This window comes from Psychrobacter sp. TWR1-1-1 (assembly GCF_049895865.1).
Lineage (GTDB): Bacteria > Pseudomonadota > Gammaproteobacteria > Pseudomonadales > Moraxellaceae > Psychrobacter > Psychrobacter immobilis_A.
This window is the reverse complement of sequence record NZ_JAFCTE010000005.1, coordinates 1-57,671: the sequence shown is the minus strand read 5'-3', so window position 1 is coordinate 57,671 and position 57,671 is coordinate 1. Positions and strand designations below refer to the sequence as shown.

General features: G+C 42.5%; 52 protein-coding genes and 1 pseudogene (1 of these 53 running past the window's edge). 27 read left to right on the top strand and 26 right to left on the bottom strand.

Annotated features, from left to right (window positions below; translation table 11 throughout):
* Both ACP69U_RS06640 and ACP69U_RS06635 read right to left on the bottom strand, forming a co-directional pair.
* Positions 1-490, bottom strand: the 5' portion of a protein-coding gene (locus ACP69U_RS06640) for a YbjN domain-containing protein (protein ID WP_426138166.1). Its footprint begins 320 nt before the window's first position; the window shows 490 of its 810 coding nt (coding positions 1-490); it begins with the start codon at positions 488-490; its stop codon lies off the left edge, out of view.
* Positions 491-558: 68 nt separating this feature from the next.
* On the bottom strand, positions 559-1,650 hold the full coding sequence (locus ACP69U_RS06635; protein WP_314886281.1) for a hypothetical protein: 1,092 nt from the start codon (positions 1,648-1,650) through the stop codon (positions 559-561).
* 76 nt (positions 1,651-1,726) lie between these two features.
* On the opposite strand from ACP69U_RS06635, the gene ccmA reads away from it, so the two are divergent.
* From ccmA to ccmE, 5 genes are all read left to right on the top strand, one after another.
* The gene (gene ccmA / locus ACP69U_RS06630) at positions 1,727-2,356 is read left to right on the top strand and encodes a heme ABC exporter ATP-binding protein CcmA (RefSeq protein ID WP_314886280.1); all 630 of its coding nucleotides are present in this window, start codon (positions 1,727-1,729) and stop codon (positions 2,354-2,356) included.
* Between the two features lie 139 nt (positions 2,357-2,495).
* Complete coding sequence (locus ACP69U_RS06625) at positions 2,496-3,152, top strand: heme exporter protein CcmB (protein WP_045444605.1); 657 nt, start codon at positions 2,496-2,498, stop codon at positions 3,150-3,152.
* A gap of 241 nt (positions 3,153-3,393) precedes the next feature.
* Complete coding sequence (ccmC, locus tag ACP69U_RS06620) at positions 3,394-4,182, top strand: heme ABC transporter permease CcmC (protein ID WP_060491821.1); 789 nt, start codon at positions 3,394-3,396, stop codon at positions 4,180-4,182.
* 44 nt (positions 4,183-4,226) lie between these two features.
* Complete coding sequence (ccmD, locus tag ACP69U_RS06615; RefSeq protein WP_045444018.1) at positions 4,227-4,448, top strand: heme exporter protein CcmD; 222 nt, start codon at positions 4,227-4,229, stop codon at positions 4,446-4,448.
* Positions 4,449-4,719: 271 nt separating this feature from the next.
* Positions 4,720-5,220: a cytochrome c maturation protein CcmE gene (gene ccmE, locus ACP69U_RS06610; protein ID WP_045453493.1), complete on the top strand. Its 501-nt coding sequence runs from the start codon at positions 4,720-4,722 to the stop codon at positions 5,218-5,220.
* 105 nt (positions 5,221-5,325) lie between these two features.
* On the opposite strand, the gene ACP69U_RS06605 is transcribed toward ccmE, so the two are convergent.
* From ACP69U_RS06605 to ACP69U_RS06575, 7 genes are all read right to left on the bottom strand, one after another.
* Complete coding sequence (locus tag ACP69U_RS06605) at positions 5,326-6,174, bottom strand: aldo/keto reductase (protein WP_426138165.1); 849 nt, start codon at positions 6,172-6,174, stop codon at positions 5,326-5,328.
* A 324-nt stretch (positions 6,175-6,498) separates the two neighbouring features.
* Positions 6,499-7,458 (bottom strand): MetQ/NlpA family ABC transporter substrate-binding protein, encoded by a 960-nt coding sequence (locus tag ACP69U_RS06600; protein WP_193009030.1) that lies wholly within the window; start codon positions 7,456-7,458, stop codon positions 6,499-6,501.
* A gap of 219 nt (positions 7,459-7,677) precedes the next feature.
* Entirely contained in the window at positions 7,678-8,364 is a 687-nt protein-coding gene (locus tag ACP69U_RS06595; RefSeq protein ID WP_060491817.1) for a methionine ABC transporter permease, read from the bottom strand.
* Positions 8,365-8,383: 19 nt separating this feature from the next.
* Positions 8,384-9,154, bottom strand: a complete 771-nt coding sequence (locus ACP69U_RS06590; protein WP_055124775.1) for a methionine ABC transporter ATP-binding protein — start codon at positions 9,152-9,154, stop codon at positions 8,384-8,386.
* Positions 9,155-9,687: 533 nt separating this feature from the next.
* On the bottom strand, positions 9,688-11,874 hold the full coding sequence (locus ACP69U_RS06585; RefSeq protein ID WP_426138164.1) for an ATP-binding protein: 2,187 nt from the start codon (positions 11,872-11,874) through the stop codon (positions 9,688-9,690).
* Positions 11,875-11,976: 102 nt separating this feature from the next.
* On the bottom strand, positions 11,977-12,699 hold the full coding sequence (locus ACP69U_RS06580) for a response regulator transcription factor (protein ID WP_045444030.1): 723 nt from the start codon (positions 12,697-12,699) through the stop codon (positions 11,977-11,979).
* Positions 12,700-12,996: 297 nt separating this feature from the next.
* Positions 12,997-14,289, bottom strand: a complete 1,293-nt coding sequence (locus ACP69U_RS06575) for an efflux RND transporter periplasmic adaptor subunit (protein WP_426138163.1) — start codon at positions 14,287-14,289, stop codon at positions 12,997-12,999.
* A 689-nt stretch (positions 14,290-14,978) separates the two neighbouring features.
* On the opposite strand from ACP69U_RS06575, the gene pilG reads away from it, so the two are divergent.
* From pilG to ACP69U_RS06530, 9 genes and pseudogenes are all read left to right on the top strand, one after another.
* Positions 14,979-15,356 (top strand): twitching motility response regulator PilG, encoded by a 378-nt coding sequence (gene pilG, locus ACP69U_RS06570; protein WP_045453505.1) that lies wholly within the window; start codon positions 14,979-14,981, stop codon positions 15,354-15,356.
* Between the two features lie 282 nt (positions 15,357-15,638).
* Entirely contained in the window at positions 15,639-16,001 is a 363-nt protein-coding gene (locus ACP69U_RS06565) for a response regulator (protein ID WP_045444033.1), read from the top strand.
* Between the two features lie 3 nt (positions 16,002-16,004).
* Entirely contained in the window at positions 16,005-16,535 is a 531-nt protein-coding gene (locus tag ACP69U_RS06560; RefSeq protein WP_055124771.1) for a chemotaxis protein CheW, read from the top strand.
* 516 nt (positions 16,536-17,051) lie between these two features.
* Positions 17,052-18,125 (top strand): annotated as a pseudogene (locus ACP69U_RS06555) (methyl-accepting chemotaxis protein); the annotation flags it as partial.
* Between the two features lie 145 nt (positions 18,126-18,270).
* Positions 18,271-19,212: a CheR family methyltransferase gene (locus ACP69U_RS06550; RefSeq protein ID WP_413469134.1), complete on the top strand. Its 942-nt coding sequence runs from the start codon at positions 18,271-18,273 to the stop codon at positions 19,210-19,212.
* 30 nt (positions 19,213-19,242) lie between these two features.
* Entirely contained in the window at positions 19,243-26,151 is a 6,909-nt protein-coding gene (locus ACP69U_RS06545; protein WP_426138162.1) for an Hpt domain-containing protein, read from the top strand.
* Entirely contained in the window at positions 26,141-27,145 is a 1,005-nt protein-coding gene (locus ACP69U_RS06540; RefSeq protein WP_045444048.1) for a chemotaxis protein CheB, read from the top strand. The genes ACP69U_RS06545 and ACP69U_RS06540 overlap by 11 nt, the downstream gene beginning before the upstream one ends.
* A 17-nt stretch (positions 27,146-27,162) precedes the next feature.
* On the top strand, positions 27,163-27,678 hold the full coding sequence (locus ACP69U_RS06535) for a hypothetical protein (protein WP_296240536.1): 516 nt from the start codon (positions 27,163-27,165) through the stop codon (positions 27,676-27,678).
* Positions 27,679-27,824: 146 nt separating this feature from the next.
* Positions 27,825-28,352 carry a cytochrome b gene (locus ACP69U_RS06530; RefSeq protein WP_055124766.1) on the top strand — a complete coding sequence of 176 codons (528 nt, stop codon included), beginning with the start codon at positions 27,825-27,827 and terminating at the stop codon, positions 28,350-28,352.
* 109 nt (positions 28,353-28,461) lie between these two features.
* Here the strand turns inward: ACP69U_RS06530 and minE are convergent, their stop codons facing one another.
* The 5 genes from minE to ACP69U_RS06505 all read right to left on the bottom strand — a co-directional run bounded on the left by minE (position 28,462) and on the right by ACP69U_RS06505 (position 33,334).
* Positions 28,462-28,752 (bottom strand): cell division topological specificity factor MinE, encoded by a 291-nt coding sequence (gene minE, locus ACP69U_RS06525; protein ID WP_055124765.1) that lies wholly within the window; start codon positions 28,750-28,752, stop codon positions 28,462-28,464.
* A complete protein-coding gene (gene minD, locus ACP69U_RS06520) occupies positions 28,752-29,567 on the bottom strand; it encodes a septum site-determining protein MinD (protein WP_045444058.1) in 816 nt (271 codons plus the stop codon). The genes minE and minD overlap by 1 nt, the downstream gene beginning before the upstream one ends.
* A 450-nt stretch (positions 29,568-30,017) precedes the next feature.
* The gene (gene minC, locus ACP69U_RS06515; protein ID WP_372815170.1) at positions 30,018-30,857 is read right to left on the bottom strand and encodes a septum site-determining protein MinC; all 840 of its coding nucleotides are present in this window, start codon (positions 30,855-30,857) and stop codon (positions 30,018-30,020) included.
* A 126-nt stretch (positions 30,858-30,983) separates the two neighbouring features.
* Complete coding sequence (locus ACP69U_RS06510; protein ID WP_426138234.1) at positions 30,984-31,997, bottom strand: hypothetical protein; 1,014 nt, start codon at positions 31,995-31,997, stop codon at positions 30,984-30,986.
* Positions 31,998-32,371: 374 nt separating this feature from the next.
* Entirely contained in the window at positions 32,372-33,334 is a 963-nt protein-coding gene (locus ACP69U_RS06505; protein WP_426138161.1) for an acyltransferase, read from the bottom strand.
* A 351-nt stretch (positions 33,335-33,685) separates the two neighbouring features.
* Between ACP69U_RS06505 and ACP69U_RS06500 the strand changes: the two genes are divergently transcribed.
* The 7 genes from ACP69U_RS06500 to ACP69U_RS06470 all read left to right on the top strand — a co-directional run bounded on the left by ACP69U_RS06500 (position 33,686) and on the right by ACP69U_RS06470 (position 42,566).
* Positions 33,686-34,339 (top strand): OmpA family protein, encoded by a 654-nt coding sequence (locus ACP69U_RS06500; protein ID WP_045444070.1) that lies wholly within the window; start codon positions 33,686-33,688, stop codon positions 34,337-34,339.
* Between the two features lie 491 nt (positions 34,340-34,830).
* A complete protein-coding gene (locus ACP69U_RS06495) occupies positions 34,831-36,291 on the top strand; it encodes an imelysin family protein (protein WP_426138160.1) in 1,461 nt (486 codons plus the stop codon).
* Positions 36,292-36,621: 330 nt separating this feature from the next.
* Positions 36,622-38,289, top strand: coding sequence for a di-heme oxidoredictase family protein (locus ACP69U_RS06490; RefSeq protein ID WP_426138233.1), 1,668 nt, complete (start codon positions 36,622-36,624; stop codon positions 38,287-38,289).
* 151 nt (positions 38,290-38,440) lie between these two features.
* A complete protein-coding gene (locus ACP69U_RS06485; RefSeq protein ID WP_426138159.1) occupies positions 38,441-39,589 on the top strand; it encodes an imelysin family protein in 1,149 nt (382 codons plus the stop codon).
* Complete coding sequence (locus ACP69U_RS06480) at positions 39,558-41,135, top strand: DUF1513 domain-containing protein (RefSeq protein WP_426138158.1); 1,578 nt, start codon at positions 39,558-39,560, stop codon at positions 41,133-41,135. The genes ACP69U_RS06485 and ACP69U_RS06480 overlap by 32 nt, the downstream gene beginning before the upstream one ends.
* Positions 41,136-41,137: 2 nt before the next feature.
* Positions 41,138-41,806, top strand: a complete 669-nt coding sequence (locus ACP69U_RS06475; RefSeq protein ID WP_426138157.1) for a M48 family metallopeptidase — start codon at positions 41,138-41,140, stop codon at positions 41,804-41,806.
* A 154-nt stretch (positions 41,807-41,960) separates the two neighbouring features.
* The gene (locus tag ACP69U_RS06470) at positions 41,961-42,566 is read left to right on the top strand and encodes a methyltransferase domain-containing protein (RefSeq protein ID WP_426138156.1); all 606 of its coding nucleotides are present in this window, start codon (positions 41,961-41,963) and stop codon (positions 42,564-42,566) included.
* Here ACP69U_RS06470 and ACP69U_RS06465 read toward each other — a convergent pair.
* Together ACP69U_RS06465 and ACP69U_RS06460 are read right to left on the bottom strand one after the other, a co-directional pair.
* Positions 42,544-43,227 carry an HD domain-containing protein gene (locus tag ACP69U_RS06465; RefSeq protein WP_426138155.1) on the bottom strand — a complete coding sequence of 228 codons (684 nt, stop codon included), beginning with the start codon at positions 43,225-43,227 and terminating at the stop codon, positions 42,544-42,546. The genes ACP69U_RS06470 and ACP69U_RS06465 overlap by 23 nt on opposite strands.
* A gap of 48 nt (positions 43,228-43,275) precedes the next feature.
* The gene (locus ACP69U_RS06460; RefSeq protein WP_426138154.1) at positions 43,276-44,181 is read right to left on the bottom strand and encodes a hydrogen peroxide-inducible genes activator; all 906 of its coding nucleotides are present in this window, start codon (positions 44,179-44,181) and stop codon (positions 43,276-43,278) included.
* A gap of 348 nt (positions 44,182-44,529) precedes the next feature.
* On the opposite strand from ACP69U_RS06460, the gene ahpC reads away from it, so the two are divergent.
* A complete protein-coding gene (ahpC, locus tag ACP69U_RS06455) occupies positions 44,530-45,096 on the top strand; it encodes an alkyl hydroperoxide reductase subunit C (RefSeq protein WP_045453533.1) in 567 nt (188 codons plus the stop codon).
* A 173-nt stretch (positions 45,097-45,269) separates the two neighbouring features.
* Here ahpC and ACP69U_RS06450 read toward each other — a convergent pair whose 3' ends face one another.
* Positions 45,270-45,518, bottom strand: coding sequence for a YdcH family protein (locus tag ACP69U_RS06450; RefSeq protein WP_045444089.1), 249 nt, complete (start codon positions 45,516-45,518; stop codon positions 45,270-45,272).
* 502 nt (positions 45,519-46,020) lie between these two features.
* Between ACP69U_RS06450 and ahpF the strand changes: the two genes are divergently transcribed.
* Complete coding sequence (gene ahpF / locus ACP69U_RS06445; protein WP_426138153.1) at positions 46,021-47,598, top strand: alkyl hydroperoxide reductase subunit F; 1,578 nt, start codon at positions 46,021-46,023, stop codon at positions 47,596-47,598.
* Positions 47,599-47,728: 130 nt separating this feature from the next.
* Entirely contained in the window at positions 47,729-48,256 is a 528-nt protein-coding gene (locus tag ACP69U_RS06440) for a hypothetical protein (protein WP_426138152.1), read from the top strand.
* A gap of 114 nt (positions 48,257-48,370) precedes the next feature.
* On the opposite strand, the gene ACP69U_RS06435 is transcribed toward ACP69U_RS06440, so the two are convergent.
* The 5 genes from ACP69U_RS06435 to ACP69U_RS06415 form a co-directional block, all read right to left on the bottom strand.
* Positions 48,371-49,117 carry a glutathione S-transferase family protein gene (locus ACP69U_RS06435; protein WP_426138151.1) on the bottom strand — a complete coding sequence of 249 codons (747 nt, stop codon included), beginning with the start codon at positions 49,115-49,117 and terminating at the stop codon, positions 48,371-48,373.
* Positions 49,118-49,269: 152 nt separating this feature from the next.
* The gene (locus ACP69U_RS06430; RefSeq protein WP_426138150.1) at positions 49,270-49,602 is read right to left on the bottom strand and encodes a TIGR01244 family sulfur transferase; all 333 of its coding nucleotides are present in this window, start codon (positions 49,600-49,602) and stop codon (positions 49,270-49,272) included.
* A gap of 128 nt (positions 49,603-49,730) precedes the next feature.
* Complete coding sequence (locus ACP69U_RS06425; RefSeq protein ID WP_060491797.1) at positions 49,731-50,057, bottom strand: beta-lactamase hydrolase domain-containing protein; 327 nt, start codon at positions 50,055-50,057, stop codon at positions 49,731-49,733.
* A 217-nt stretch (positions 50,058-50,274) separates the two neighbouring features.
* Positions 50,275-51,984 (bottom strand): SulP family inorganic anion transporter, encoded by a 1,710-nt coding sequence (locus ACP69U_RS06420; protein ID WP_426138149.1) that lies wholly within the window; start codon positions 51,982-51,984, stop codon positions 50,275-50,277.
* Positions 51,985-52,222: 238 nt separating this feature from the next.
* On the bottom strand, positions 52,223-52,591 hold the full coding sequence (locus ACP69U_RS06415; RefSeq protein WP_319020723.1) for an ArsR/SmtB family transcription factor: 369 nt from the start codon (positions 52,589-52,591) through the stop codon (positions 52,223-52,225).
* Between the two features lie 279 nt (positions 52,592-52,870).
* Here ACP69U_RS06415 and ACP69U_RS06410 point away from each other — a divergent pair, with 279 nt between their 5' ends.
* The 3 genes from ACP69U_RS06410 to trxA all read left to right on the top strand — a co-directional run bounded on the left by ACP69U_RS06410 (position 52,871) and on the right by trxA (position 54,608).
* A complete protein-coding gene (locus tag ACP69U_RS06410; RefSeq protein ID WP_426138148.1) occupies positions 52,871-53,743 on the top strand; it encodes an MBL fold metallo-hydrolase in 873 nt (290 codons plus the stop codon).
* Between the two features lie 150 nt (positions 53,744-53,893).
* A complete protein-coding gene (locus ACP69U_RS06405) occupies positions 53,894-54,076 on the top strand; it encodes a YgaP family membrane protein (protein WP_426138147.1) in 183 nt (60 codons plus the stop codon).
* 97 nt (positions 54,077-54,173) lie between these two features.
* Positions 54,174-54,608, top strand: coding sequence for a thioredoxin (trxA, locus tag ACP69U_RS06400; protein ID WP_201554744.1), 435 nt, complete (start codon positions 54,174-54,176; stop codon positions 54,606-54,608).
* A 107-nt stretch (positions 54,609-54,715) separates the two neighbouring features.
* Here the strand turns inward: trxA and ACP69U_RS06395 are convergent, their stop codons facing one another.
* From ACP69U_RS06395 to ACP69U_RS06380, 4 genes are all read right to left on the bottom strand, one after another.
* Positions 54,716-55,837, bottom strand: a complete 1,122-nt coding sequence (locus ACP69U_RS06395) for a J domain-containing protein (RefSeq protein ID WP_201554743.1) — start codon at positions 55,835-55,837, stop codon at positions 54,716-54,718.
* 48 nt (positions 55,838-55,885) lie between these two features.
* Entirely contained in the window at positions 55,886-56,287 is a 402-nt protein-coding gene (locus tag ACP69U_RS06390; RefSeq protein ID WP_060491793.1) for a hypothetical protein, read from the bottom strand.
* 319 nt (positions 56,288-56,606) lie between these two features.
* Positions 56,607-56,966, bottom strand: coding sequence for a SirB2 family protein (locus tag ACP69U_RS06385; RefSeq protein WP_198330190.1), 360 nt, complete (start codon positions 56,964-56,966; stop codon positions 56,607-56,609).
* A gap of 92 nt (positions 56,967-57,058) precedes the next feature.
* Positions 57,059-57,382, bottom strand: coding sequence for a BolA family protein (locus ACP69U_RS06380; protein WP_055124744.1), 324 nt, complete (start codon positions 57,380-57,382; stop codon positions 57,059-57,061).
* Between the last annotated feature and the right edge of the window lie 289 nt (positions 57,383-57,671).

Below are 57,671 nucleotides of genomic sequence, written 5' to 3'. Positions count from 1 at the left end.
GTATCAAAAATGGCAAAATTCCATAGACGGCCAGCAGCTTGTTGTTTTCTTGCACGCGAAACAAATAGCCGCAATCGAGACTTTTATTGCGCATTCTAAGCGATAAGTGATGCGATTGCTGACGGTCATTGTTTTTGTTGCCACTGCTTTTGGGTCGATAGTGAGTATAGTGCCATTGCTTATCATTAAAGTACTGTTTCAGAAAATCGATAATGGGCGTGTCGCTAGCTTCGTGTTGACTGGCACTCGAGTTAAAGGCGTCAGTTTCTGAATATTCGCCTGTGTTTTTGACATCAGATTGAGAATCGATTTCGGTATCATCATGAGCGTCACTAGTATCCTCATCATCTGTATCACTACTATATGTATCACTACTATACATGTCATGAGGCTCTGTTTGTATCATATCAATTTCATCAGCCTGCGCTGCTGAACCAGTCAGTAACTGTTTGAGTTTTTGCCACAAGCTGAGTGTATTACGTTGACTCATAAGTATGGTGCTGTCAAATAAATGAATGATATGGAAAATTGAGACAAATACATCAAGACAGTAAATGACTAGGCATTAAATGCTAAGCCTTTTTTGATATTCGGTTGCTCATAAAACGCTTGTAACATTTCACGAGTATGTGCTGTCAACCACTCGCTTTCAATGGCATCGTGCACCACAGGTAATAGCGATGTACTCAATTGAGTCATGGCTTGCTCATCAATACGAAGACTCGAAACTACCGTCGCAATAGTATCTGACTGATGATTGCCATACCAAGTATCGATGCTCGCTGCCACAAGGCTGTGTAAGTAAGGTGACTGGCGCAGGCGGTTATAGCTTTGCTGAATGCTGGCTTCGATATGACCGATACTGCTGTTGTCAGGTTCATCACGCAGATAAGTCTGTAGATGACTGACAGGCTGGTCTTTGATTCGCGCCCAACCAGTGATTAATAATCGCGCGACTTCGTCATTTGATAAATGCTCTTGCGCATTGGCTTCTGCGCGGCGTGCTAAATCTTTAATATTACGATGCAAATACGCCTGCAGTTTTTCGTCAAGGTTTCTATTGGTCACTTTTTCAAAAGAGCTGCGCCCAAATTTCATCAGTTTACCAGCAGCACCCGCTTTATCCAGCGTGGTTTCCATAAAGTCATTAATGGCATGATATAGCGTTTGGGTTAGCAAATCGGCAAAAGTCTCGTTGCCGACCAATGTATGAATCAAGATATTACGCTGCTGATCGTGGCTACCGACATAATTGGCAAGGGTTTCAACTTGAGTGTCATCGACCAGCTCAGACAACGGCACGTTATCATTGACTGGATGATAAATAATCGTATGCAAGATATCGCGAATATCTTTACGTATCACATCCGTCATAGGTTGATTGAGTAGCCAGTCATTAATCAGCTGTTGCAAATCATCGGCGCTGACATATTTATTTAATGGCTGTGCAGCAAACCATTGCCACGCTTCCATCGACAGCGGTTCAGCTTGTGTGCGTAACCATTGCTGCATAAAGGCAACTTGTGCCTCGATTAAGCCATTTATGGTTAGCGCTGGCATATCTAAATTTTGGTTATCTTTTGAAGTCTGCATAGGTTTTGAGGTCATAATAATCGACAATTTGTTATACTGTGTGGGTGGGGTAAGCATAAAGTATTATGCCATGAACGTCATCTGTGTTTTTGATGAATATTGACTGCCGCTTAATAAATGATGAGAGGTTTTGATGACAGCTCTGAATACCGCCTTACTTGCGCTTGATGAGCTGACCGTTCAGCGCGGCGAAACCCCTCTATGTGAAGGGGTAGTACTCAATCTGGCAGCTGGTAGCATTTGCCATTTAATTGGTGCCAACGGTACTGGTAAGACCACTTTACTGATGCAGCTGGCTGGGTTATTGCCAGTGTTAAGCGGTGAGGTTTATTATCAAGGAGTAGCGAATTTACCTATTCAGCCTTTGTATGTGTCGCACCAGTTGGGTATACATCCAAATCTAACGGTCGCGCAAAACCTGACCTTTCTGCTAAATTTATATGGGATTAGCCCAAGCGTTACTGATATTGATGATGCCCTCACTTGGGTAGGATTACAAGGCTTTGAGACGATTAGCTCAAGCCATTTATCTGCTGGGCAAACCCGCCGTATCACCCTTGCAAGGTTATATTTATTGACCTCTGAGGTGACACCATTATGGCTACTTGATGAGCCTTTTACTGCCCTTGATGTCGATATGGTAGCGCGAATGGAAGACAGATTGCGCGATTTTGCTAATGCTGGCGGCGCTATATTAATGACCAGTCATCAGGCCGTTGGTGTTGCCAATCAAGTGCTCGATTTGTCCGATTATATGGTTTGAATACTAGTTTGCATACTCTCAGTATAAGTGTCACAAGCATCCGTAGAAGAGCAAATAAATGATAGAAATAGACGGTCCAGTACAAACAGTGAATAAAAGCTCAAATACTGACTTAGCTGCGGTGCGCGGTATCAGCTTTATGCAGTTATGGCGGCGCGAGTGGCAAGTCAAACAACAGGGTGCCGTGCAGTGGCTTTATCCGCTAGTGCTATTTTTAGTCATTATCACCCTATTTCCGCTAGCAGTGGGTAGCGAGCCTGCGCTATTGCAACGCCTTGGCGTGTCGGCAGTTTGGATTGCTGCTCTATTATCACTGGTCATGGGTGTCGATGGTTTGTTTAAGCCTGCCCTTGATAATGGCACGCTGGCGCAATTGGTCGTTGCCAAAGCATCATTGCCCTTATGGGTGTTGATTCGTTTGGTTATCCATTGGATTTTTAGTAGTGGTATTGTTGCAGCGCTTAGTTTACTTGCCGTGCCTTTGTTTCAGCTTAGTTGGTTTGAGGCGTGGATATTGATGGCTTCTATTGTGACGGGCAGTCCGATGCTCTTGATGCTGTCAGCGGTCGCGAGTAGTTTGACGCTGTCATTAAAGAATGGTGCGGTGCTGGTGCCTTTGATTGCTTTGCCGATGCAGTTACCAGTGTTGATTTTTGCCACAGGAGCGGTTGATTTATTTGCCACTGGTCTTAATGGCTTACCGATACTGGCTTTATTACTAGCAGGCAGTATTATCTCGGTTTTGGTGATGCCATGGGTGATTGCCATGACGTTAAAAATGGCGTGGCTGAATTAGAAACGACATAAGTTATGTACAACTCTCTGTATTGAGAGTTTGTAATAAAAAACGCTATAAAAAACCTTTGTATTAACAGCATGTTGAAAATTGGCAATTTTGCTATAATAGTCAGTTAACTAAGCAAACAATCACTTGTAGATTTTATCCAGTGTTTAACGCCGGCAGGTTAACAGGTAGTCGCGCCCATGATGCGCTATATCGGTTACAACCAATACGCTGTGCCAATAGGTTTATTTCCATGCCCAACTTGAATAACGTCTCATCTCCTAGCTTGTGGCAGCGCATCTGGCAAGGCTTTTTGACCACTGTGGGTACCAAGCAGTTTTTTCGCATTTTTTCGCCTTGGGTCAAGTGGTTAGCCATATTAGCCAGTATTTGCCTGTTGATCGGTAGTGTCTGGGGTCTCGCTTTTGCGCCACCTGATTATCTGCAGGGCAACAGTTACCGCATTATCTTTATTCACGTACCCGCTGCCAGTATCGCCATTTCCATCTATTTTGCCTTAGCAGTGCTCGGGGTCATTTTTTTGGTTTGGAAAATAAAAACGGCTAGCTTAGTGGCACAGGCGCTTGCTCCGCTAGGATTCTTGCTCTGTGTGATTAGCTTAATCACGGGCTCTATTTGGGCGAAACCCACTTGGGGTACTTACTGGGTTTGGGATGCACGTTTGACCTCTATGCTCATCTTGGCGTTTCTGTATGCGGGCGTGATGGCGTTATTTGCCGCGTTTGAGCATACTGCCAATCGTGGTAAAGCCGCCGCCATTTTGTCTATTGTTGGCGCAGTAAATCTACCCATTATCAAGTACTCGGTACAGTGGTGGAACACCTTGCATCAAGGCTCGACCTTTACTTTGACCGCCGCGCCTAAGATGTCAGCAGATATGTGGATGCCCTTATTACTGATGATTATTGGTAGTTATTTATTAGTGGCAACATTAGCGATTTATCGTACCAATACCCTTATCTTGTATCGTGATCAAGGCAAAGCGTGGGTCAAAGAATACATTCGCGGGCAAGCTAAATGATGGTCATGACTGTCGCCAAAAAAAATCACGGCTAGGAAAATATTATGCAGCCTTACTTTTATAGCGTATCTGAGTTTCTTGCCATGGGTAAGCATGGTGTTTTTGTTTGGTCGTGCTGGGCAATTACCGTTGGCATGATGCTGGCGTTTGTTATTTACAGTCGTAGACAACGACAGGCTTTAATCAAGCAGTTGACCATTCAGCAAGCGCGGCAAGCACAGCGTACTGCTAAAACAACCATGCCTGTCACCAAGCAGCCTAATTAACTAGTAGGTTCGTCCTATCTAACGTTAGCCGTTAATTTTTAGCCACTCAATCTGTAACTTAGCACTTGATAAAGAGGTGACTGCCACAGAGGTTATAGGGCTTATTGATTTGTCCGAAAAATGCTACCATATAGCCATTAGAAGAGTACGATTAGAAAGACATTTTTAGAACGTTTTTCTAATGGTAGTTTCTTCAAATTTTTCTGTTTTATATATTTGTATGGCATTGACTATAGTTTATAAAACAGTGACTCATCAATGAGGTAGTGGTATGAACGCAGTTCGTCGCAAAAAACTGATGTGGGTTATGTTTACGCTTGCAGGAGCGGCGATAGCCGTGGTATTGGTTCTTTATGCCATTGGGCAACAGACCGATTACTACTTTGATGCTACCGCGATTGCACAAGGTGAAGCACCACAAGATAAGCGTATTCGAGCAGGCGGTATGGTCGTTGCGGGTAGTGTCCAGCGCGCAGAAGACAATCCACTAAACGTTGAGTTTGCCATTACGGACTTTCAATCGACAGTACCAGTGACTTATCAAGGTATTTTGCCAGATTTATTTGCTGAAAACTCAGGCGTCGTCGCGACAGGTAAGATGCAGGGTGATACTTTTGTCGCTGGAGAAGTATTGGCGAAGCATGATGAAAACTACATGCCGCCAGAAGTGGCCAAATCGATGAAAGAAAACAATCGTAGCGGTGTAGTGCCTCCTTCTGAGCAATATAATCCTGCTGAAAAGGTGCATGAGACGGATACTCTACAGCAGTAATTATATAGTCCATATCATAGTAAAAGAGCCGCTAACATATTATTAGCGGCTCTTTTTTTACATGAATTTTGGTACTAATAAGTTTTGGTGGTTTCTTACAAGAACTTAGTCGTCCCATTCAGGCGAGTAATCTGGATGCTTAATTTTGCGCCCATCAGCACGCGCTAAGCTGCTGATTTTCTCAATATCATCCGCACTTAATTGCACATTGATAGCATCTAGATTGCCTTGCAAATGATCAGGGTTAGATGTTTTCGGAATAGCGATACGATGCTTGTCTGCCAGAATCCAAGCCAATGATATCTGTGCTGGCGTGACATTATGTTTGTCAGCGATTTCTTTAATAATCTCATTATCGAATACATCACCGCGTGCAAGTGGTGAATAAGCTTCGAGTAGAATGTGGTGATTGTTCAAAAAAGTCTGCAAGGTTTTTTGCTTGATGAACGGATGAAACTCAACCTGATTGACCACAATCGGTACATCAGCATATTTCTCAGCTTCAATGATATTGGCAATATTAAAGTTAGAGACGCCGATATGGCGTGTCAAACCTTGTTTCTGGAGTTCGCACAAGGCAGGAATGGTTTCGGATAAAGGAACACGGTCATCCGGCCAGTGCAATAGTAGCAAATCAACATAATCAGTATCTAAATCTGCTAAAGAGCGTTTGGCGGCGGCAATCAATTTCTCAGGCTCAAACTTCATGTCATCAGGAAAAATCTTTGTGGTCAAAAAGAACTTATCCCGAGATACCCCTGATTGTTTGATACCTTGACCAACTTCTTTTTCATTGCCATAAGCTTGAGCGGTATCGATGTGCTCGTAACCCATTTTCAACGCTTGACTGACGACATCAACACAATCTTGACCAGTCGATTGCCATGTGCCAAGCCCTAGTACAGGAATATTTGCTTGTCCAGCGGTACGAATATTATAAGTTTTAGCACGCATCTTATTATCCTTGTTATTTATGTATTTATGTATTTATTGATAGAGCATCGAATCATCAATATTCTGATCACCCTCTCTATTTGACCTACCCACTATAGAAAAAATTAGCGGCAAGTAAAAGGGCAAGTGACGCTTTCCTACAAAGGACAAACAGGCTGTAACGTCATTTTTAGTAACTGATAGCCAGCAGCGCGCGGTTAAAAAGTAAAAATCGTAAAATTGAGTCCATAAAAAACGCCCATCACTATCTAGCAATGGGCGTTTACAATCGGGACGAAGACGATATTTAAGTGTTTTGGATTTAAGAGCTTTTGGCTTAAGAGCTTATTGAGCAGCAGCTTCTACAGGTGCAGGTTTTGTTGCGGTATCCGTGTGCGCACTGTGATCAGAGCCCCAGATTTTTGGGTACTTATAACCAGGGAAAGTTTCATGAGCATACTTTTTAAAGGCTTCTGAGTTATATGCATTTGTCACATCTTCGACCCATTTTTTGCCAGCATCGGCTGATTTGATGGCTGACCAGTTGACGTAAGCAAAGCTAGGCTCTTGAAATAGCGCTTCAGTCAGCTTGATACCAGCATCCGTGGCATAGTTGCCATTGATGACGGCAAAGTCGACTTCATCACGAGCACGTGGCAATTGAGCAGCTTCTAACTCAATGATTTCAATGTCGTATTTGCTGTTATCAGCGATGTCAGTTTTTGATGCCGTGAGTGGGTCAATATTGTCTTTTAGCGTGATCCAGCCAAGATCATCCATCATCACCAGCGCACGAGCAAAGTTACTTGGATCATTTGGGGCAGAGACTCTCATGCCCTTATAGACATCATCAAGCGTGGTCTTTTTACCTGAGTAAATGCCAAGTGGGGCAGTAGGTACCTGGAAAACTTCTACCAGATCAAGATTGTTTTCTTTTTTGAAGGTATCAAGATAAGGCTTATGCTGGAAGATGTTGATGTCCAAATCACCTTCAGCCAAGGCAAGGTTTGGGCGTACATAGTCAGTAAAAGCAATCAGCTCAACTTCGTAACCTTGCGCTTCCAGTGAGCTTTTCACTTGGTTACGCACCATATCAGCGAAGTCACCTTCGGTGGTACCGATGACGATTTTGGTATGCTCAGGATCGATATCGCTAGCGGCAGTCTCTGCTGTTGAGCCTTCCGTAACAGGCTCTTTAGTTGCTTCTGGTGCTGATGAGTTGTTGCAACCAACCAAGACTAGGCTTGATACGCCAACGGCAGCGAATGCAGTCGCTAACTGACGGCTGATATCTGTTAATTTCATGAAGCTTCCTTAATAAGAGGGATGGGATGGAGGGCAAACGCTGGCCATTAAAAAAGCAACATTAGGGATAGTAATGCTGCTAAGTTAACGACTGTTAAGTTAGTATCAAAATTAAAGGGTCTCAGTAACAAAGTCAAGCGTTTTGCTTAGGATGAATCGGCATTAAACCTTGAGTATTATTCATATTAGCGTTAACAGGCTTTGTCTAAGTCTTTTTTTCTATCGTTTATCCAACCGGTTAGCCAACCAATTACCCGATGCTTGAATGGATACAACCATTATTGATAGGACAATAACGATAAAAATCATCACCTCCGTTTGATAACGATAGTAGCCATAACGAATGGCCAAATCTCCCAGACCACCGCCGCCAATCATACCTGCCGCTGCTGAATAAGAGAGCAGGCTGATACAGAGAATCGTCACGGACAATACCAGTCCTGAGCGTGCTTCATTGAGTAAGACTTTAATAATGGTCAAGGGACGTGCGCCCATAGACTCGGTCGCCTCAATGATACCGCGTGGCACTTCACGCAAGTTTTGCTCGACCAAACGGGCAAAATAAAACGAACCTGCAATGGCGAGTACCAATGAGGCCGCAATCGGTCCAATACCCGTGCCAACGATAGCCTTCGTAAATGGGCTCATGGCAATCATCAAAATGACAAATGGGAAAGCACGCATAAAGTTGGTGATACCACCAAGCAGACCATACAATGTTTTGTTTTGCAAAAACTGTCGATCACTGGATAAAAATAAAAATACGCCAAACAACCCACCGATGACAATCGCCACCGTCGTTGAGATGCCAAGCATAATAAATGTATCAATAAACGCGTTCACAATCTCTTTGCGCAGGGCAAACAGCTTGTCTATCGAGGCGGACAATTCACTACCAGTTAACATATTTATTTCTCCTGCCTCATTAGTCTTCGTGCACTAAGCCTTTGCCAATCGGGGTGGTCGCCTGAATCAGACCGTCTCTCACATCCGCAACTTCCAAGAGTTGACCTTGATGCAGTAATGCGGCGCGATCACACAGCCTACGGATGACACTCATCTCATGAGTCACAATCACAATGGTGACGCCAAGTTGTTCGTTGATATCGCGTAGACAAGTCAACAAGCTGCGGGTCGTCGCAGGATCAAGCGCACTGGTTGGCTCATCAGCCAATAATACTTTAGGACTGGGGGCAATCGCTCGGGCAATACCGACACGCTGTTTTTGTCCGCCTGACAGCTGCGCAGGGTAGTGACCAGCGCGGTCTGTTAGATCAACAATCTCTAGGCAATCCATCACTCGTTTATGAATGTCGCGGCTCGGATATCCTGAAACGGTTAAATTAAAGGCCACGTTGTCAAAAACAGTACGATTGGACATCAGATTAAATTGCTGAAAAATCATACCAATATTATGCCGAGCGATACGCAATTCACTAGCAGACAATGTGGTCAAGTCGGTGCCATCGACGATGACTTGACCAGCATCTGGACGCTCAAGCATATTAATTAGGCGTAGCAGAGTAGACTTACCTGCACCCGAGTATCCCATTAGGCCAAAGATTTCGCCTTGCTGGACAGATAACGAGGTCGGTTCAACGGCAGTAAACCAATGTGGTTTGCCATCTTTGTCTTTGATTGATCGGTCGCTTAAAAAACTCTTGGTCACATTGTTTAAGACAATCATGTCATTCATGGAGGGCTCAAAATTCAATAATTTTTTTAATAGTCACAAACGCGCTGTCGGGCCTCTTTAACAATGTAAGAAGCCAATTAAGGAACAACCGTTAATAACCCTATAATAAGGGGCGCTAATATAGCATATTATCGAGCACTTTGGATATGAACATCCGTGACAGGCTTATGATTAATAGCTATTAGTAAGAGGGGTTTTGTAGAATGTGAGTCGCGACGATCGAGTAGAATGAAGTGTCTGTTCATAGCACCTTATATAATCATTCCACTATAAAAGTATTACTGCGTTAACTTCGCTTGAAGTATTAAATATACATCTATACTTGGTTGCCTTGTACTACTTTTAAATTGACTCGACTATAGCATCGCTGACTAGGTTGTGTCCTCATTTTAAAAATAGTGATAAAAATGAGATAAATTGCCGTCAAACAAGGAAAGTAGCGCAAATAATATCGAGATATTGATACGCTATTTGACGATGTTTGGCAAAATTTAGCCCATTTAAAGAGTAATAGATTGAATTGAAGAAACGCCCTAGTCATGCTGGTGATAATGTGGGTCGTGCTTGACTGGTATAACAACTAAAAACCTGGTATGTCCATTCAACGTATCAGTAATGATGCGCCCTTGATGTGCGGTAACGATTTGTGATACTAGCGATAAGCCTAGCCCAGAGCCTTTATTTTTTTGTTGCAACCGCACAAATGGGCTAAATACTTCTTCACGTTTGTCTTCTGGAATGCCCGTGCCTTCATCAATCACTGCCAATACTGCATATTTCGGTAATGGGCGTACAGGATCGGTCTTGGCTTTTTTTAGATGCTTGGCAAACAAGCCTTCTTTGCGTGGTGTACTGAGTACTTCTGTAGGATTTTGAGTGTTATTTTGAGCATCACCCTTTTCGCGTGTATTGCCACCTTTATTTATTATGGCACCTTTGGATTTAGGAATTGCATCATTCAAGGCAGTACTCTTAGCGTCATTGATAACTGCAGACGACTCTTCAGTGTCAGGAACTGCTTTCCAAACCATCTTTTTAATTTTGTCAGTCAAATCATTGGTAAAGTTATGATAATTAGCAATCAATGAGGATGTGCTGGTGCTTCCAACGGTATCGTCACTGTTGACTGCGTTTGTCGAAGTGCTTGAGTCCGTTTGAACACTATTCGCATCAGTAGATTCTGTTAAGGTCGCACAGGTTTCAATAGAGTCAATGTCGCTGTTGGTATTATTAATATCAGCCTTATCGATTTTAGTCTCTATATTCACATCGGCATCAGCATCGGCATCGGAATTGAGATCATGTTCAATCGCAATATTTTCTCCGTTTCTATATATCGGTGGGGCTGGCAACACGATAATAGCATCTGTTGCTTCAGATTTAACTTTACAAGTACTATGAGAAGAATCTTTTGAATGTGTATGATTATGCGCAATATGATTATGCGTATTGTCTTCATTAACCTCGATTGGTTCGTGATAGGAGTCAAAATCAGAGCTATTATAATCGGCAAAGCTACTGCAGAGTATCGTTTGTAGCAGGTAATCAGGTATGGTATCTGCTTCATCAATAGTTTGCACACCATACAATAGTACCGTCACGGGCGGCTTGCCGTGTAGCATGGCATTGGTTAACAAGTTGCGAATCAAATGGGTCAACATCGATGATTGACCATCGATCACAATATGTTCACCAATGAGCGTCGCTTCAGGATAATGTTGCCGTTCTTGATTCACCAGATCGTATAAGTCTAAGCTTTCAACTTGCTGTAAGGCATGACCGGCGTCTAAACGACTCACCAATAAGATACTCTCTACCAAGTCGTTGAGCCCCGACAAATCGCGGTTAATCGCTTGCGCACGTTTATCAAACTTTGCTTTGGTATCAGATGGTAGTGCTCCTGCGAGCATATCCATCATCTCAATCTGTAAGCGAATACGAGTAATGGGGGTACGTAGCTCATGAGAAGCATGTGCTAAGAGCAGGTTATTGGCATCGATAAGGTGTTCGATTTTTTGTGCTGCTTGGTTAAATCCACGCGCTAGTGAGGCGATCTCATCGTTACCACGAGCATTCACCCGTACGGTAAAATCACCATCACCCAGTTGCGCCATCTGCTGGCTCATCTGATTGATGCGCCAAGTGATGGTACGAGCAATCCACCATAGGACACCTGCCATAATAAGTAACAATAGTAGTGTGCCGGTAAATAAATTCAGCGCAGAAGAGAGTACTGGTTTTTTAGGCGGTAAGCGTGATTCATACAAAAGCGTATAGCCGGTGCTGCTATAAACCTGAGCTTGCTTGGTAGGGGAGGTGTCTGCGAGAGAGGGAAAAACGCGTGAAAATAAAGAGGGCGGTGCGGGCAATTCCAATGGCAAATCGCTGTTATCCGTTTGCATTAGCAATCGACCTTCGCTGTCATACAAGCCCATCTTTGCCTGTAATGACTCATCAAAGATATCAAAGCTTTTTTTGACCACTGCTAGCATAAAGCGCGCTTGCAAGCGATTGTCCTCGCTCACAGAGATATTCAGCTCATGCAAGAAAGGGTCTATTTGTCCTAAAATCTGAGTGGCCAATACTTCTGATCGAATACTTGCATCTTTATCGTGCACAAGTTGCGTCAACAGCACCATCGCCACTGCAAATAAAATAAGTGCCAACATGACACTGGCAAATAACTTGGCAAATACCGAACGAAATCCCAACTGCTGCATTAAACCATCTCTACTATCAGCCGTTTATATCGACTCATACTTCTAATTTGCATAAACAAATCAAAAGTATGGTTTTTATCGATTAATTTGCCGCTTTTGTGATCAAACTTGATCAGTGGCAAATTGATAACCAACACCGCGTACCGTAATAATGCGTTTTGGCTGGCGTGGGTTGTCTTCAATTAAAGCACGCAGACGCGAGATATGAACATCAATGGCGCGATCGATATTATCTGAGCTGTCATCATTGGGCATGGCTTGCCACAGTTGCTCGCGATTCAATACTTTACCAGAATGGGTGGCAAAGTAATGCAATAATTGAAACTGATGCGTCGTTAAACGGACAGGCTCATCATCGATGGTCACTTCATGGCTGTCAGGGAACACGCTCAAACGACCAAAGGTCAAGCTATCAGACTGGCTATCTGCTTGATTGGGCTGCTCATGACGGCGAATAACAGCACGGATTCGAGCGAGAAGCTCGCGTGGCTCAAAAGGCTTAGATATATAATCGTCAGCACCCATCTCAAGACCTAGCACGCGATCGGTGGTATCGCCTTTCGCTGTCAACATGATAATTGGCACTTTATTGGTCATGTTGTTTTTATTGCCGCGAATTTTTTGACAAACTTGCATACCATCCATATCAGGCAGCATTAAATCAAGCACGACCAAATCAATGTCACGCTCTTTAGCATCCAATAAATCAAGCCCTTCTTGACCAAGCCCTGCATGATGGACGTCATAATAATTCATGGTCAGGTAATCGCTGATTAACTCAGCTAGATCAGGATCATCTTCGATTAATAAAATCTGCTTGCTCATGGGTTATCCTCTAGTTGTTGTTATGGTTGGCCAAACGTCTCATCTGTTTTGATATTTTGTATCACGATAAATACATCGCTGATTTTAGGATCTTAAACAGTTAAACGATTAAGCCTCTAGGTTCTCAAACTTTCTAAGATTTCTCAAACTCTCAAGATATCGAGTCATTTAATACCAATGATTCAGAATACTCGGTTAATGCTATATATCATACGGCCATATTGCCTAATTACGCAGTTACAAAACAAGAGAGGCTTTGTTAATGTTTCTACACAATGTAACTGTCGGCATGCATAGCTATGAGACATTGACTTTTTTACCTTTAGCATCAGCCGGTAAATCAGCCAAACAAATCAAACTGTCGTTGCTAATACCTGCAATTAAATACTGCTTTGTGATAGGGTCATATTCGACTACTTCAATAGGCTGGCGTGTCAGGCGCTGATCCTGTCCAATAATCCACACGTTAGCAGTTAACGGTGACAGAGGCTTATATGGTGACGTTTGTAATTCTGTCAAGTCAACATCGTGCAACGCCCGCTTAGGTACGATAGTGCCCACATCTATTTGACCATAATTAACCCGCCCCGTGACTTTCATATCTGGCAATAACTTGTCTCGACTTGCTTCATTGTCAATGACGTTAACATAGACCAACAGCTTTTTCGGCTGGCTGGTCGCGGTCAGTTTACTGACTTGTCCTGTGAACTGTTCCGACATACCTTCAGCTGTAAAATTGACAGTCTGACCAACCGAAAGTTGTGGTTCTGCTTGAATAGGTAGGGTCGCGATAAAGTGTAATTTAGTTTCATCGCTAAGCTGTAATAAAGGCGTGCGCGCCTCTAGTCTTTGACCTGCTTTGGCATATAAGTTTTTTACACGGCCAGAAAAACTGGCACGCACAGTGACCAAATTATACTGACTCTGCTGCGGTTTTGAGCTTGCCGTGCTATTAGCGCTGGTTTGGTCATTGTTTTTAGGATTGCCGACTGCGTTTTTAGGAGCGCCCACTGTGGCGTTTGCTGTTGCCTCTTCTTTGTGAGCAATTGGGTCGTTTTTAGTGGTTGTTGCACCATTTTCTGCTGTAGGCTGATTGGGTTTTGAGCTAGCGTCCGTTTTTTGTGAGTGTGTTTGCTTTACATCAACCGCATCGTTCGTCATCTCAGAATCTGGGACAACGCTGTTCGATGCCGAAGATTGTTCCTTGACCGGGTTAGATGCATCTGCTGTTTTGCTTTCTGATTGCACGCGTCGAACGATAAGCAGCGGCATATCTTTTTCTACCCATTGACCCTCAGTAACCAGTATTTCTTCGACGTTAATGGGGTATGCAGCGATAAGCTTAGTCTGTTTGATAGGTTCGATCTTACCTTGTAAACCAAGGCTAGGCTGATAACGTGAAGGTTTTATGCTCAATATATGATCTGGCGTCATGGTCACACTATCGTCGGTAATGACAATAGGGGTATCTACAGTCTCACTGTTTTCTGCAGTCACAGGCTCATTGGTAGGCGGTGATGGCTGACAGGCAGCAAGAAGAAAAGCACTCAGTAGATAGGTGCTATTTTTTAAAAAATTACAAGCCGTCATAGCAGTCACCATAGTAGTCATCGTTTTATTATATAGTGAATTGCCACTGGGTGAAATAAGCGCAAAAAACTTAATAAACCGCTGACGTTAAGGCTACTAAATCCAGTCATTAGCTAAGCTAGGAGTGACAGCAAGTCTGAACAAATTTTTATATTACTGACCAGTTCGAATATTGGCTCACTCATAACTGGAAATTAGTCGATAACTGTGCTAAAACAAACATAACAAAATACAATGATACATTTTTATCACAAAAGAAAATTATTCAGCAATGTGCCCATCGTTTCTATATAATGCAGAAATATCATAAGGTTGATGGTTCTTTTACTTCGAGCTTACCTCTTTTATCGTCATGGTCATCAGTAATAAAAGGTACTCTACCTTGTTTGAAGCCAAATACGGTTGCAGTGGACGATAATAAAAGCAAAATAAGTCGTCTAAAAAGCCATAGGTTTGGCGCAATTTAGTAAGCTTATTAATTAGAAAGTGCGTATAGTAGCCCATGTTGACGCTCTGTTTGACAGGCGGATACTGGCAGCTGATATGTTGACTGTCATAACATATGGTAATGCAAATTTAGCGTCTCATATCAGTCCAATAATGAATGATATGACAGGTTGAAATAACCGTTAAATTTTTGCATTGATGGATGGTATTAAGAATAAATAGTCGTTTATAGGACACTGATAATGGAAAATAATTTTGATGGTTTAAAAGTAATGGTGATTGATGATTCAAAAACCATTCGCCGTACCGCAGAGACTTTATTACAAAAAGCGGGTTGCGAAGTTGTGACCGCCATTGATGGTTTTGATGCTTTAGCAAAAATTGTCGATAACAATCCAGATATTATTTTTGTCGACATCATGATGCCGCGTTTGGATGGCTATCAGACTTGTGCGCTAATAAAAAACAACCCTGATTATGCCAGCAAACCTGTGATTATGTTGTCGTCTAAAGATGGCTTATTTGACAAAGCGCGTGGTCGTATTGTGGGTTCAGATGAGTATCTGACCAAGCCATTTAGTAAAGATGAGCTGTTCGAGGCAATTAATCAGTACCGCTAATATAAATAAGTCCGCTTGTAGATATATCGTTAAATATCGTCTTACAAGTTGGTATGATTTATGCATTGCTATGCTTTATATAGAATCAGATAAATTAGGCTAGGCATTACGGTTAAGAGATTTAGTATTGATAAAATATTACTAATAACTGCTCAATATTTAATCGAAACTGTTAAGAGAATTGCCCTGCCATTCATGGTTGGCGTGCTACTTTCAGTCGGATTGTCTCAATAATATAACAACATATCCTTATGGATACTTTCGAAAATAAAGGAAATTCCTATGACTACAGTTTTAGTCATTGACGACTCACCATCTGAGATGGCGAAATTTCGCGACATGCTTGCCAGACATAATTTTAAAGTATTAGAGGCGATAAATGGTGAGCAAGGTTGCCAGATGGCCATTGATCACTTACCAGATGTCATTTTAATGGACGTGGTTATGCCTGAGATGAACGGTTTTCAGGCCACTCGCAAAATTACTCGAGGTAAGACCACCGCGCATATTCCAGTGATTATGATCAGTACCAAAAATCAGGAAACCGATCGAGTTTGGGGAAAACGCCAAGGCGCTAAAGAGTATATGGCAAAGCCCGTTGACGAAAATGGATTGGTTAATATCATTCGTAAAGTAATGGAGTAGATTGTGGCTTCCAGAGGGTTTATTGAGCTTCTGCGTTTAGCAGACTTGGCACGCGCGCGCAAAAGTGGTCGCCGCGGTGGACAAGAGTATGACTGGCAAGGTGTGGTATTCGAGATTGGCGGACAGCGGTTAGTTGCACCGATGGGTCAAGTATCAGAAGTATTGGCCATGCCAGAGTATACCAGCTTGCCTCTAGTGAAGCCTTGGATGCTAGGCATCGCCAATATTCGCGGACGCCTATTGCCAATCACCGATTTGTCTCAGTTTCTACAGGTTCCTAGTCGTTTAACGCAAATGAGCCAACGCAAAGTCATTGTCATTGAACATGACAATCTCTTTTCAGGACTGTTAGTGGATCAAGTTATTGGGATTGAACAATTTACGCATGATCAATACCGTGCCGAAGCTATAGAGCCTAATTCGCCCTTTGCTCCTTATAATCACGGTAAGTTCTTTAAAAATGAGCAAGATTGGTATGTTTTTATGCCAAGCCTGCTCGCACAAGACCTGCAGTATACCGATGCTGCAATATAGCAGTCGATAACAGCTATCTGGCTGCTATAACGATGACGAAATAATAGCGAATGACATGATACGGTTGGGTGTCAGTATTCATACAGGCTTTGCTAATCACTGTTGTTTTTATAACAATAAGATTGTCAAAGTCAGTCACGATGAGACTTTGATGATTGTTTGAAAGGAATACGTACGATGAGTGATGTTATAAAGAAACCTGTAGCTGGTACGAACAATACAACAGATGGCAAGGACGCTAATAGCAAGTGGAAGTTATTGTTAGGGTTTTTTGTGCTAATAAGTGTGGCCTGCCTGATTTGGCTGGTCAATTCGTTATCGTCAGTAAGTCAGTACTTGGCTGATTTTAATCAATCCGTTACTTTACCAGCGATTATATTTGTCGTAGGGGTATTAGGCATCCTCTTTGCTCTGTATCAGTTACTGAAGCAGCGTGGGGGATCAGAGCGCCTACTCATTGAAAAAGAAACCTTGCGTCGTCGTCAGGAAGCAGAAGCGGAATCTGAGCGAGCGCGTCAAATTCAAGAAGAAAACGAACGTAACCAGATTGCTATTCTACGTTTACTTGATGAATTGGGTGATTTAGCAGAAGGTGATTTGACGGTTAATGCCACCGTATCAGAAGATTTTACTGGGGCAATTGCTGACTCAGTGAACTTTGCGATTGACCAATTACGTCAATTGGTTTTGGTTATTAACAACACGGCTGACCGCGTTTCGCAGTCTTCAGACCAAACACAGATGAATGCAGTCGAACTTGCTGAAGCATCTGAGCACCAAGCACAAGAAATTGCTGGTGTATCGGCGGCTATTAATGAGATGACCGTATCGATTGACCAAGTTTCGAACAACGCTTCAGAATCAGCGACTGTTGCTCAGCGCTCAGTAGCCATCTCTCATAATGGAGCGGAAGTTGTACAGCGCTCTATTGAAGGTATGAACGTGATTCGTGATCAGATTCAAGAGACCTCAAAACGTATTAAGCGTCTTGGTGAGTCTTCGCAAGAAATTGGTGATATCGTTGGTTTGATTAATGATATTGCTGATCAGACCAACGTTTTGGCATTGAATGCTGCTATTCAGGCATCGATGGCAGGTGAGGCTGGTCGAGGCTTTGCGGTCGTTGCTGATGAAGTCCAACGTCTTGCTGAGCGTTCAGCTAACGCTACCAAACAGATTGAAACCTTGGTAAAAACCATTCAGGCAGATACCAACGAAGCAGTTATGTCAATGGAATCGACGACCTCTGAAGTTGTGCGCGGTGCACGTTTGGCAAAAGATGCTGGTGAAGCCCTAGAAGAAGTGCAGAGCGTTTCTAATACCTTGGCTGACTTGATTCAAAACATCTCAAACGCCGCTTTGCAGCAGGCAGAATCTGCTGGTCACATCTCCCATACGATGAATATTATTCAAGATATTACCTCACAGACCTCTTCTGGCACAATGGCAACCGCGCGCTCTATTGGTGAGCTGAGCGAAATGGCTGCAGCATTGCAAGAGTCAGTCACTGGTTTTAAAGTGTCGAACGATGATGAGCTACTAGAAAACGAGATGTTGGACACCGAAGAAGCGTTATCAGCAAGTGTGTAATGACAAGTGTTAACGTCAAGTAGGTGTTAGACCACTGACCGTTTTTAAATTAATGTGTTAATAATATGCTGTGCAGATACGATGATTTGCAGCAGTGACTATAGCAGGTGACGTGAATAATTTTACTCAACCAGACAGCAATCTAATTAAAGCAGTTAAGCCCTCGTTGATTAAGGGTTTGCTGCAGGCAGACAGTTTTGATGTGCAGCAGTGGCAGCGATATATAGAACAAGAGATTGGTTTCGTTCTACCCAATGTCCAGCTGCAATGGTTGATAAATGCGATTGACCACACGGCATTATCACATGGATTGACAGTTGAAAAGCTGTGGTGTCAACTACCAAAAAACGATGAAATACGCCAGCAGTTATTGGATAAAGTACTGATTCACGAAAGTCGTTTTTTTCGCCATATGCCTTCTATCGATTTTGTCACAAAGAGTGCATTACAGCATCAGCGACAGCAGCTTACTGCCACTAGTACTGATCGTGGTCACAACAATGATGCTAATGATTTATTTCGCATTTGGAGTGTTGGTTGTGCCAGTGGGCAAGAAACATGGTCATTGGCGATGAGCTTGGCTTCTGAACAATTGATTAATTATACGATATTGGGTACGGATGTTAGCCAACAAGCCATTACAAAAGCACGATTAGGGCAGTATGATAAGCGGCAGCAGTCGTTAATTCCAGACCTGTGCCAGCAGTTCGTTCAGCCATGGCGAGCTAAGTGTGATATCAGTCAATCGCATTTTTATAAGGTGTCTACCGCAAAAAAGGCGATGACTGGCACTCAGACCGACTGGCAGATTGCGCCAACATTACGACGCTATGTTAGCTTCGCTTTACACAATATTATTGAGCAAAAACCACCCACTTCGCACCTTCAGCATGTCATTATCTGTCAAAATATGCTGCTATATTTTCGCAAGTTTGATCAGCGTGATATTTTGGCAAGGCTATCAGAGCAGTGTGCGTTAGGTGGATATATTATATTGGCTCCAGGTGAGGCGTTGTTTTGGCGTCCTTCAAATATGCGCCGTATTGCGCACCCACAGGTTAATGTGTGGCAAAAAATTAATGTCTAGATTAGTGCCTAGACAAGTTAGGATAACCCTATGAAAAACCAGCCCAATGACATAGTGACGCTTGAGTGGTTATTACCACTGTTTAATCAGCAATTATCACAGATATCTGATGGCTGGCAGTTAGACGCTGATAGCACTGATTACGATCAGATGGTGCAACATTATCATCAGGTTGGCGGCGCGCTAACGATGATTCGCCTTAATTTATTAGCAGATATTGCCAATAAACTGAGCTTGCTGGCAGACGTTAGCAGTCGCGATCGTATTTCTGCTAACGACCGCCGCATTGGTCAGTTTTCTCATCGCTTACTACAGCGTGAATTGAATCAATACGCAGGTATGGGTAATCACAACACCATTTTAATTGATAATGCTGCTGACGAGCTTACTCAAGCACTATCGAAACTGGGGGTAGCGCTAGATATCTCGGTCAGCTTGGCGAATACTCAGCATAATAATCTAAATAATCATGCTATCGATGATCATATTATCGATGCTATCAATAGCATCGAAGTGATGATGCCGGCGAATAGAACGGCGACGCATTTAGCTGATTATCACTATCAACAATTATTACTGGTTTGGCGACAGCAAGTACAAGCGTTATTGAGTGCCAATACCAATCAACCGTCCTTATTGACTACACTAGAAAGAGTCAGCCAATACTTATGGCAGACCACTCAACATGATGACTTACAACGCCTTTGGTACTTAACGGAACTGTGGCTAAATGACCTTGCTCATAATGATACCCCATTACCTGAGCATTATGCGTCATTGCTAAGTCAGCTGGATCAAGTAATAGAGTCTCGCACTAAGCAAGCTGAGTTATCATCAAGCGTTATTCGAAGCTTAACCATAAAGGTGTATATCGAACTAAATAACCTTCCTCAAAGTAGCAAGCGCACTCAGTCACTTCTAAATAATTTGTCGCAAACGTCGTCAATAGGATCACGTTTTTTACCACGTATACTCAGTGAGCTTGAGACACTTATCTTTACTTTGGATAAGCCAGACACGCTTCTCGTTCCTTTACAGAAAATACAAAGTCAACTCGAAGGTCGAGGTTGGACTTATTACGTGTCGCAAATACATGCAATTGTTACAGACATAGAGCAGGCTCTATCATCAGAAACAGGATTTGCGCAAGAACAATGGCAGATTGAGCGTCAGCTTCAAGAGCTATATAACGCTATCTATCATACCGAACAGACGATATCTCTCAAGATAGGGGACGCCGCTTCTTTTACGACATTGTCTGCAACGTTTGAAGCTATTGAGACGCAGTCGGAAGAAAGTCCTGCGACGGCTTCTGTTGGTGGAAGTTTACGTGAGCTGCGCATCGCGGTAGAAGATGTCAAACAAAGCTTTCATGAATATGTACAGCGTCAAGACATTGACTTACTGCCCATTGCTGCTGATTTTACCGATATTGGTGATGCTTTTGCCGACATGGGATTGCCATCAATTCGCCAAACCATGAATGATATGGCAAGCATATTTACACAATTGACCATTCATGAGATTGAGGTACTCAGTTGGGATGTGACTCAGGCATTGGCTGAAGGGCTAACGTCTATTGAATTGTTGCTTGACTACCTTGCACAGCAGGTTTTTGACCAGCAGCTATTAATGCGGGCAAATGAGTATACTGCGACTGCCGCCCAACTTCTGACTCATTATATTGCATCGCCAGAGACCATTAAAGACACTTTCCTTACCCAAAAATCTGTAGCGACCAACGTATTGCGTTACGATGATAGTGGCGAGATTGCTCCTGCTAATAGTCAAAATGATGTTGCTAACCAAGCTTTGACTGATGTAGATAATGAGCGTGTGGTAGGGCAAGATGCGGCTGATGATGATAGTACCGAGAGTGAACCATTAACGCGTGCTCGTGAACAAGTTAAGCCTGATAATTTTGAGATGGACGCAGAGATTCGTGACATCTTTATCGAAGAGGTGACGGAAGTCATTGCTGATTTAGAAGACTTTTTACCTATCTGGCAGCAAGACTCAAAGGATTTAACCCCACTCACTGAAGTGCGTAGAGGGTTCCATACCTTAAAAGGCTCAGGACGTATGGTTGGGGCTTTTAGCATCAGCGAGATGGCATGGTCAATCGAAAATCTGCTCAATCGTCTGTTAGATAAAACGCTGCCTGTCACAGATGACGTCGTAAATCTGGTGATGGATACGGCAAAACGGCTACCAGCATTAGTGATAGATTTTGAAGCGCAACAATCTCCAAGCTTTGATCCTGCTGTCACTATTCTACAAAGCCATAATCTCATGACACAGCAACCTATCAATGCTGGGCTGACCATATTAGATGCTGTCACTGCTGATTCAGACTCAGCATTAGAACTATCGCAACCATTTGATGATGATGCTGAATTGCTAAGTGCTCTCGACATGAGCAATGAGTCAAACGAGACAACTGCTGATAGTAAAAAGAGCACTGCTGTTGCTTCCTTATCTGCTATTGATATTCCAGCGATACTCAAACCCTTTATGCAAGAAACCGAGCAGCTAGCGGCAGATGCTCATGATGCCGATCCTGATATTAAAGAGATATTTTTAGAAGAAGCTGATGAAGTATTGGCTGAGATTGTACCTTTATATGAAGATTGGCGATTATTGCCAGCTGACTTAAGCGGATTGGTGGATATTCGTCGTGGGTTCCATACCTTAAAAGGTTCCGGTCGTATGGTCGGTGCAAATTATACGGCTGAGCTGGCTTGGGCTATAGAAAATATGCTTAATCGCATTTTGGATCATAGTGTGACTGTCTCAACAGATATGCGTCAGCTTATTGCGGATGTGCTAGCTGCCTATCCTGCGATGCTAACAGTATTTGAAAATGACAGCCAAAACTATCCGGTGATGGTGCCTTTATGGATCGCATGCGCCAATGCCTACAGCAAACAGCAAGGGGACGAATTTAGCTATTCTGCCTTGTATGAGCAAGCATCAAATAGTTCTGAGGATGAGACCATCCAAGCGTCAGTACTATCGCCTGCTATTGATGAGCATAGCCCGACCCAAGATAATCTTAATACAGCGATAGATACCACGCTGCAGACGATTAATTCTGTCAATGAAATGATAGCAGAAGCGCCTATTTATTTAGCACCGCAAAGCGAAGAAGAAAAAATGTTTTGTGAGATTTTTATCGACGAAGCAGAAGGACTGTTGCAAGATATTGACCAATTCGTTGATGAGCATCAAGATCAGTCTTATATTGAAGTGACGGATGAGATTGTACGCGCATTCCATACCTTGCGAGGGGCTTCAGGTTCTAGCGCTTTAGCAGCGATCAGCGAGGTTAGCGCAACGATAGAGCATAGCTTAGAGCTACTACAGCAGCAAGATACTGCGATGAATGCTCAACATCTAGAAGCATTGGCGAAGTCTGCTACGCTAATGGACGGTTATTTAAACAACTACAAGCAAAACGTTCAGCCGCAAAATATATCGATCGAAGATGCACAAAGTCAGCAAGACATAGCCTCATTGCAAGCCATGCTTGGTGATCAATACGTCATTAGCGATGATAAGGTCACGGCTGATAACAAACCAACGATAGAGCAGTTGTTGGATAATAATATTGATGAACTATTGGATGCTGAGTGGGAATTAGATGACGCACTTAATCACTCTGAGACAGCACATGTTCAGGGCTATATATCGCAGCAAATATCGCAAATAGCTTACTTAGCCAATAAAGCAGAAGCGTTTCCAAAATTCACCTATATTCTCAATGAGTTGGGTCACGCTTATGCCTATTTGAAAGATAATATTGATACAGCAAGAAAGATCGATACCCAAGCGGTTTTACACGCTGGTCATGCTCAATTGGTTGGTTTGTTCGACGCATTGGCTGGTAGCACGTCATTGAAGATTGACCAACAAGTTATTGAAGATCTACAACGTATTTACCAAGACGATGATAGCAATGGTGATGAGAGTGTCTTTGTCGTGAGAGCCGTTGCAGCACCTGAGCTACAGCTTGAATCTATTGATACTGATGCTGAGCTATTAGAGATATTTTTAGAAGAAGCTCAAGAGCTTGATGCCGCGCTGGATGAGAGTTTTAATAAGTGGCGTACTGATATCAGCAATATAAATGCGCTAAAAGTTTTACAGCGCCATCTGCACACTATCAAAGGTGGTGCGCGAATGGCAGGTATTCGTAGTATTGGTGATCTGACCCATGAAGCTGAAAGTGTCTATGAAGCATTCGTAGAAAATAGAAGAATACCGACAGCACAATGGCTTGAAATAATGCAAATAGTGCAAGACACAATGTCGTTGCAAGTACTGCATATCGTAAATCATAAAAAATCATTTTTTGCCTCAGCGCTGATTGAGCAACTACAACAGTTTGTAAAAGCCCAAGCCTTGCCAGAAACGGTAGAGCTAATCATACCTATTCCGAAAACTCACTTCGAACCTGAAGCACAAAATAAGGTGGCTAACAACGCTCACCTCAGCGCTGACGTATCGGATACCTTGAGCCTAGACATGATGATTAAACAGTCATGGGCGAATGGTTTGCCAGATCCTGATATATTGTCGGTGTTTTTAGAAGAGGCTGAGGAGCTCACCAATCGCAATAAGTATCTGCAACTGTTCTTAAAAGATACCAATAATACGACAGCATTACAGGCATTGCAGCGTGATTTGCATACCATCAAAGGTGGCGCACGAATGGTCACCGCAGCTGGTATCGCTGATCTGGCTCATGAAATGGAATCGGTTTATACAGATTTTGTAGATAATCGTCGTCCTGCTACCAAAAAAGTATTGGAGTTGTTGGTTGCCAGTCATGACTGGCTTGCTGATGCAATCTCTATCCTTAGACAACATGTCAATCCACCGACGCCTGCGCTATTGATTGAGGCATTGCAGCAATTTAGTAAAAATCCTGACAGCTTAAAGCAAATCCCTAAAGAATCCCTACAATCGCAGCATGAAGCGCTCTTTATTGCTAGAGAACAGCAAGACTCACAGTATCTGGCAAAAGATATTAGTGAGATGCCTTCTATGCTCAGCAGTACGGGTGAGGAAGATCAGAGTGCCAATAATAATGAGATGATTCGTATCTCAGGTGGTTTGATCGAGCATATGATTAACCTGTCTGGTGAGTCAGCCATCAACCGTGCTCGTATCGATATGGGCATGAGTAGCTTGACCAATAGTATCGAAGATATGGGTATTACGGTACAGCGCTTGGCTGATCAGTTACGTCGAATGGAAATCGAGCTTGAGGCGCAGATCTTGTCGCAGATAGACGATGAGCTGATTAATCATGAAGGGTTTGACCCTCTAGAGATGGATCAATATTCTTCTTTAAATCAGTTATCCAAATCTTTGACAGAGTCAGCCTCAGATTTGATTGATATTAATCATACTTTATTAGAAAAAACACGAGACAGTGAAAGCCTTTTGTTACAGCTGTCTCGTACACAGACCGAGTTACAAGATGGGCTTATGAATTCGCGTATGGTGCCGTTTACGCGCTTAACGCCACGTCTTGAGCGTATCGTACGACAAACTGCCAATGAGCTGAATAAGTCTGTTGAATTAACGATCATCAATGCCGATGATGAGATGGATAGAACCATTCTAGAGCGTATTACTTCACCGCTTGAACATATGCTCCGTAACGCTGTCGATCATGGTATCGAAAATACCTCAACGCGTTTGAAAGCAGGTAAAGAGCGTAGTGGGCGTATTACTCTTGAGGTAAATCGAGAAGGTAGTGAGATTGTCATTCAGTTAATAGATGACGGTCGCGGCATCGATGTAGAAGCCGTTCGTAACAAAGCCATTTCTCAAGGCTTGATTGATGCAAATGATAACAGCCTAACAGATCTTGATATCATGCAGTATATTTTCCATGCTGGATTGAGTACCAGTAAGCAAGTAACGCAGATTTCTGGACGTGGCGTGGGCATGGACGTGGTCATCAGCGAGATTCGTCAATTAGGTGGTGCTGTATCGGTTGTCTCAGAGCTGGGTAAAGGCTCACGCTTTACGATGCGCTTACCACTGACGGTTGCGGTATCTGATGCATTGGTTGTGCGTGCCGCGGATCGTTATTATGCGATACCTTTGGTACAGATTGAGCGTGTGGTACGGATTAATCCAGAAAAGCTTTATGACTATTACCAGTCAGGTGATGCAACATTAAACTTTGAAGATGTTGATTATCGAGTGCGTTATTTAAATGAGATTTTGTCAGGCAATGAACTGAATGAGCTGGTCGTTAATACCAATACCAGTTTGCCACTTATTATCATTAAGAATCGTAGCGGACAAAATATTGCATTGCAGGTTGATCAGATTGCAGGGTCACGTATTGAAGTCGTGGTCAAACCTCTAGGACAACAGTTATCGAATCTACCAGGTATTTCAGCAGCGACTATCATGGGCGATGGTTCGGTAATGCTTATCTTAGACCTGATTGCTTTGATGCGTAATGCGCAGTTGGTCAAAAATATCTCACAATCTGCTGATTCTAAACGTAGTCGTTTAGAGTTTAAGTCTACTATTTTAGTGGTTGATGACTCTGTTACCGTACGTAAAGTGACGTCACGTTTCTTAGAACGCCAAGGGTTTACAGTGGCCGTGGCAAAAGATGGTATCGATGCGATTGAGATATTACAAGACATGATACCAGACATGATATTGCTCGACATTGAGATGCCACGTATGGATGGTTTCGAGGTGGCTACTCAAGTGAGACACAGCAAGCGCTTACAACATATCCCAATCATCATGATCACATCACGTACAGGTGAAAAGCATCGTGAGCGTGCACTAGAGATTGGCGTGAACGATTACATGGGTAAGCCATTCCAAGAACAAGAGCTACTTAATAAAATCCAGCACATACTGGGTCAAAAGGTCAGCTTAACTTATGAAGGATAATGCACGTGTCTTGGCGCTAAGAGGAAAAAACAAGGATGATATTAAGGTGATGGTAGTGGCAGAAGACCATCATCAGCGTATGGCCTTTTCAGATACTGTACGCAGTTGTGGTTTTAGCCTTGTTGGCTGTATGTCACGGGCGCAACTGCAAGAAAAACAGGGGCGCTCTGATACCTCGATTGACATCTGGCTAATAGATAGTGATTACGACGACAGTGTGGTAGCCGCGACCACGGCATCTAAACCTGCTGCGGTGTTGGTGGGTTTTAGTCAAGCACCTTACCTAAATGAAGCGCCGCAATATGCCAAATGGCAGCGCAAATTAAAGCGTAAGCTGGCACATATGCTGGCGTTACCCGTTTTAATGGATGCACCCGTGCACAAACCTGATAATGCTGATGCAGACTGGCGCTACGTAGTATTTTTGGGTGCTTCTATGGGCGGGCCGAGTGCTATAAAAGAATTTTTGGATAACTTGTCGGCGACGCTACCGGTATGTATTTTACTGGCGCACCATTTTAATAAAACGATGATTGGCACACTGCCACGCATCCTGAATCGCCATAATGACTGGCATTGTCAGGTAATTACTTCTTCGCAGCGTTTAAGAGCAGGCCAGTGTCTTATAGCTCCTATTGATAAACAGATTGTTTGTGACTCTACCGGTCGAGTCATATTGCTAGAGCAAGCTTGGGAGGGTGAGTATAAGCCCGCGATTGGTCAGATTCTCAAAAACACCAGCGACGTTTATGGTAGCGAGCTTATCAATATTATATTTTCCGGCATGGGTAATGATGGTTCGCAGTATCTGGATCTCATTCAAGAAAATAACAGTCAATTGTGGGTGCAGGATCCCAGCTTAAGCGCTTGCCCAAGTCAACCTCAGGCGATTATTGATTCAGGGTATTGTGGTTTTATTGGCAGTCCAGCGGATTTAGCACAAAAACTAACAGATTATATTGATGAAAGATTAGTAGTAGCCTCTTTGCATTAACTGATTGTGAGCGATGTATGAAACAAATTTTGAAACATTCGTTTGAGGCAGTGAGTTTACTGACCACGAATAACGGTATGCTTGATGTCACTATTGTGCCAGCATTTGACCAACCTGATTGGCTTATTCCAAGCAGCCTGATTTTGAGTGTAGATAATTATAATGAGCGCACGGCAACCTATGAATGGCAGCAGCAAAAGATAGCAGTATGTCATCTGCTACCACAGGATCAAATGCCAGATACCATGATTGTATTAGAGGGCAATACTACCGATCATCGTTTAGCTTTACAAACGGCAGGCGAGCTGCACCAGCGACAAGTGCGTATTTCTGAGGTTAAAGATATTGACGTTCCTGAGCAATTTAACAGCCCTAAGCATGCCGATAATATAGACAGCGACAAAACAGCCCTACCTTTTGATGAAAACGTTATGCTATCCTATCTTTTCCAAACGGTTATGATTGATGATAAGGCTTATTTGGTGCCCGACTTAGACAAAATTGCGCATCAATTGGTCGATTTAGACAGTTAGCATCTCGCTTATATCAGGGTTATTTTTCACTATCAGAGAAACAGGGTTATCCAATTACTTTGATGATTGCTAATCGTTGAATGAGTGGTTGTTTTGTCTACAACATTGATGATAGATAATTAGTGATGAGGGTAATAGGACAGCTCATGAATAGTAGCAATTCAAATGTGTCAAAGTGGCCAGTCAGCAGCCGGATATTTCACTGGATCAGTGCAGTTTTACTGTTGGTTACGTGGATAATGATTCTGTTGTACGATAATTTGGATAACAATCTTTATATTGGGTTGCATAAAGCGTTTGGTATTAGTTTGTTATGTTGGATGATAGCACGGGTGCTTAATCGTGTATTTATTAAGGCGCCGCCACCTGTACCGATGCCAAAGTGGCAGTTATTGGCCTCTAAACTGTCGCATTTTGGCTTATATGCCTTATTAATTGCAATGCCAATAGCTGGTTTGCTGATGTCCGTTTATGGTGGACGCCCCGTCGATATTTTTGGCTTGTTTCAAATCCCTGTATTTGTTACACCAGATAGAGGGTTGGCACGCTTTTATAATGACCTGCATACTGATATTATTTGGCCGACCATTATTGCTTTTACACTTATTCATATCGGTGCTGCTCTATATCATCAGTTTGTCAAAAAAGACAATTTAATAGCGCGTATAAAATAATGGTATCAAAATAATCGTAGGCTGCTATAGGTAAACCTACTATTTCATGCAATATAAAAAAGCCCTAAGTTATGATACTTAGGGCTTTTTTGTTTTTCTAAGATAGCGCTTATTTTTTGTGTTCAGGTAGACTGATATTCATCTCTAATACGTCTAGGCTGTCCTCAGAACGATGATTGATATTCACATCATCAATCTGTACGCCATTGACGTATTTGTTGACCACTTCTAAAATCTCACGTTTCATTTTTTCGATACGATCAGCTGTTAAGCGGTTGTTTAAGCGATTTTCGCTCGCAACGATAACCTTAAGACGCTCAGTAGCCATATTAGCGCTACCTGCGCTACCACTGTCGTCAGTACCAAATAGGCTACTCCAAAATCCTTTTTTCTTCGTCATCATTGACCTCCAAACCAGCGCTGTAATAGACTCTTTTTCTTCACGTCAATATGACGTAGTGGGCGTTCTTCACCTAAGAAGCGGGCGACGATGTCATCATAACATTGACCAGCAACTGAATCGGTATAATGAATGACAGGCTCACCATGGTTAGATGCTTCAAGCACTGAGTGACTTTCAGGAACAACCCCAAGTAATGGAACTTTTAGGATATCATTTGAGATGGTATCAATGTCCATCATCTCGTTGGCTGCTGCGCGCTCGGCATTATAACGAGTAATAATCAAATGCTCACGTACAGAGCCTTGGTTTTCTTCAACCTTTTTGGTCTGGCTTTGCAAGATACCGATAATACGGTCTGAGTCACGCACTGAAGAAATCTCAGGGTTAGTGACGATGATCGCTTCATCAGCATGATACATGGCGAGTTGTGCACCGCGCTCAATACCAGCTGGTGAATCACAGATAATATAGTCGAACTGTTTAGACAGCTCAGACATGACCTCTGCCACCCCTTCGTCTGTCAGGGCGTCTTTATCACGCGTTTGACTGGCGGGTAGGATATACAAGTTTTCAAGCTGTTTGTCTTTGACCAGTGCTTGCGACAAGCGTGCGCTACCAGTGATGACATCAACAAAATCATAAACAATTCGGTTTTCACAACCCATGATTAAGTCTAGATTACGTAGACCCACATCAAAATCGATAACAACTGTCTTATAGCCACGCAATGCTAAACCTGCGGCAAAAGAGGCACTTGTCGTGGTTTTGCCCACACCGCCTTTACCTGAAGTGATTACAACTATCTTCGCCACAATGGCACACTCCTATGAATCAATGGGATATCTTTTATATAAAAAAATAGCGCAATTGCACATTATTCACATGCTATATATACACTACCTGCGAAGGTAGCCTAGCATAAATAAACAAAAATTTATAGCACGTCCATAGTAAAGCAGAAAAACAGCTTATATATGGATCACAAAGCGGTGCTACCTAGAATTTTCTGGTCAATATTGCCTATTGTGAATAATAAAATAGACGCTGACGAGTAGTGTAGATAGTGGCAGAGCTAGCGATTCATCATAGAACAGTTTTGTTAAATAAACTTACTATAATATTAAGTGCGCTGTCTAAACGTCTACTATTGAGATTTTCTAATAAACGTTTTTTGCTAAGCGTCATGTATGATGAAAATCGGCTTAGCCTGTCTACATTTATAAAAATCACGGACGCATCTATTGCTCTTAACGGTAAAAGATTTAAGCGTCATCCATTACCGTAAATACTAAGCCTTCACCTTCTACAAATCTTACTTGTACAGATTTGTCAATCACGTGCTCAGGTAAGTTGTCTCGTAAGCAATAAGTTCCCGCCACTGACACCAAAGAAGGATTAAAAACTTGACAAAAAATACGGGCATCTTTGTCACCGGTAGCGCCAGCAACCAAACGCCCTTGGGCACGACCGTAAACGTGCAAGCTGTTATCGGTAATCGCTTCCGCCCCGCTATTGACACTATTGGTCAAAATCAAATCACCGCCCACGTGATTCAGGCTTTGTCCTGAACGTAGCATTTGATCGTAAATTAGGCTGGTAATATGCTCAGCGCTCATCAGTGTCTCTGCTGTGGCGTTTGCTATCGTTGTTTCTGTATTTGACTCGCTGATGGCTGCAGTATCATTGTTACTGTCTGAATTGGTACTGGCTGATTCTGTATGTTTATCATCGGGAGCTTTACTCACTTGAGTTGCAGCTTTCTTGCTAGGTAATATACGCTCAATACGTTTGCCATCAGCAGGGAAGATGGCCAATCGCTGTTCACGGGCTTGCGCATCTAGTGTACCAGTCACGACGCCAATAGGCTGTAAGCCCCACGACCATAAAAGCTCTACCAATGCTGAGAGATCTTGTTCAACCTCGCTATCGATAAGGATCGGGATATTGCTAGATTTATTACTAAGCGTTGCGGCAAGATGGGCGTCTATCTCGCTTAAATCATCTGTGCTAAATTGCAAACGTGAAAAAGTCAGCATTTTGCCATAAAATGCCAATGCTGGCGCGGCGCTCGAGCCTTGGCTGTCGTTGTCTGAAACTGTCATATATAAATCCTCAAGAGATAATTCTGTCGCTGTATTCACGGTATTGTTTTTATTATCGAGTCATACCATTCATTTTCTTGCCAAGCCTAATGTTTTTTAGGCAGGGCGTGCTATTAGCAGTATGGATTATAGATGAAGCATCTCTTGATGCTTCCACTGCTGCACTTTTACCTGCGCTTCAAATTCTGTCAAACTGTCATCAATGATACTCGAAATCAAGGTATCTAACGCAGTATTATCCGTATCGATACTGGCAATGCCGTTGGCAATCGCTACCATCAATGAATCGAGGCGTTCGGGGTCTAGAAGGCGTTTATTCAGTGCGTAAACGACGTTTTCACCTATATTGTGACCGACGTGTTGCAGCTGTGATTCAATCAAGCTACCGGCAATCGGTATCATGCGTAGGTAGCGACGCAGCTCAGGCGTATTGGCCAAACCCTCTTCAATAGCATTGCCCATCTCGCTGGCTAATATACTGCCGCCACCTGATGCTGCCGTCAACTCCTGTAGTTTTGGTGCTAGCTCTGTGCGCAGTATCGACAGCACTGCTGCCTCAATCTCGTTACGATTACGAGTTATCGTTGATTCAATAAAAGATTTATGCGTTTTAGGATCGGTCAGTTGCTGCCGAAAGTTTTGAATAGTCGTCAATATGACGCGGTCGGACAGCTCTTCTAATAATAAGTCGATATAGAACCTAATCCGATTGATCCATGGCTGCGGCAGCACTTGGTAACCAAGCTGGTATAAGCGTCGCCCAATGATTACTGCTCGGAATAAACGTAAGGCACGCAGCTGCGGAAAGCACCCCAATACTTCATACCAATGGACAAAAGGAAAAAAGAACCAGCGATAGTAGACGTTTTGTTTAATCGCAATCGCCCAACGTAGCAGTAGCTCAAAGATCAAAAATAGGGTAAAAAATCCACCAGCGGTACGCAAAGGCTCATGTAAGGTATTTTGATACCAACTGAGAGCATCGCTAATACTGAGCCATCCTGCGGCATTGCTACTAAAGCTACTCATCAAGATAGCATCAATACTAATCAATAATAGATCGATACTGATGGCAATAATCATCACGATATCGTAAGTGAGTTTTAAGCGATTTGGCGTTGATCGGTTTGGCGGTGGCAGCGTATTATTAGGCGGCTGATGGGATACAGGCGCTGAGTCTAGAGGCAGGCTAGTAGAAGAGGAAGCGGGCACAGTCAAACCTTATAAATGATAAATAGCACGAAAAATAAGCGGCTCAAATAGTACAGGGCTATCAAGTCACTAACGGTCAAAAAGTCATGGGCTCATGACTATTCACATTATCAATGAATAGAGCCAAAAAACAACCCATCTTTCATTATAATTACGCATTATCATTTACGAGTTGGGGTTTACAGTCAGCATTTACGAATTGACATCTAGCATTAGCATTTTAAACAACAGCGCTCAATCGTAGTTTTAAAACGACTTAAAGTAATTCACTGTTGTATGCCGTTGCTCTGTTAACGATGTCTCTAAGCATCCGAAGCTTTAGGGTTTGTTTCAAACTCAGCCAACATATCGGTAATACGCTGATCTTTTTGCTGCCAAATTTGCTCTACCCAGTCAAACATTTGTGATTTTACCGCGTCATCATTTTCGTAACCACCATTTTTAATACCGTTAAATAATGCGTCAGGCATTTCAATATAGCGGACATCGACGCCCAAACGCTTGATGTTACCTTTCCACAAATCACTATAACTCGGCACACCATCAGGATAAACGATTGTCATATCTAGCATGCCATCGATGTCTTCGCCTAGCGCGTTAATGGCTAAAGATAGGCCGCCTGCCCGTGGCTTCAATAAATGAGTATAAGGAGACTGTTGCTTTGCATGTTTGGCTTTGGTGAAACGCGTGCCTTCTAAGTAATTTAACAAAGTAAAAGGTTTGTCTTTTAACAGGGCACAGGCACGTTTGGCTTCTTCGATGTCTTTGCCTTGTAGAGCAGGATTTTTAGCGACGGCTTCTTTAGAATGCCGACGCATCATTGGGAAGTCTAAAAAGTAAAAGGCTTGACCCACAATCGGAATGTAAATCAGTTCAAATTTGGTAAAAAATCGTGTCAATGGCAAGCGTTTTTCACTAATGTACTGCACGATACTGGTATCGACCCAAGACTGATGATTGCTGACCAGCAAATATTTGCCATTGATGTGCACGTCATCGGGTAAGCTGATGCGCCAATCTTTACGTGGCAACATGTCATCGATCAAGGCGCTGTTGCTACTGATCCAATAAGTCGCGATTTTGATGACCGCTTTGTCCGCGATAGGAGCACCAGTGATGACTTTGCCGACACCCATTAACCATAAGGGAATACTACCACCGAAGCTGTTGGCTGCAATAACCCCAGTCGCTGTCGCAAGTGAAACGGCTTTGCCTAATTTAGGGTTGCGTTCGTGTATTTTTCGAATAGTAGATGTCAATCGCATGCTAAATCCTTTTCGGTCAGTCTTATTAGTATATAAATGATTCATTGCCAGTTTTATTGCACAATTTTAGCAGAAACGGTTCAGAGTGTACGAGTGTAAACGTGACTTGTGATAACACCTTGCGCTAATGGGTAGTTAAAAGTGAGAACACAAACGTATCTAATCACTGTGAAAGTCTCATTAAATCATTCTGCACTTCTCATACACAGGTGTGACAAAATATTACACATGATTAGATTGTAATTGCCATAATAATGACGAGTGTATATTAAGCATGTAGATGGAATTAACAGAAAATATTTATAAAAAGCACACTTTGTCTATAATTTTTTAAACTTAAGAGGAAATATTATGCGTAATACATTAATGATTGCAGCAGTAGCGTCAGGTCTAGCTCTTAGCGGTTGTGCTACTGATCCAAACACTGGACAACAACGCTTGAACAAAACTGCTATTGGTACATTGGCAGGTGCTTTAGGCGGCGGCGCAATTTCAAAAGCAACAGGTGGTGATAACACAGGTCGTGATGCCGCGATTGGCGCAGCTTTGGGTGCTGGTGTTGGTTACTACATGGAGCGTCAAGCCAAGCAGCTTGAGCAGCAAATGGCTGGTACGGGTGTAACCGTTACGCCAAATGCGAATGGTAATATTGACCTAGTAATGCCAGGCAACATCACGTTCTCATTTGATGATGCGTCTTTAAACCCATCATTTAGACCAACGCTTGATAAGCTTGCATCAACGCTAAATGAGTATAACCAAAACACGATAACGGTTGCTGGTCATACTGATAGCAAAGGTTCTGATGCTTATAACATGAAACTGTCACGCGATCGTGCTTATGCAGTAGCCAACTATTTAAGCGCACGCGGTGTGGCTTCTAGCCGTATCAATGTCGTCGCTTATGGTGAGTCTCGTCCAGTTGCTGATAACAGCAGCGAGTATGGTCGTCAGCAAAACCGCCGTGTTGAATTAACCATCAATGCGCCAAACAACGTACGTTAATTCATACAATAGTGTAGCTGTCACTATAGTAGTGTAGCTGTCATTATAGTGTTAAAAAAGGTCAGTAATAAACTGGCCTTTTTTTATGCCTGATATTTAGATTTCAAATTCAAAATGATTTTAGGTATCAGGATTCCGTTAGCTTTAAATCAATTTAGAGCTGTTTTTCGTATTTTTATTTATAAGACAATCGTTAGCTAAATGGTTATATTAATATTAATTAAATATTGATAATGATTATCAATAACACTATAATTTACAAAGCTTTGTTATTGTGGCGATACTAGGGTAGGTTGTCAGTTCATTTGAGGCTGTTCTAAATGGACCAAAAATAGCTAAACTTTGTCTAATAGTGTCAAATTCTGGTCAATATCTTGATATTATGGGCGCTGTTTTTCTCATTTTTATCAGCATTATTTAAAATGAGGATATGCCCTAATGCTCTTTATTCAAAGCCCATTTTTCTTTTGCGATACTTTTTGAGGATATGTATGACGATTACCACAGTAACGAGCCGTAAGATTTTACCAACTACTTTAGCTGCTGCGCTTGCAGGGTTGTTAATGGTGTCGGGTTGTACCAAGCAAGCCAAGGAAGACACGGACTCTACCGCCGATACGCAAACAGCGGTGCAAGACACAACCGCTGCAGGTACGACGAAACTATCAGCGGTTGATCAAGCTTATACCGATAGACTTATGATCAGCTATGCCAACATGGCGCATGCTGCTTATAAAGATTCGCTAGATACTGCTAAAGCCCTGCAAACAGCAGTAGAGACATATGTGACAACACCAACCCAAGCAAACCTTGATGCGGCAAAAGCGGCGTATAAAGCAGCGCGCCAGCCGTATTCGCAAACTGAGATTTTCCGTTTTGATGAAGGCTTTGTGACAGCCAATGATAAACGAGCACTCGGTAGTATCGATGGTTGGGAAGGACAGGTAAATGCTTGGCCACTTGATGAGGCGCTGATTGATTACGTTAGTGATGGTTATGAAGGTGAATACAATAGCCAAGACAATATCATCAATAGCGATAGCATTACGGTCGGTAGTATCAAACAAGATACCAGTACTATCACTCCTGAGCTATTAGCAGAAATGAATGAGATTGGTGGCAGTGAAGCCAATGTGACGACCGGCTACCATGCGATTGAGTTTATGCTATGGGGACAAGATACCAACGGCGTTGGCGAGGGTGCAGGCAATCGTCCAGTGACTGATTATGCGACTGAAGCGGGTCAATGTACCAGCGGTGAGACGGTCAATGAAGATGCTGGTATATGTGAGCGTCGTGGCGCGTTCTTAAAAGCAGCGACTCAATTATTGGTTGATGATTTGACTGCAATGGAAGCTGAGTGGCAGCCTGAGAGTGAGAATACCTTACGTAGCGACCTGATGGCTCGCAAATACGATAATGGTCTACGCCAGATCATGTATCAGATGGGCAGCCTAGCATTGGGTGAGCTTGCTTCTGAGCGTATACAGGTTGCTTTTGTAACGGGTTCTACCGAAGATGAGCACGAATGCTTCAGTGATTTGACCCATCTAAGCTATGCCAACAATGCCCGTGGTATCCAAAATGTCTTTAACGGCAACTATAAGACAGTCGCTGGTAAGAGCGTTGGTGGTTATGGTGTTAAAAACTACCTCGTTGATACCAACAACAAAGAAGCGGCTGATAAATTGGCGACTGACTTTGCTAAGGTAGAAGCCGCCTTTAATGTGATTGTTGAAAAAGGTGAAAAAGAAGGTATCAAAGTTGATCAAATGATTGCCACCGCTGGTCAAGTAAGCAAACAAGGTATTTCAGCTGAAGAGCAAAATACCCGTCGTAGCTGGATTGAAAATAGTATTACTAGCTTACAAGAGCTGACAGCTGGTATCGAAAATGCGGCAAAAGCGGTCGGTATTGACAATTTAGATGCTGACGCAGGTTCGCAGTTTTAACCGATCACGAATTTACTGGCTTAACAGCAAGCATAGCAGTGATTGACATAGCAGTGATTGACATAGTATTGACCGACATAGCATTGATCGATAATGCCTGACAAGTCGTTATAAGCTAATGAGAATTATTTTCATGGAAAAATAATTTAGGTATAATACACACGTTGTCGACTACCGTTGGCAGCGTGTTTTTTTTACCATATTAAAATAGCCTGATAGGTCAGTACGTCATTACATTGCTGTACCTTATCGACTAGAAGTGAAACACTTTATAGCATGCGATTTTAATGGTTCTAGATTAGAACTAAGGTACTCTTTATGAACACCACGATGAACACCACAAATATCTTCAAAACCAAAACCCCTGCCTCTTTTTATGCGCCTTTTGTCAGCAAAACCACCCTGTTAAAGCCAATGCTTGGTATTCTATGTGTGCTATCCCTTAGTGCTTGTCAGCCGACGGACGGTGTGTCTGATGACGTTTCTGAAAACGAAAAATCTGCCATTAATAATGCTGACAGCCCAACGCTAACACCTGAACGCCTCCAAACCATCGAAACGCTCGCTGGCGTACCAATGCAGCAATTGGCAAGCTTTGATCCGCAAGAGATCAAGCAAGGTGGTGATACAGGAATCAGTATTAGCAGCGCTGAGAGTTACTCTAAACCTTCATCAAACTTGACGGCATCACGAAAAGGGCATTTCTTTATTGGTAATGCGTTCTTTCGGCAGCCGTGGGTGATTGCCCCTGCCAGCACTGACAGCCGCGATGGTCTGGGCGCATTGTTCAATGTTGCTGCCTGTCAGTCGTGCCATGTCAAGGACGGTCGCGGTCATGCGCCTATGACCAGTGATGACGATGCCGATAGCTTGCTTATTCGCCTTGCGATGCCAGCGACCACAGAGGAGCAGCGTCAGCAACTGCAAAACTCACTTATCGAAAAAGTCGTTCACCCTATGTATGGTGGTCAGCTACAAGATCGAGGTATCCAAGGTGTGCCTGCTGAAGCCAGAATTGCAGTGCAGTGGACAGACAAGCCCGTTACTTTTGCAGATGGTCATATCGAAACATTGCGTGCGCCCACCTTTAATTTAACCAAACCGGGTTATGGTGCGTTTGATGATGATTTGATGGTGTCGCCGCGAGTGGCTTTACCGATGATTGGGCTTGGATTACTCGAGCAAATACCGGATGAAGCGATTAAAAAACAAGCGGTTGATAATAAAAACAGTACGAATGGCGATATCAGTGGCAAGTTCAATTGGGTCATGGATCCACAGACTGGCAAGCATGCTCTTGGACGCTTTGGCTGGAAAGCTGGGCAAACTAAGCTGATTACTCAAAACCAAAGTGCTTTTAATGAAGACATGGGCTTGACCTCAAATATACGTCCTCATGAATCCTGTATGCCGACACAGACGGCTTGTATGAATGCGACGACTGGGGCTGATGAGCAAGGCGATGGCAAGCCGCCTGTTGAAGTCAATGATGAAGTGGCTAAGTTTGTGGAGTTTTATACACGCAATTTGGCAGTACCGCATCGGCGTGATGCTGACGATACGCTAGTGCTAGCGGGCAAAAAACGCTTTTATGATATGGGTTGTCAAAGTTGCCATACGCCAAGATATCAATTGCCAAAAACTGACGATGACCATCTTGAGCAGCATGGACAAGTGATTTATCCTTATACAGATTTACTATTACATGACATGGGTGATGATCTTGCCGATCGCACGATTGCTGGGAAATTACCCGCAAAAAATATCCAAGTTGAGTTTTTAGCCAATTCTTATGAATGGCGTACGCCTGCTTTATGGGGCATTGGTCTGGCGCAAACGGTCGATCCACAAGCAACATTTTTGCATGATGGTCGCGCCCGTACGTTGATGGAAGCGGTGCTGTGGCACGGCGGTGAAGCCCAGAAGCAACAGCAAAAAGTACTCAAACTCGACAAACAAGGTCGTTCTGAATTGAATGCGTTCTTACAGTCATTATAGAGATAATGTCATTTATCTATGCTAAATGACTGAGCAATAACTGAGAAAATAAGTAAGTGTTGATAAGGTTATCCGCCCGATCAAACACTAAAGATTAAAGCTTGTAAAGATTAGAATTTAAACCATTATTGATAATAATATTGAGAAATTTATGAAAATAAACCATGCTTTAGCGATGGCCTTATCGGCTTTAAGCGCAGGCTTGCTAATCAGCTGCGTTAAACCGGCTGATGACAATAAAGCGCCAGAAGCAGATAGCCAAAAAGTTGCGCAAGACAGTGCGGCATCTACCAGCGCAGCAGAAAAAGATAGTAGTGGAGATAAAATTACCGCTGTCGATATTAGTGCCGAGACTGAAAAGACCTATTTGACCCATGTGGCAAATGACATTGTCATTCCAGCCTATGCGGATGCCGCAAAACAGAGTGATTTATTGCATGATTTGGCACAAAAGCATTGTCAGCAAGCACCAGTCAGCGGTGATGAGCTGCAAGCACTGCGCGATCAATGGCTAGTGCTCGCACAAGCATGGGCAGGCGCTGAGATGATTAACTTTGGTCCAGCGACCGCCAGCATGAGTAATTTATATATCAATTACTATCCTGATGAGCGTGGTCTGGTACACAGTGGCGTTGCCGAGCTAATTGCTGCTAATCCTAAGCTCACCGCCGAGCAATTGGCTAACGAGAGTGCCATCGTGCAAGGGGTGCCAGGATTAGAAGAAGCGTTATATGCCAATGACAGTCTGGATGCTGCTCAATGTGCTTATGTGATTAGTGCAAGCAGTGCTTTGAGCATGCGCCTAAAAGATATTGAGAAAAACTGGCAGCAAAATGCCACTAATCTATTAGCCATTGATAAAACGGCTGACAGCGATCAAGGGTTGAATCAATGGTTTAATTCTTTACTCTCGTTGGTTGAGACCATGAAGTCTAATGCCATCGATCAACCGTTAGGCTTAACAGGAAAGGCAAAAGGTCATTTGCCAGCCGCTACCGCAGAGCAAAGCCGTGCCATTATCAATGCTAAATTGGCGACATTGAATGAAGTAATGACGGATCCCGTTTTGACCGCTATTTTGGGCAGCAATAATGAAAATGAAGTAGCGGATAATTTATCAACCGCACTTGCTGATGCCACCACATTATTAGCGCAAATGCCAGAAGACTTAGGGACCGCCGATAAAGCCACTCAACAAGAGCTGTATGATCACCTCACGACTATTACACGTCTTATTAAGCGCCAATTGATTCCGGCGCTGGGTATCCGTGTGGGCTTTAACAGTACTGATGGCGATTAAAAAAATGCACTCTATCGATACTAAGACAGCAAATAAATCACAGCCGCAGCCAGAAGATAAGCAGTCTAATAATGAGCTGCTGGCAACATCAGCATTGACGATGCTTTCTACTATAATGGGTACCGTAGCGTTTGTCGGTATTCATCATCGTTATCGCAAGCAGCGTCAGCCTGATGCCTGCTTGCAGGATTATGTCGTAGGCATACGTTCGCAGTTGCAGTCGTTAACCTCTACACCGATACCCCAGCTAGCACGGTTTAGTTACGCTTGTCAGCAAGCCGCTACTGCATGGCAACACGCTTACCATTTATCGCTAGATGATCGGCAAAATACCAACCATCATAGTGTCGCTGACTTTAGCGCGGCACATACCACCACCGTATTGACGCGACCCATTTGTTGGGTTAGCGGCGTGGCGTCTATGCCAAAAAATAGCGCCTTAGCAAATGATGATCAGCGTGCTGACAATGATTTTGGTGTGGTCGGTATTGATGCTGATCGACAAATCGTTTGGCAAACGACCATGCCTGAACGTGTCCATGATATTGTCGTTCAGCCTGTGCTTAGTGATCAAGATAGTACGATGAAGAATCATAGCAGTCGTGACGTCGTGGTGATGGGGCGCCGTCCGAGCGAAAAATTCTGGGTGCTTGATACTGCGACAGGACAAGTAAAATTCGCCATTAACGCTGCAAAAAACCGTCATTTTTACGGACACGCTTGTTATAGCCTAGACGGTGAATTGCTGTATGTGACCGAGAATGACACCATAAGTTTGGATGGTAAAATCGGTATCTACGATGCTTACGATAATTATAAAAAAATAGCAGAGTATGACTCGCATGGTATCGGTCCGCATGAGCTGATTATGCATCCTGATAGCGAGACATTAGTCATCGCTAACGGCGGTATCAAAACCGAGCAAGCGTCGCGTGAAGAGCTCAATTTAGACAGCATGCGTCCTTCATTGGTTTACGTTAATCGTCATACTGGCGCTTTACTTGAGCAGATTATGCCTGAGCACAATCAAATGAGCGTGCGTCACCTAGCCATGCATGACGATGGGACGGTGATGATAGGCATTCAATTCCAAGGCGAAAAGCATATTAATGTACCGTTAGTATTGACCCATAAGCGCGGTGATACTGATTTTAAAGCGCTTATTATGCCCAATGATCAATGGCAGCGCTTTCATCAGTATATCGCCAGTGTAGCGGTCGATAGTGCGCGTAACCTACTCTGCGTGACAACACCAATTGGCGGTTGTGCAGCGATTTACGATTTAAATACTCGTACATTGATTGATGATGTTAGCCTGCCAGATTGTGCAGGTGCAGCAGTATTGTCTAATAATAATACTGAAAAAGCAGAAGATAATAATGAGCAATCAGGTTTTATCGTTAGTGATGGTCAAGGTCAGTTAGCGGCGTTAACTGTTAATAGCTTGGCAGCTGCTGAACTTGCTACTATAGATCAAGGTGAGCGTATTTTTATCAACAGTAAATATCATATGATGTCGTTTGATAATCACTTGCAAGCGCTCTGAGCATGAATGTACCGCCAGCAAATCATTCGTTTTTATTAGACAGCGCTAAACATTGTTTGGCGCAAGCAGGTATTGAGCTACATATCAGCAAAAAGCGGGTTAAAAATATCAATTTCCGCTTAAAGCCACATCAGTTACTAGTATCTGTACCACTATTTATTAGCCCAGCCCAAGCTGCGCAGGCTGTGATGAAGCGCGTGTCATGGGCGATAGCAAACCACCCACAAGTATTAGAGCAGTATAAACGACAACAACTTCCTTTAGCGCAAGCTTTAACTGCTGATAGTACTTTGCTATTGTGGGGTAAAGAGCAACCGTTCACTTTAAACCATGATGAAAAACTTGCCTATTATCGGCAACATCTTTCTGAAGCGATACCTGCATTATTTGCAAAGTGGCAACCGATTGTCGGTGCGACAGCCAATGAGATACGCCTAAAAAAAATGCATACGCGCTGGGGCAGTTGTAACACGCGTGCGCGCCGAATTTGGTTGTCTGTGTATCTGCCTGCTTATCCTATTGCGTGCACCGAATACGTCATTGTCCATGAGCTGTGTCATTTACACCATGCCAATCATAGTGCGGAGTTTTGGCAGACGGTAGCGAATGCAATGCCAGATTATCAGCATTGGCACGATATGCTGGCAGGGAAGACGGGAAAATTAGATTAAATGATTTATCTAAATAATATCCATAATCGTAAGGCATGTCCTCATTTTTATCACCATCTTTAAAATGAGACACGCTCTAATAAGCCTGATATGATAAGACATAACGATATAAACCGTGTCGTTTAAATAATAAGTTTGTCTACAGGGATGTCATATGGAAAACGTCAATCAAGCGGAATTTTGGCAGCAGCGTTATGAGCAAGACAGTATCGGTTGGGATATGGGACAGGTATCGCCACCGCTCAAAGCTTATATTGACCAACTGCCCGAATCTGCCAAAGAGCAAGCGATTCTGGTGCCGGGTGCGGGCAATGCTTACGAAGTAGGTTATTTACATGAGCAAGGATTTACCAATGTCACCTTGGTTGATTTTGCCCCAGCACCGATTGCAGCGTTTGCTGAGCGTTATCCTAGCTTTCCAGCTAAGCATTTAATCTGTGCCGACTTTTTTGAGTTATCGCCTGAGCAGTATCAGTTTGACTGGGTGCTTGAGCAGACGTTCTTTTGTGCGATAAATCCATCTCGCCGTGACGAGTATGTGCAGCAGATGGCAGCGTTACTGAAACCGAATAGTAAGCTGATTGGTTTGCTCTTTGATAAAGACTTTGGACGAGAAGAACCACCGTTTGGCGGCACAAAAGCTGAATATCAGCAGCGTTTTGAGCAGCATTTTGATATTGAAATTATGGAGCCAAGCTATAATTCACATCCTGCACGGCAGGGCAGTGAGCTGTTTATTAAGATGCGTGTAAAAGCGTAATTTCGTGCTCAATATTTTTTCGAGCCTGTTTTTCTAACCGTGCATAGTAATAATCTGTCAGATAAAGCGTTGGATGCGCCAGTAATTCTTTTAATACTGCTATGCGTCCGACGCAATAATCGTCATCTGAGACATGCGCATACTCTTGGCGTACAGCGTGAGCATAGTGTTCATACACCGACCAAGATGACCCTAAAATACTTAAGTCCATATCTAGTAAATAAGCGCTATCGCTGTATTCTTCTCTCTCTTTAGCTTTGTTTGACCATTTGTCAATTTGATGACTAGCCGTCATCATAATTAACGCGTAGATATGTTGGCATTGCTCCGCATTTAAATAACCAGTTAATGACTCTACTGCATATTCTGCACTTTTAAGCTCATTATCTGAGCGCGTCGGTTCATATATCACATCATGATACAACAGTGCTAACGCAATGATATGCGGCTCATGCAAGTTATCCTTAACCTGATCGAACTGCCCGAATAACTGCTGAATATGCTGCAAGCTATGATAAACACGCTGCGGCTCGTTATATCGTATGGCGATATTCTGCCAAAGTATGCTCACTTGCTCTGGCGTAATATGGCTACTCATAGCGGATAAATGCCACGTGAAAATCGTACTAAGCTCAGTATTGATTTTTGAAAAATCTTCCATCGTTAATCTTCGTTTGATAACTGCTGGCAATTTACAACCAACAGATTATTATTTATTAGCAGCATCTCCAAAGGCTTGCTTAAACACTTTACCCAATAAATTGACATCATCGACGCGGGCGTAGTTCAAACGGGTGACAAAGGCAATATGACGATGCGGTCCTTGCTCAGCGAGTGGTATCGCGACGGCATTTTGGTTCTGCAGATGCAGCTGATCCAATGCCATTTCTGGCACCAATGTCGTTCCCATATTGGCAAGTGCCATCTGTATAAGAGTATTTAGACTGGCATCTGAAAAGCTTGATTTCATCTGTGCACGGTCAAAATGACAGACAGACAGGGTTTGATCGGTCAAGCAATGCCCTTCGCCGAGCAGCATGAGGTTGGCGGTAGCCAGCTCATCAGCGTTGATGGTTTCAAGCTTGGCATGCACATCATCTTTTGGGAATACGGCAAAAAAATCCTCGCTCCAAAACTCAAAGCTGTGCAAACCATCGACCGCATAAGGCAGCGCAATAATAGCCGTATCAATATGACCGTAACGCACTTGCTCTAGCAAACGCTCCGTTTGTTGCTCAACGATGGTCATACGAAATTCTGGATAATTGGCTCGCAGGGCAGGTAAGACTTTTGGCAACAGATAAGGCGCAATCGTTGGAATGATACCGACAGTCATCGGATACGCCAGCGGCGATTGATGGCTATGGGCGCGTGTGGTCAAATCATTGACTTCAGAAAAAACTCGCTGCGCCCGCGTTAAAATGTCTTCACCAATAGGGGTAATCAATACTTGCTTATTATTACGCTCAAAAATCTGCGTATCCAGTTGCTTTTCTAACTCGGCGATACCCAAGCTCAGTGCTGATTGCGAGATATTACAGTCTTCTGCTGCACGTTTGAAGTGACGGTGCTTGGCCACTGCTAAAGCAAACTCAAGTTGACGTAAAGTAATCATAAAACCTCTCTATTAATGGGTTTTTAACGTGATATATTATGCTGATTCATTTGGTGTACCAATTCGATATCCAAACTTGATGTCATCTTAACGTAACCTAACGGCTGTATAGTGACTGACGCATGCTCTATAGTGGCTGATGCATAATGCACTGATGATAAAAAGTAGAGAGAATAGTTTAACAAGTTTAATAAAACAAAACATCACATTAAAAACTTTTAACTGGATTAACGATAGAATTCGCGTATAGTTTGTCAGGTAGCCCAAAGCAGTAAAGGCTTAATAGAAACAATCATACCAAGAAATTTCAATCAACTTAACTATCAATCAACTATAAAGGAGCCAATCATGGCGTCTATTATCAATCAAGAAATCCCAGAATTTTCAGCTGATGCGTACGTTAATGGTGAATTCAAAACCATCACTTCAGAAGACGTAAAAGGCAACTGGGCAATCTTTTTATTCTACCCAGCTGATTTTACCTTCGTTTGCCCAACTGAACTTGAAGACATGGCAGCTCATTACGACGAGCTTAAAGGTTTGGGCGTAGAAGTATACTCAGTATCTACTGATACTCATTTCACGCATAAAGCATGGCATGACTCTTCAGAAGCGATCGGTAAAGTACAATACCCAATGATCGGTGATCCTACTGGCCGTATCACTCGTGGCTTTAACGTCATGATCGAAGAAGCAGGTTTGGCTGAACGCGGTACATTCCTAGTTGATCCAGACGGCTTGATTCAAGTTGCTGAGATTCATGCTGGTGGTATTGGTCGTAGTGCAAAAGACATGCTACGTAAAGTAAAAGCAGCTCAATATGTTCGTGAAAACGATGGCGAAGTTTGCCCAGCAGCTTGGGAAGCTGGTCAAGAAACGCTAAAACCAAGTCTTGATCTTGTTGGTAAAATCTAACTCTTGATTTAACGAACTGGCTCAATACTTTAGATATTTGTAGTGCTGTATATCTTACTTTGAGTTAAATCAGCATTATAAATGAAGACCCCATCAGCATAAGTTGATGGGGTCTTTTTATGCTATTTATCAATAAATGTTTTTATTCATGCATCGTGATAATAAGTGCAGCGCTAAGCATGAGATTGTAGTTTATTTTTATCAATTATCTTATAAATCTCATCTTTTAAATGCAGTTTTCGTCGTTTCATCAGTTCAATTTCTTCATCGCGACTGGTGTGTGTCACCAAGTTTTTATCCAACTGATTAATCTGCTGATCTAGCTGGGTATGCTCATCAAAGATCGTCGCAAAATGACTGTCTTTTAGCTTAAGCTCAGCAATAATGTCTTTGTTATCTTGCCATGTATCAGTCTTTCTCATGTTGTCATCCTTGTTATGAAGCGCAAGCTTGCAGTAAGCATCCGCGCATGGTCGTAAGATTGTTTTGATGAATTGCTATGATTTTGAGACTTGATTTTATTAAGCCAAAACACTATTTAGCTCAATATGGATAAGACCTAATAGTAGCAGAAAGCGTCTTTGATAAACTTTCATAAAAGACAATCTGCAACGAGGGAAATAGGAGTTTTTCCTATTAGCCTCATTTGATTGTAGCGAAAAAATAGCCTTGTTACTATGAGAATAATCTACATATAGATTAAAATTTAATTATAAATAATAATTAATGATTGGTTTTATAAAACATAAGGTTTGAGTTTCTCAGCTTGCCGAAACCCTCAGAACCTATGATAATAGAGACATCAAAGGGCATAAACTTATGGCCTATAATATTTTAGATAAAATTATTAATACCAAATAGTCTATATTTGAACGAGCAACATGACAGTTGCCGTTACATATCCAGTAATGATGAGGAACAAACATGATAGATAAAAGTTTATTAGATGCCATCAAAAGTTATAGTGAAAAGATGACTCGTCCAATTACCTTCGTATTGGGTAGTGGCGAACATAGTAAGCGTGCTGAGTTGATTGATTTTTTGACTAAAATCGCTGGCACCACAGATAAAATCAATTTTGATGCAACAGCAACTGATGATAGCTTACCAAGTCCAATTAGCTTTAAAGTGGTCAGTCATGACGATGGTGCATTGACTGATACGGGTATTGTCTTTAGTGGTATCCCCGGTGGTCATGAGTTTACCTCGCTGATTCTGGCTATTTTGCAAGCCGGTGGTCATACGCTAAAATTGGATGAAAGTATTCAAAAGCTGATTAAGCGTTTTAATAAGCCACTACAGTTTCAAACTTACGTGTCTCTATCTTGCCACAGTTGCCCAGAAGTGGTACAAGCGCTCAACCAGTTTGCACTATTGAACGATGGCATTAGCAATGAGATGATTGATGGTGCTCTATTCCAAGAGCAGGTTGATGCTAATAACATCCAAGGTGTACCAGCGGTATTCTTAAATGGTAAACCGTTTGCCAATGGTCTCATCGACACGGCCAAATTGATTGGAAAGTTGCAAGAGCAATTTCCTGACTTGTTAGCAGAAGCTGATGATGATGCTGAGCAATTAGAGCAGCAAGATGTGACAATTATTGGTGCAGGTCCAGCTGGCGTTGCCGCCGCGATTTATACCGCTCGTAAAGGCTTAAAAGTGACGATGGTTGCTGATCGTATCGGCGGACAGGTGAAAGACACGCAGGATATCGAAAACTTGATTTCTGTGCCTTTAACGACTGGTACTGAGCTGTCAGCGAACTTTGAAAAACATTTACGCGAATACGATATTACTTTAAAAGAGCATGTCAGCGTCAAAGAAATCAGTGAGACAGAAGATGAAAACTATCGCATTCATCTAAATACGGGTGAGACGTTTGAGACACGCAGTATTATCTTAGCGACGGGTGCTCAGTGGCGTAAGCTTGGTGTTCCGGGTGAAGAAGAGAACATCGGTAAAGGCGTGGCTTTCTGTGCGCACTGTGATGGCCCATTCTTTAAGGGTAAAGACATTGCTGTCGTCGGTGGTGGTAACTCCGGTATCGAAGCGGCATTAGATCTTGCTGGTATCGTGAAGCATGTGACCGTGCTTGAGTTCGCGGATGATTTAAAAGCGGATCAGGTATTGATTAACAAAGCCAAAGAGAAAGCCAATATCGAATTTATCACTGGCGCAGCGACGCAAGAAATTAAAGCGACTGATGGCAAAGTGACTTCGATCGTTTATCAAGATCGCAGCACAGGTGATACTCATGAGCGTGACTTGGCAGGGGTGTTTGTACAGATTGGTTTAGTACCGAACTCTGCGTTTGTTAAAGGCTTTGTTGATTTGAACCGTTTTGGCGAGATTGAGATTGATGAGCGCTGCCGTACTGATCGCAAAGGTATCTTTGCTTGTGGTGACGTCACGACTGTGCCATTTAAGCAGATTAATATTGCGATGGGTGAGGGTAGTAAAGCGGCATTATCAGCGTTTGAGTACTTGGTTATGCAGTAAGTTATTTCACGCTAAATTTAGTCTCACAAGCCACCTCTTTTGAGGTGGTTTTTTTATGGGTGCTGATATATTACTTGTAAAAATTTATCAATTAACTTATGTTCGTTAATATTTTATGAGAGCCTTAATAGTGAAAAATAAATATGCAATTCGCAAAAATAATTATTGGGTTAAATGTCTGGTTTTTATATCGTTTATATTCAGTGTAACCAATACTTATGCAGGGCAAACGGTCAATGAGATTCTGAATGAATACTATCCTATCTATAATGAGGCTAAGCAGTGTCGAGGTATTATGGCTAATAACGGTTCATCAGATGGCGAAGGCACACTTTATCAAAACGGTTACTGTATTAAAATTGATAGACAATTAAAGGTAGAAACCAAGCAGGGTACAAGGTTATATATATCGGTCATTGGCGACATCGGTTTTAATGAAGATGGTAGCCAAGCTTATGGAGCACACGTCTTTTCTGGTCTAGTAGGCATGTTTGTTCTAAAGCCACAGGGTTCAGGCTGGGAAGTAGAATCTGCCAATCCAGCGATGAATGCAGGCAGCTCTGGTAAAGCTCTAAAAGACTGGAAGCTGATACAAGTTGCCCCTGATAAGTGGGGATTTATTAATATTCATAGTGACTCGCATTTAATGGATTTGTGAAAGGCAAGAAATATCATAACGCTACTTATCGTATTAATTATCAAAAAAACAAAGGCTATATAGAGCCTAATGAATATCCTTTAAAAGATAATTATTAGGCTCGTTTTCAATGATTCACTTTTGGTCAGCCAACACCCCAACCACCGAAAGTATCTCACCTGCTTCATCTTCTTTAATTACGCGAGTTTCTTCAAGTGCTGCCTCTCGCCAAGCCTGTAGATGAGGATTGTTTAACATCGTCTCACAATACTGTTTGGTCGTTGATTTCAATACTATGCCAGAGGCATCGGCATACGTTTGCAAACGTAGAATAACTGGTGCGAAAAAAGCATCAGCGGCAGTGAAATGACCAAATAGATAACTGTCTTTTGAGCGCTCTTTCAGGCAATCTTCGAATATTGTTTCTATACGCGCGATATCATTTAAGCAGGCATTACTTGGTTGTATCTTCGCCGTCGCTCGAATGTTCATCGGCATCTCACTACGAATGCCCATGAACCCTGAGTGCATCTCAGCGATGATGCTTTGGCAATAAGCGCTATTTATTCTATTTCTAGTATTGGTCTCAGCGTCAGACTTCTTCAATCCTGTCCAAAGATCTAATTCTGTCAAATAATCATTGGCATGAATGGCAATCGCTAAAGTATCCCAGATCGTGACTTTTTCATCATCCTGACCATAGACCAAAACTGGTACTTTGCCTGTTGGCGCATGCCCATTGAGAATGGGTATCGCGGATGGATGAAACAGTTCAATCAGTTGCTCATCGAAGTCAATATTAAAAGCTTTGAGTAATAGCCAAGCTCGTAATGACCATGACGAATAGTTTTTATTGCCGATGATGAGTAGCGGTTTTTGCATAAAAAGTCCTATTGAGCTGTATAAGTAGTATTTTATTATGTGCTCAATATTAAAAATTAACCAGTCTATAGTTTAGTAATTCCAATAAAAAACGCCCATCCAAAATTTGGACGGGCGTTTTTTCAGCAGTAACGATTATATTTAAATCACTATCAATCGTCTAATAAATCCATACGCTTAGCTGCTTCGTAGATACCTGTTGAGCGGTTGCCAGTACGGCAAAAGATGAGCATTGGCTGTTCAGCTTGATTAAAGAAATCAGCAAATTCTTCGACATGGTTTTGATTCAGCTCACTACCAGCGAAAGACACTTCTTTATAAGCAAGACCTGCTTTTTTAGCAGCGGCCTCAATCTCAGCACTGGTCGGTTGATTCGGATCTTCACCATCTGGACGGTTGTTAATAATGGTTTTAAAACCATTTTCAGCAATCATAGGTACTTGATCAGGGGTGATTTGTCCGGTAATACTAATTTGATGGCTCATAAGAGCTCCTTTTTATTTTTTATACTAAATAAAGTGTGTGGCGTAAGATACAGAATCTTAGACTAATCTTAATAGGCAACTTTCTAAAGAGACCGTATGTAAGCATTATCGATTTTTTATAGTAACGGTTATAACAAACCTTGCATCAATGCGCTTTGATACAACAATTTAGCACGTGCACCTGTCCCGCAAAACATCAATATTGGTTTAGGCATCGAGCGATAAAACGCCGCAAACTGCTCGACAGTCGCCATGCTCAAGCGCTCATCATCAAACGGTAAATGATGATAAGTAAGGTTGGCTTTTGCCGTTGCACTGGTAAAGTCGCCGCTATTGGGCTGCGTTTCTGTCTCGGCATCAGGACGAATATTGAGCACGGAGCGGTAGCCAAGCTCAGCAATCTTGGTGCATTGGCTTGGATAAATTTGCTTATAAATGGTTAAATTATCGGTCATAAGTAGCTTCGGTCGCGTATATTAAAAGACGTTTGGAGGTATCGTATTGTAGCTAAGAGCCATTGTATAAAGGCTGTACTTTAGGTATCTCTTCTAAAGGCTGTATTTTTTAAGGGCTTATACCAATTTAGCATAACACAGCTTTTATCATATCTATATTTTGTCACAGCATAATAATAATTATGCTTGATTGAGCAACATATGTCTCACAGACCGATTAGACATCTTTTAGCGCATTTACCGCATCCATCGTGCTTAAATAAACTTGACCTGAGAGGGTGGTAATGACCGGAGTATGCTCGATGATGTCCATTACTGGCCCTTTAATAAAGCTAAAGTTTAAATGTTTGTTTTGGTTCAACAGCTCTTGATTAAGACTGATAAGCATCTCTTGTCCGGTCAAGTCAATGTGATTGACCGCTGACATAATAAGAATAATCTCATGCGCTTCGGGATATTGCTGAGTGGCTTGTATGACCCTACGATGGACGGATTCACTATTGCCAAAAAATAAGCTCTCATCGATACGCAGCATCAATAAATTGCTAAATGTCACTACATCGTGACGGTTTATATTGCGAAAATGCCCTGTGCCAGCTAGCTGACCAACCACAGCGACGTGCGGTTTACTCGATTGCCAAATGAGGCTAGCAAACGACACCATCAAACCAATCACCAAGCCAGTATTTAATCCAAATATCAATACGCCGATGAATGCCGCCAAAAAGCTGGCCGCATCTAGACGGTCGCGTTGCCATGCCGACTTCAAGGTTGCCATATCAATGAGACCGATGATCGATGCCATGATGGTTGCACCCAATAAAGCATAGGGAAGTGGTGCGAGTACATTGCCAAAAGCGATTAAAGCAGCAATCATGACCAGCACGGTTACTAAACTTGCAACTGGTGTTTTGGCACCTGAGTCGGCATTGATAGCGGTGCGCGAAAAGCCACCAGCGACGGTAAAGCCTTGAAAAAAGCCACCCGCCATATTGGCAAGTCCCAGTCCAGTCAGCTCACTATTGGCGTTAAAAGCCTCACCGCGCAGGCGTGCATAGTTGCTGGCGACGGAGCTGCTAGAGACAAAGATAATCAATGCCATCAAACCTGCGCTAGGTAATAGATTCAGTGCTTCATCGAAGTCTGGTACATAGGGCAGGGTAAAGGTTGGTAAGCCTTGTGGAATACTACCAATCGTGGCCACGCCGTTCGTAGTCCAGTGTAAGCTGATGCTCAAAACAATCGCAATACCGAGCAAAATAAGCGGAAATAGTCGCTCAGCCCATTTGGCATAAGACACTGATAACCAGGATTTCCATAGCCATTTGCTACCGTAGCGATTGGCCACCAACAGTGCAAAAGCAATGACGCCAATAACTAAGGTTAGCGGATGTAGCTGGCGTGCATACATTTGCATACTTGATAGATAACCGATTAAGTTATTTCCCGCAATAGGAATCGCGGTCAGATATTTAAGCTGACTGATAAAAATTAATACGGCTGCACCACTGATAAAGCCTGCTGAAACGCCGCGACTGATAAACTGCATAATCCAGCCAAGTTTGAGCCGCCCTGCTAGCCATAACATTGTACCAACCATCAATGACAGCAAACTTGCCATCAATATATACTGCTGAGAGCCCTCTGTAGCATAAGGGTGCAGGCTGCTGGCTGTCATAATCGCTGTAATAGCGACAGGCCCTACTGCTTGCACATTACTCGATCCTATCCATGCATAGACCAGCACGGGAACGATGGCCGCGTAGAGTCCATAGACGGGTGGCAATCCTGCCAATACCGCATAACCTAAGCTTTGTGGAATGACGAGCACCCCAACCACCAACCCAGCAATAATGTCAGTTGGCAAGGCAGACAGCTGGTATTGACGCAACCAAGCAGGAATCAGACGAGCGGCGATAGAAGGCATAGCAATATGTCATCACAATATATAGTCAATCTTATATAAATCAGATACGGTGTCAGGCTCGCTTAGTCTACTATTTATAGTACTTTCGCTTGCCTTCCTTGTATCTAAACTATATTGAACCGACTATAGTAGAAAAAATTGAATAAAAGAAAAGGTTAAATACAGCCAAGCGCTAAATTCATAAAGTTATGCTGAAAAATGACGCTAACAAGTGATGCTAAAAACGCAAGCCAACAAACTAGCTATCAGTTTTGGCACAAAAGCGTTCATACAATAAATGTAACACCGCCAAGGCATCGTCACTGGCAATACTATAATAAATTTGCTTGCCTTCGCGGCGGGTCGTCACCAGCGCATCTTTGCGTAGAATACCAAGCTGCTGTGACAAGCTTGGCTGACCAACACCGACTAAGCTTTCAAGCTCGCTGACGCAATATTCTCCTTGAGTCAACTGACATAAGAGTAATAAGCGATCAGGATGTGAAAGCGACTTTAATAGTTGGCTGGCTTGCATGGACGCTTGCTGCATTTGCTCAGCAAGGTCTTTAGGGGCAAAGTCTGCTACGCTAGATGACGCATCATCAATGCTGGTAGTCGAGGTGCTCAATGCTGAAGTAGAAGTAGTCAGAGCAAGCTCCTTATATAAGACATAATAAAAAATTTAGGATTAATAACTAAGATAGGATTAATTATCAATGATATTGCCACGGATAGCAAGTTATCGTTATTTACATTATATAAATTGATAAAATGTTAAATCGTTGCTATATTGGCATGCATCGTTGATAAATATGTGGCGGTCAATACGATAAGCTGAAGCCGGTGCATATTATACTGAACAATTTATCAAAAAATAAAATATTCATCTAAAAGCAAAGAGGTAGCCATGCAAGTTCATTCATTCTTACATAGCGACACAGAAACTTATACTCACGTACTCGCGGACGTTCAACAACAAGTCTGTGCCATCATTGATCCTGTGTTGGATTTTGATGCTAAGTCAGGGCGCACGAGTACTACTAGCGTCGATGAGGTGGTTAAGTTCGTCCGCGAGCATGGGTGGGAGCTGGTTTACATCATAGAGACTCATGCGCATGCTGATCATATATCCGCCGCGATACATGTCAAAGACACACTTGGCGGGCAGTTGGTAATCGGTCAACATATCACCGAAGTGCAAAAAATATTTAAGCAAATATTCAACTTTGATACCAGTTTTCGCACCGATGCCAGCCAGTTCGATATTCTAACGGATGAGGGCGATACGTTGGCGCTTGGCAATATTACTATTACGGTCATGTATGTACCGGGTCATACGCCGGCAGATATGGCCTATATTGCGACTGATGATGAAAAGACCGTGGTCTTTGTTGGTGATACTTTATTTGCTCCTGATGTCGGGACGGCTCGCTGTGACTTTCCAGGTGGGGATGCCAAGACGCTGTACCACTCAATCAAGAAGCTCCTTGCGCTCCCTGAAAATACGATAATATATCTGTGCCATGATTATCCAAGCAAGGGTCGCCAGCACTGTCCAACCACGACTGTCGCTGCACAAAAACTGGGCAATATCCATGTCAAAGATGGCATCAATGAAGCAGAGTTTGTGCAAATGCGTGAGCGCCGCGATGCCACTCTTGACATGCCGCGTCTAATTATTCCATCGGTACAAGTAAACATCGATGCAGGTCATTTCCCAGAGCCAGAAGACAATGGTACCCGTTATCTCAAAGTACCGATTAATGTGCTTGGGCAATAAGACAGATATCAGAAGAAGCAAACATTATAAACATGCATCACGTTACGTAAGCACAATACGAGTATAAGCCATCATAATGCCAGTCTTTACCGTAAACACATGGCTATATTACTCCTTTACCATTGAGCCTTCACACTTAAGGATTGAACCATGGAAATTAATATCGGCAGTACAGAGCGTTTACTACGTATCATCGCGGGTGTTGTGATTATCGGCTTGGGTTTGTATTTTCAAAGCTGGTGGGGCGTGATTGGCTTAGTGCCTTTACTCACAGGATTCTTCCGCTTTTGTCCTTTGTATAAAATGCTTGGGATGAATACCTGTAAGCGTTAAAAAGTCGCTAGATTTATTGTCATAAATACATAATCAAGCATGGGTGTTGAATACTTTGATCGACCAACACCCATGCTACTTGTATAGGAGTCTTATAATGAGTGAGCAAAACTCTCATCTGGTCTGCCCACATTGTCAGGCAACCAACCGCATACCAGCAGCCAAACTTAGTGCTGCGCCAAATTGTGGCAAATGTGGTCAGCCGTTATTAACGAGGAGTCCTCATGAACTAAACGCCCAAACGGTTCGTAAAGTCATTCAGAAAAATGAGGTCTTGACCATCGTTGATTTTTGGGCGAGTTGGTGTCAGCCGTGTCTAATGATGGCACCGCAGTTTAAAGCCGCAGCGGCGCAACTGCCACAAGTGGTTTTTGCCAAAATACAAACCGATAAATATGAGCAAGCGGCGGCACCTTATAATATTCGCAGTTTGCCAACCATGGTAGCTTTTAAAAATGGTAGAGAGATAGCACGGCAGTCAGGTGCATTACCTAGCGATCAAATTGTTCAGTGGGTACAAAGTTTGAAGTAGTTTTTGTGCGATAAATGCTACTTTATAAGTCTGACTTTATTGAACCTAGCAAAAAGCCAATACGTTTATCGCGTATTGGCTTTTTTTGGAATTTAATATAGGCGAAACTAGAATTCACTTTCTGGAATTGAATAAGTTTGCATATTGCCGTTTGAAACTTTATATAATGTCATAGTTATTTCACTAAATCTTAAACTATCATAATCTTCATATTCTTCCATAAGAATAGTCTCAGATTTAGATATAGAACCATTCTGAAGATCCTTATAGCGAACATCGTAGTTCCCAGGGCTGATGTCACGAAGGTTGAGTCCACCACCTCCTGGAATATAGAAGTAACGCACAGCTTCAAGTTTTGAGCCATCTAAATAGTAAAGTTTTCCGAAAACAGCCTCAGTATTTCTGCTGTTGTCGATAGTAAGGATAGATGCGCCATTGTTATTAAGTCGTGGGTAGCCAGCTACATAGCCTGCTGAAGCAGGGTAGGGTTCGCCATTAGGCGCATAATTTTTGTAAGAGGACATATCGTTATTGGATATATAATCTTCATCAACTGATATATCAGCCATTCCTTGCTCAATTGGTTGAGCATCAGCTATAGCTATATCTCGTTCAGCATCAGCAACTGCTTGGGCAGCTACATATTCTGATGTATCAGTTGGGTAGGAATACTCTTCGTAGTCTTCAGAAGCTTCATTTAACTCTTGCATAGCATCTGCTACTTCTCTTTGTGCATCACTTAAGTCTTCTGCTGCATTATATTCACTAGAGCCGTCAATATAAGAGAAAAATATATTTATTAAAAATATTAAAACAGCTATATAAAATATGATTTTAAATGCTTTGATTAATAAAGGTTTTATTTTAGATGAAAAATGACTTAAGTAATCTTTTAAGCGACTAAACGATACAGAGTCTGGAATATTAATCACGACTACTTTATTTTTTCTGTCTGAATGGTTGCTTGTTCTAGCATGATCATACTTATTTTTATCATTAGAGCTACGTGCATATTCATTTAATAATTTGTCATATTTACTACGCTCTATAGGATCAGATAATATCTTATATGACTCATTAAATTGTTGCATGATACGATCGGCATCTGGATGATTATTCTTATCCGGATGATATTTTTGAGATAAAGATTTAAAAGCAGCTCGTATAACTTCTGGAGAAGCATATCTAGAAACCATTAAGGTATCATAGTGCGTATGAAGGTTATTCATAATTAAATGATCTTATCCAGTCAATACTGCTTAATTAAGTATTAGTGATTACTCGCCATAAATCTTAACACCATTGGCAAAGCTACAACGCTGAATGCGGGCGGATTGAATGATGGCATCACGCTCGCCGTAGAGCCGTGATAATTTTGCATCGCGCGCCTTGGTATTGTTGCTTTTGCCAACGCCAAAACTGATATTAGGGGAGATGCCCCAACGTCCCGCAGAAACCCCAACCCCGACACCTGAGGCGGATAAAGTTGATTGCTCGTTGCGCGCCGCGTCGACATAGCGATTGACGCGGTTATATTCTTGACTAAGGGCTTGGCAATCGTAACTTTGATACGTGCTTGGCGGCACATATTGTGGCGTGACATTGCCCGTCGAGGCACAGCCTGAGAGACCAAAAATGCCAGCTGTCGCCAGTAGTGTCGCTGCAGTAAGAGTTTTCATAGTGGCTCCATTAGGCTAGGTTGAGGCGATTGTATTTATGTAAGATAGCAAAAATAATGGGATTAAGATATTGAAAATATAGCACTTATTAAATATTTTTAATGCTAGGGCGTGTCCTCAATTCAACCGATAGCAATCTAAATGAGTTAAAAATGGTTAAATCTTGCCAAACATCGTCAAATAGCTAGGTAATATCTCGATATTATCTGCACTATTTTCCTTGTTTGACTGCAATTTACCTCATTTTTATCACCATTTTTAAAATGAGGACACGCCCTAGTAATATAAGTATTTGTGCAATAAAAATGTCATATGTTTATTAAAATAAGTTACCAGGTTTAGCAAAGGCAAGTACCACAATGCCCAAATATGCCGCTCCAGCAATAAGAATACCGGTTTTTCTTTGGCTAGATGTGGCGTTATTATTGAACGCTTTGATACTGGCACTGATAGCCGCAACGAGTAAGATTACTTTTGCGAATACCCATTGTATGGGTGCATTGGCACTCATCAGCTGCATTAGCATGACTGCCCCTGACACAATAATGAGGGCATAGAGAATGTGCGAAGAGATTTTGACCACGCGTGGCGCTTGCTTGTTTGAGCTTAATACCAAATAGCTTTGATATAAAAACAGTGCAATGAGCAATACAGCCATGAGCATATGTAGATGTTTCATGAGATATTATTTCCTTTAAAGGTGCAGTTTCAGCGCTTACTGGTTACATATAATTATGGTATGGAAAACACTATCTTCGCAATAGTTCGTTATTAGCCCTTGTTTTGTCCAGCACATAACGGACTGTCAGGGCTTTGACCTTGCCATTCTATTGGGGTGTAAGCATGAATCGCTAAAGCATGAATTTGACCGCCTTGCGAGGTTAATAAGGAGTTTGCCAGTCCATATACAAGCTGATGCCGTGCGACTAATCTTTTGCCTTCAAAAGCATCACTAACAATCGTAAGTTTAAAATGGCTTTCTTTACCATCAAAATAACCAGAATGATTCATTGATTCATTCAACAATTCTATATGTTGCGGCTGCAACGCTTGTAGCTCAGCATTGAGCGCATCAGCAGTCGGTGTTTTACTCATAATAATCTTTCCATATATTTTGCCTAATAGTACTTGGCGGTATCATACTTAGCAATTTGTGAATTGCAAATAATGCCCATTATAGCAGACGCTATTAGCGGTAAAGCCTGCTATTAAGTTGCGTGTGCCTGTAAGCGATTACACTTCTGAGCTATCCTGTTTTTAAAAAATAGACCTCTTGCAAAAGTAGCAGAGGGTTTTACAATAACTAATACATTCACAACTAGCTAAGAACCATGCCAAACATAGATAAGCTACTCGAACAAAATAACGCAGGCTTCAAACGCTA

What these genes read in the sequence shown, in the direction of transcription:
- ACP69U_RS06635 (WP_314886281.1), bottom strand. Translation starts at nt 1,650, where the DNA reads ATGCTTACCCCACCCACACAGTATAACAAATTGTCGATTATTATGACC.
- ccmA (WP_314886280.1), top strand. Translation starts at nt 1,727, where the DNA reads ATGACAGCTCTGAATACCGCCTTACTTGCGCTTGATGAGCTGACCGTT.
- ACP69U_RS06625 (WP_045444605.1), top strand. Translation starts at nt 2,496, where the DNA reads ATGCAGTTATGGCGGCGCGAGTGGCAAGTCAAACAACAGGGTGCCGTG.
- ccmC (WP_060491821.1), top strand. Translation starts at nt 3,394, where the DNA reads ATGCCCAACTTGAATAACGTCTCATCTCCTAGCTTGTGGCAGCGCATC.
- ccmD (WP_045444018.1), top strand. Translation starts at nt 4,227, where the DNA reads ATGCAGCCTTACTTTTATAGCGTATCTGAGTTTCTTGCCATGGGTAAG.
- ccmE (WP_045453493.1), top strand. Translation starts at nt 4,720, where the DNA reads ATGAACGCAGTTCGTCGCAAAAAACTGATGTGGGTTATGTTTACGCTT.
- ACP69U_RS06605 (WP_426138165.1), bottom strand. Translation starts at nt 6,174, where the DNA reads ATGCGTGCTAAAACTTATAATATTCGTACCGCTGGACAAGCAAATATT.
- ACP69U_RS06600 (WP_193009030.1), bottom strand. Translation starts at nt 7,458, where the DNA reads ATGAAATTAACAGATATCAGCCGTCAGTTAGCGACTGCATTCGCTGCC.
- ACP69U_RS06595 (WP_060491817.1), bottom strand. Translation starts at nt 8,364, where the DNA reads ATGTTAACTGGTAGTGAATTGTCCGCCTCGATAGACAAGCTGTTTGCC.
- ACP69U_RS06590 (WP_055124775.1), bottom strand. Translation starts at nt 9,154, where the DNA reads ATGAATGACATGATTGTCTTAAACAATGTGACCAAGAGTTTTTTAAGC.
- ACP69U_RS06585 (WP_426138164.1), bottom strand. Translation starts at nt 11,874, where the DNA reads ATGCAGCAGTTGGGATTTCGTTCGGTATTTGCCAAGTTATTTGCCAGT.
- ACP69U_RS06580 (WP_045444030.1), bottom strand. Translation starts at nt 12,699, where the DNA reads ATGAGCAAGCAGATTTTATTAATCGAAGATGATCCTGATCTAGCTGAG.
- ACP69U_RS06575 (WP_426138163.1), bottom strand. Translation starts at nt 14,289, where the DNA reads ATGACGGCTTGTAATTTTTTAAAAAATAGCACCTATCTACTGAGTGCT.
- pilG (WP_045453505.1), top strand. Translation starts at nt 14,979, where the DNA reads ATGGAAAATAATTTTGATGGTTTAAAAGTAATGGTGATTGATGATTCA.
- ACP69U_RS06565 (WP_045444033.1), top strand. Translation starts at nt 15,639, where the DNA reads ATGACTACAGTTTTAGTCATTGACGACTCACCATCTGAGATGGCGAAA.
- ACP69U_RS06545 (WP_426138162.1), top strand. Translation starts at nt 19,243, where the DNA reads ATGAAAAACCAGCCCAATGACATAGTGACGCTTGAGTGGTTATTACCA.
- ACP69U_RS06540 (WP_045444048.1), top strand. Translation starts at nt 26,141, where the DNA reads ATGAAGGATAATGCACGTGTCTTGGCGCTAAGAGGAAAAAACAAGGAT.
- ACP69U_RS06535 (WP_296240536.1), top strand. Translation starts at nt 27,163, where the DNA reads ATGAAACAAATTTTGAAACATTCGTTTGAGGCAGTGAGTTTACTGACC.
- ACP69U_RS06530 (WP_055124766.1), top strand. Translation starts at nt 27,825, where the DNA reads ATGAATAGTAGCAATTCAAATGTGTCAAAGTGGCCAGTCAGCAGCCGG.
- minE (WP_055124765.1), bottom strand. Translation starts at nt 28,752, where the DNA reads ATGACGAAGAAAAAAGGATTTTGGAGTAGCCTATTTGGTACTGACGAC.
- minC (WP_372815170.1), bottom strand. Translation starts at nt 30,857, where the DNA reads ATGACAGTTTCAGACAACGACAGCCAAGGCTCGAGCGCCGCGCCAGCA.
- ACP69U_RS06505 (WP_426138161.1), bottom strand. Translation starts at nt 33,334, where the DNA reads ATGCGATTGACATCTACTATTCGAAAAATACACGAACGCAACCCTAAA.
- ACP69U_RS06500 (WP_045444070.1), top strand. Translation starts at nt 33,686, where the DNA reads ATGCGTAATACATTAATGATTGCAGCAGTAGCGTCAGGTCTAGCTCTT.
- ACP69U_RS06495 (WP_426138160.1), top strand. Translation starts at nt 34,831, where the DNA reads ATGACGATTACCACAGTAACGAGCCGTAAGATTTTACCAACTACTTTA.
- ACP69U_RS06490 (WP_426138233.1), top strand. Translation starts at nt 36,622, where the DNA reads ATGAACACCACAAATATCTTCAAAACCAAAACCCCTGCCTCTTTTTAT.
- ACP69U_RS06485 (WP_426138159.1), top strand. Translation starts at nt 38,441, where the DNA reads ATGAAAATAAACCATGCTTTAGCGATGGCCTTATCGGCTTTAAGCGCA.
- ACP69U_RS06475 (WP_426138157.1), top strand. Translation starts at nt 41,138, where the DNA reads ATGAATGTACCGCCAGCAAATCATTCGTTTTTATTAGACAGCGCTAAA.
- ACP69U_RS06470 (WP_426138156.1), top strand. Translation starts at nt 41,961, where the DNA reads ATGGAAAACGTCAATCAAGCGGAATTTTGGCAGCAGCGTTATGAGCAA.
- ACP69U_RS06465 (WP_426138155.1), bottom strand. Translation starts at nt 43,227, where the DNA reads ATGGAAGATTTTTCAAAAATCAATACTGAGCTTAGTACGATTTTCACG.
- ACP69U_RS06460 (WP_426138154.1), bottom strand. Translation starts at nt 44,181, where the DNA reads ATGATTACTTTACGTCAACTTGAGTTTGCTTTAGCAGTGGCCAAGCAC.
- ahpC (WP_045453533.1), top strand. Translation starts at nt 44,530, where the DNA reads ATGGCGTCTATTATCAATCAAGAAATCCCAGAATTTTCAGCTGATGCG.
- ACP69U_RS06450 (WP_045444089.1), bottom strand. Translation starts at nt 45,518, where the DNA reads ATGAGAAAGACTGATACATGGCAAGATAACAAAGACATTATTGCTGAG.
- ahpF (WP_426138153.1), top strand. Translation starts at nt 46,021, where the DNA reads ATGATAGATAAAAGTTTATTAGATGCCATCAAAAGTTATAGTGAAAAG.
- ACP69U_RS06435 (WP_426138151.1), bottom strand. Translation starts at nt 49,117, where the DNA reads ATGCAAAAACCGCTACTCATCATCGGCAATAAAAACTATTCGTCATGG.
- ACP69U_RS06430 (WP_426138150.1), bottom strand. Translation starts at nt 49,602, where the DNA reads ATGAGCCATCAAATTAGTATTACCGGACAAATCACCCCTGATCAAGTA.
- ACP69U_RS06425 (WP_060491797.1), bottom strand. Translation starts at nt 50,057, where the DNA reads ATGACCGATAATTTAACCATTTATAAGCAAATTTATCCAAGCCAATGC.
- ACP69U_RS06420 (WP_426138149.1), bottom strand. Translation starts at nt 51,984, where the DNA reads ATGCCTTCTATCGCCGCTCGTCTGATTCCTGCTTGGTTGCGTCAATAC.
- ACP69U_RS06410 (WP_426138148.1), top strand. Translation starts at nt 52,871, where the DNA reads ATGCAAGTTCATTCATTCTTACATAGCGACACAGAAACTTATACTCAC.
- ACP69U_RS06405 (WP_426138147.1), top strand. Translation starts at nt 53,894, where the DNA reads ATGGAAATTAATATCGGCAGTACAGAGCGTTTACTACGTATCATCGCG.
- trxA (WP_201554744.1), top strand. Translation starts at nt 54,174, where the DNA reads ATGAGTGAGCAAAACTCTCATCTGGTCTGCCCACATTGTCAGGCAACC.
- ACP69U_RS06395 (WP_201554743.1), bottom strand. Translation starts at nt 55,837, where the DNA reads ATGAATAACCTTCATACGCACTATGATACCTTAATGGTTTCTAGATAT.
- ACP69U_RS06390 (WP_060491793.1), bottom strand. Translation starts at nt 56,287, where the DNA reads ATGAAAACTCTTACTGCAGCGACACTACTGGCGACAGCTGGCATTTTT.
- ACP69U_RS06385 (WP_198330190.1), bottom strand. Translation starts at nt 56,966, where the DNA reads ATGAAACATCTACATATGCTCATGGCTGTATTGCTCATTGCACTGTTT.
- ACP69U_RS06380 (WP_055124744.1), bottom strand. Translation starts at nt 57,382, where the DNA reads ATGAGTAAAACACCGACTGCTGATGCGCTCAATGCTGAGCTACAAGCG.